Source organism: Pantoea sp. CTOTU50773, from assembly GCF_032082325.1.
GTDB lineage: Bacteria > Pseudomonadota > Gammaproteobacteria > Enterobacterales > Enterobacteriaceae > Pantoea > Pantoea communis.
The window spans coordinates 1-46,980 of sequence record NZ_DAMDQC010000018.1 but is presented as its reverse complement, the minus strand read 5'-3'; the positions used below and the strand labels follow the sequence as shown (position 1 = coordinate 46,980).

General features: G+C 55.2%; 38 protein-coding genes, 1 pseudogene and 1 riboswitch. Of the genes and pseudogenes, 18 read left to right on the top strand and 21 right to left on the bottom strand.

Going from position 1 to position 46,980, the window contains the following annotated elements; genetic code table 11:
- Positions 1-130: 130 nt before the first annotated feature.
- The 17 genes from ftsA to ilvI form a co-directional block, all read right to left on the bottom strand.
- The gene (ftsA, locus tag RT340_RS04930; RefSeq protein WP_013507861.1) at positions 131-1,387 is read right to left on the bottom strand and encodes a cell division protein FtsA; all 1,257 of its coding nucleotides are present in this window, start codon (positions 1,385-1,387) and stop codon (positions 131-133) included.
- The gene (gene ftsQ, locus RT340_RS04925) at positions 1,384-2,223 is read right to left on the bottom strand and encodes a cell division protein FtsQ (protein ID WP_160833545.1); all 840 of its coding nucleotides are present in this window, start codon (positions 2,221-2,223) and stop codon (positions 1,384-1,386) included. Before ftsQ ends, ftsA begins: the two co-directional genes overlap by 4 nt.
- A gap of 1 nt (position 2,224) precedes the next feature.
- Entirely contained in the window at positions 2,225-3,145 is a 921-nt protein-coding gene (locus RT340_RS04920) for a D-alanine--D-alanine ligase (protein ID WP_097118340.1), read from the bottom strand.
- Positions 3,138-4,613, bottom strand: coding sequence for a UDP-N-acetylmuramate--L-alanine ligase (gene murC / locus RT340_RS04915; protein WP_313374508.1), 1,476 nt, complete (start codon positions 4,611-4,613; stop codon positions 3,138-3,140). Before murC ends, RT340_RS04920 begins: the two co-directional genes overlap by 8 nt.
- Before the next feature lie 69 nt (positions 4,614-4,682).
- Positions 4,683-5,741: an undecaprenyldiphospho-muramoylpentapeptide beta-N-acetylglucosaminyltransferase gene (gene murG, locus RT340_RS04910; RefSeq protein ID WP_313374506.1), complete on the bottom strand. Its 1,059-nt coding sequence runs from the start codon at positions 5,739-5,741 to the stop codon at positions 4,683-4,685.
- On the bottom strand, positions 5,738-6,952 hold the full coding sequence (ftsW, locus tag RT340_RS04905) for a cell division protein FtsW (protein WP_034829677.1): 1,215 nt from the start codon (positions 6,950-6,952) through the stop codon (positions 5,738-5,740). Before ftsW ends, murG begins: the two co-directional genes overlap by 4 nt.
- Complete coding sequence (murD, locus tag RT340_RS04900) at positions 6,952-8,268, bottom strand: UDP-N-acetylmuramoyl-L-alanine--D-glutamate ligase (protein ID WP_313374504.1); 1,317 nt, start codon at positions 8,266-8,268, stop codon at positions 6,952-6,954. Before murD ends, ftsW begins: the two co-directional genes overlap by 1 nt.
- Positions 8,269-8,270: 2 nt before the next feature.
- Complete coding sequence (gene mraY, locus RT340_RS04895) at positions 8,271-9,353, bottom strand: phospho-N-acetylmuramoyl-pentapeptide-transferase (protein WP_034829683.1); 1,083 nt, start codon at positions 9,351-9,353, stop codon at positions 8,271-8,273.
- The gene (gene murF / locus RT340_RS04890) at positions 9,347-10,708 is read right to left on the bottom strand and encodes a UDP-N-acetylmuramoyl-tripeptide--D-alanyl-D-alanine ligase (protein ID WP_313374501.1); all 1,362 of its coding nucleotides are present in this window, start codon (positions 10,706-10,708) and stop codon (positions 9,347-9,349) included. The genes mraY and murF overlap by 7 nt, the downstream gene beginning before the upstream one ends.
- The gene (murE, locus tag RT340_RS04885) at positions 10,705-12,192 is read right to left on the bottom strand and encodes a UDP-N-acetylmuramoyl-L-alanyl-D-glutamate--2,6-diaminopimelate ligase (RefSeq protein WP_313374499.1); all 1,488 of its coding nucleotides are present in this window, start codon (positions 12,190-12,192) and stop codon (positions 10,705-10,707) included. The genes murF and murE overlap by 4 nt, the downstream gene beginning before the upstream one ends.
- Positions 12,179-13,945 carry a peptidoglycan glycosyltransferase FtsI gene (locus RT340_RS04880; protein ID WP_313374497.1) on the bottom strand — a complete coding sequence of 589 codons (1,767 nt, stop codon included), beginning with the start codon at positions 13,943-13,945 and terminating at the stop codon, positions 12,179-12,181. Before RT340_RS04880 ends, murE begins: the two co-directional genes overlap by 14 nt.
- A 20-nt stretch (positions 13,946-13,965) precedes the next feature.
- Complete coding sequence (gene ftsL / locus RT340_RS04875; protein ID WP_034825986.1) at positions 13,966-14,286, bottom strand: cell division protein FtsL; 321 nt, start codon at positions 14,284-14,286, stop codon at positions 13,966-13,968.
- On the bottom strand, positions 14,283-15,224 hold the full coding sequence (rsmH, locus tag RT340_RS04870) for a 16S rRNA (cytosine(1402)-N(4))-methyltransferase RsmH (RefSeq protein WP_160833550.1): 942 nt from the start codon (positions 15,222-15,224) through the stop codon (positions 14,283-14,285). The genes ftsL and rsmH overlap by 4 nt, the downstream gene beginning before the upstream one ends.
- Positions 15,225-15,226: 2 nt before the next feature.
- Complete coding sequence (gene mraZ / locus RT340_RS04865; RefSeq protein WP_038649082.1) at positions 15,227-15,685, bottom strand: division/cell wall cluster transcriptional repressor MraZ; 459 nt, start codon at positions 15,683-15,685, stop codon at positions 15,227-15,229.
- Positions 15,686-16,178: 493 nt separating this feature from the next.
- Complete coding sequence (cra, locus tag RT340_RS04860) at positions 16,179-17,189, bottom strand: catabolite repressor/activator (RefSeq protein ID WP_097118335.1); 1,011 nt, start codon at positions 17,187-17,189, stop codon at positions 16,179-16,181.
- Between the two features lie 198 nt (positions 17,190-17,387).
- Entirely contained in the window at positions 17,388-17,879 is a 492-nt protein-coding gene (ilvN, locus tag RT340_RS04855; protein WP_034825997.1) for an acetolactate synthase small subunit, read from the bottom strand.
- 2 nt (positions 17,880-17,881) lie between these two features.
- The gene (gene ilvI, locus RT340_RS04850) at positions 17,882-19,606 is read right to left on the bottom strand and encodes an acetolactate synthase 3 large subunit (RefSeq protein WP_034825999.1); all 1,725 of its coding nucleotides are present in this window, start codon (positions 19,604-19,606) and stop codon (positions 17,882-17,884) included.
- 733 nt (positions 19,607-20,339) lie between these two features.
- On the opposite strand from ilvI, the gene leuL reads away from it, so the two are divergent.
- From leuL to leuD, 5 genes are all read left to right on the top strand, one after another.
- Positions 20,340-20,423, top strand: a complete 84-nt coding sequence (gene leuL, locus RT340_RS22580) for a leu operon leader peptide (protein WP_101749442.1) — start codon at positions 20,340-20,342, stop codon at positions 20,421-20,423.
- Positions 20,424-20,521: 98 nt separating this feature from the next.
- Positions 20,522-22,084 carry a 2-isopropylmalate synthase gene (gene leuA, locus RT340_RS04845; RefSeq protein WP_034826001.1) on the top strand — a complete coding sequence of 521 codons (1,563 nt, stop codon included), beginning with the start codon at positions 20,522-20,524 and terminating at the stop codon, positions 22,082-22,084.
- A 2-nt stretch (positions 22,085-22,086) separates the two neighbouring features.
- A complete protein-coding gene (gene leuB, locus RT340_RS04840; protein WP_097118333.1) occupies positions 22,087-23,178 on the top strand; it encodes a 3-isopropylmalate dehydrogenase in 1,092 nt (363 codons plus the stop codon).
- A 4-nt stretch (positions 23,179-23,182) separates the two neighbouring features.
- Positions 23,183-24,589 (top strand): 3-isopropylmalate dehydratase large subunit, encoded by a 1,407-nt coding sequence (leuC, locus tag RT340_RS04835; RefSeq protein ID WP_034826009.1) that lies wholly within the window; start codon positions 23,183-23,185, stop codon positions 24,587-24,589.
- Between the two features lie 3 nt (positions 24,590-24,592).
- Positions 24,593-25,198 carry a 3-isopropylmalate dehydratase small subunit gene (leuD, locus tag RT340_RS04830; RefSeq protein ID WP_038649091.1) on the top strand — a complete coding sequence of 202 codons (606 nt, stop codon included), beginning with the start codon at positions 24,593-24,595 and terminating at the stop codon, positions 25,196-25,198.
- 83 nt (positions 25,199-25,281) lie between these two features.
- Here leuD and RT340_RS04825 read toward each other — a convergent pair whose 3' ends face one another.
- A complete protein-coding gene (locus RT340_RS04825; protein ID WP_313374488.1) occupies positions 25,282-26,463 on the bottom strand; it encodes an MFS transporter in 1,182 nt (393 codons plus the stop codon).
- Positions 26,464-26,716: 253 nt separating this feature from the next.
- On the opposite strand from RT340_RS04825, the gene sgrR reads away from it, so the two are divergent.
- The 4 genes from sgrR (at position 26,717) to thiQ (ending at position 31,813) form a co-directional block, all read left to right on the top strand.
- Positions 26,717-28,378: an HTH-type transcriptional regulator SgrR gene (gene sgrR, locus RT340_RS04820; RefSeq protein WP_313374487.1), complete on the top strand. Its 1,662-nt coding sequence runs from the start codon at positions 26,717-26,719 to the stop codon at positions 28,376-28,378.
- Positions 28,379-28,413: 35 nt separating this feature from the next.
- Positions 28,414-28,508: riboswitch (TPP riboswitch) on the top strand.
- Positions 28,509-28,555: 47 nt separating this feature from the next.
- On the top strand, positions 28,556-29,542 hold the full coding sequence (gene thiB, locus RT340_RS04815; protein WP_313374486.1) for a thiamine ABC transporter substrate binding subunit: 987 nt from the start codon (positions 28,556-28,558) through the stop codon (positions 29,540-29,542).
- Complete coding sequence (gene thiP, locus RT340_RS04810) at positions 29,542-31,128, top strand: thiamine/thiamine pyrophosphate ABC transporter permease ThiP (protein WP_313374484.1); 1,587 nt, start codon at positions 29,542-29,544, stop codon at positions 31,126-31,128. The genes thiB and thiP overlap by 1 nt, the downstream gene beginning before the upstream one ends.
- Complete coding sequence (gene thiQ / locus RT340_RS04805; protein ID WP_313374482.1) at positions 31,112-31,813, top strand: thiamine ABC transporter ATP-binding protein ThiQ; 702 nt, start codon at positions 31,112-31,114, stop codon at positions 31,811-31,813. Before thiP ends, thiQ begins: the two co-directional genes overlap by 17 nt.
- Here thiQ and RT340_RS04800 read toward each other — a convergent pair.
- The gene (locus tag RT340_RS04800) at positions 31,810-32,574 is read right to left on the bottom strand and encodes a DedA family protein (protein ID WP_313374480.1); all 765 of its coding nucleotides are present in this window, start codon (positions 32,572-32,574) and stop codon (positions 31,810-31,812) included. The genes thiQ and RT340_RS04800 overlap by 4 nt on opposite strands.
- 166 nt (positions 32,575-32,740) lie before the next feature.
- Here RT340_RS04800 and polB point away from each other — a divergent pair, with 166 nt between their 5' ends.
- The 3 genes from polB to rluA all read left to right on the top strand — a co-directional run bounded on the left by polB (position 32,741) and on the right by rluA (position 38,840).
- Positions 32,741-35,101 (top strand): DNA polymerase II, encoded by a 2,361-nt coding sequence (gene polB / locus RT340_RS04795; protein ID WP_313374478.1) that lies wholly within the window; start codon positions 32,741-32,743, stop codon positions 35,099-35,101.
- Positions 35,102-35,253: 152 nt separating this feature from the next.
- Positions 35,254-38,160: an RNA polymerase-associated protein RapA gene (gene rapA / locus RT340_RS04790; protein ID WP_313374476.1), complete on the top strand. Its 2,907-nt coding sequence runs from the start codon at positions 35,254-35,256 to the stop codon at positions 38,158-38,160.
- A gap of 20 nt (positions 38,161-38,180) precedes the next feature.
- Positions 38,181-38,840 carry a bifunctional tRNA pseudouridine(32) synthase/23S rRNA pseudouridine(746) synthase RluA gene (gene rluA / locus RT340_RS04785; RefSeq protein ID WP_097118323.1) on the top strand — a complete coding sequence of 220 codons (660 nt, stop codon included), beginning with the start codon at positions 38,181-38,183 and terminating at the stop codon, positions 38,838-38,840.
- A gap of 67 nt (positions 38,841-38,907) precedes the next feature.
- On the opposite strand, the gene djlA is transcribed toward rluA, so the two are convergent.
- Positions 38,908-39,720, bottom strand: a complete 813-nt coding sequence (gene djlA / locus RT340_RS04780) for a co-chaperone DjlA (RefSeq protein ID WP_058959353.1) — start codon at positions 39,718-39,720, stop codon at positions 38,908-38,910.
- A 181-nt stretch (positions 39,721-39,901) separates the two neighbouring features.
- Here djlA and lptD point away from each other — a divergent pair, with 181 nt between their 5' ends.
- From lptD to apaH, 6 genes are read left to right on the top strand one after another with little or no spacing between them, the layout of a single operon-like run.
- Positions 39,902-42,280, top strand: a complete 2,379-nt coding sequence (gene lptD, locus RT340_RS04775; protein WP_211729149.1) for an LPS assembly protein LptD — start codon at positions 39,902-39,904, stop codon at positions 42,278-42,280.
- Between the two features lie 54 nt (positions 42,281-42,334).
- A complete protein-coding gene (gene surA, locus RT340_RS04770; RefSeq protein WP_097118321.1) occupies positions 42,335-43,630 on the top strand; it encodes a peptidylprolyl isomerase SurA in 1,296 nt (431 codons plus the stop codon).
- Positions 43,620-44,612, top strand: a complete 993-nt coding sequence (gene pdxA, locus RT340_RS04765) for a 4-hydroxythreonine-4-phosphate dehydrogenase PdxA (protein WP_313374471.1) — start codon at positions 43,620-43,622, stop codon at positions 44,610-44,612. The genes surA and pdxA overlap by 11 nt, the downstream gene beginning before the upstream one ends.
- Positions 44,605-45,429 carry a 16S rRNA (adenine(1518)-N(6)/adenine(1519)-N(6))-dimethyltransferase RsmA gene (rsmA, locus tag RT340_RS04760; RefSeq protein WP_034826076.1) on the top strand — a complete coding sequence of 275 codons (825 nt, stop codon included), beginning with the start codon at positions 44,605-44,607 and terminating at the stop codon, positions 45,427-45,429. Before pdxA ends, rsmA begins: the two co-directional genes overlap by 8 nt.
- 4 nt (positions 45,430-45,433) lie before the next feature.
- A complete protein-coding gene (apaG, locus tag RT340_RS04755; protein ID WP_034826077.1) occupies positions 45,434-45,811 on the top strand; it encodes a Co2+/Mg2+ efflux protein ApaG in 378 nt (125 codons plus the stop codon).
- Between the two features lie 51 nt (positions 45,812-45,862).
- Positions 45,863-46,732, top strand: coding sequence for a bis(5'-nucleosyl)-tetraphosphatase (symmetrical) ApaH (apaH, locus tag RT340_RS04750; RefSeq protein ID WP_160833561.1), 870 nt, complete (start codon positions 45,863-45,865; stop codon positions 46,730-46,732).
- Positions 46,733-46,877: 145 nt separating this feature from the next.
- Here apaH and folA read toward each other — a convergent pair.
- Positions 46,878-46,980, bottom strand: a pseudogene (gene folA, locus RT340_RS04745) (dihydrofolate reductase); the annotation flags it as partial.

Genomic DNA, 46,980 nt, shown 5'->3' with positions numbered 1-46,980 from the left:
CCGCCGACGCCGATGACTTTAATCACCGCGTCATTGGTTAATTCCATAGGTTCAAACATGATTTCTCTCCGTTATGTGCCTGTCGCCTGGAGATCATAAACATTGCCTGCATGATCTCCTTTTTCAAAAATTAAAACTCTTTCTTCAGCCAGCTATTGATACGTTTAAACCAGTTGCCCACTGAAGCACGTTTTTCCGTTTCTGCATCACCGTTCATGTGTGACTCTTTGCCGTAATGCAGCAGACCGACTGCAGTTGAGTAATACGGCTCCTGCGCATAATCCGTCAGGCCGGTGATGTTAAGTGGCTGACCAATACGCACCTGCGTATGAAATACACGCTGGGCGCAAGCGGCCAAACCTTCAATCTGTGCTGCGCCACCGGTCAGCACGATGCCTGCTGCCAGGTGGTGTTTCACGCCCTGCTGGCGCAGTTGCTCCTGCAGTTGCAGAATCTCGTCATTCACCAGATTCAGCAATTCGGTGTAACGCGGCTCAATCACTTCTGCCAGCGTTTGGCGTTGCAGACTGCGCGGTGGACGTCCACCGACGCTGGGCACTTCGACGTTTTCATCTTTGCCAACAATCGAACCCAGCGCACAACCATGGCGTACTTTGATCGCTTCCGCATCGGTCGGCGGCGTGCCGAAGGCATAGGCGATATCACTGGTCACCACATTCCCTGCATAAGGGATCACTTTGGTGTGACGCAGTGCGCCGCCGGTGTAAACCGCGATATCCATTGTACCGCCACCGATGTCAACAACACAGACGCCCAGCTCACGTTCATCTTCAGTCAGAACCGAGAAACTGGATGCCAGTCCGGCAAAAATCAGTTGGTCAACTTTCAGGCCGCAACGTTCAACGGCTTTAACAATATTTTTCGCCATATCATTGTGGCAGGTGATCAAGTGCACTTTCGCCTGCATACGCACGCCGGAAAGTCCCACCGGATTCTTGATGCCTTCCTGATAATCGATGGCATATTCCTGAGGAATAACATGCAGGATACGATGTTCATCGCGTACGCGTACGGATTTCGCCGTATGTACCACGTTCTCTACATCATCCTGAGTCACTTCCTCTTCCGAAATCGGAACCATCCCGATTTCGTTCTGACAACTGATATGTTTGCCCGATAAAGCAAGGTAAACCGACGAAATCTGGCAATCAGCCATCAGTTCAGCCTGGTCGATGGCGCGTTGAACGCATTTCACCACCGACTCAAGGTCATTTACGCCGCCTTTATCCATACCGCGAGACGGGCAGCTGCCCACCCCAATAATGTTGACCATACCATCAGGCAGAATTTCCCCAACCAGGGCGGCAACCTTTGCGGTGCCGATTTCAAGTCCTACTACCAGTTTTCTGTCCGTTGCCTTGATCATTGTGGTTTAGCCTGTGCCTGGTTTTGTTGCTGATTACTGTCCTGTGGCTCCAGCGGGGCCGCTGCCCAGCCTACTGCGGCACCGGAGTCGTAGCGCAAATCGACATAGGTAATGCGCTTGTTCTGACTCTGGCCCTGCTGCAGCAGCTCCGGATAGAGCTCAATAAAACGGTTCAGACGCTTCATGGTGTCGCTGCGTCCCAGTTCGATGCGCACATCGTCGCTGGTCACTAACTGCCACGAGCGCCGCGCCGTCATCGACGCGACCTTCAGGGTAAACTTGCCGGCTTTGAGCACATCACTCATGGTGTGATAGCCCGCCAACACCTCTGTTTCACTGCCTTCCGGGCCATATAACATCGGCAATGTTTCTTTACCGATATGACTGGCCGGGACGCTGAAGGAGACGCCATCGGCGTCTACCATGTGTGAGTCATTCCAGCGTGCCACCGGAACATACTCCACCAGGTTAATCTTCAGCTCATCAGGCCACTGCTTACGCACACTGACCTGTTTAATCCAGGGTAAACGCTCAATCTGTTGCTGGATGATGTCCACGTTTTGCGACATAAACGTGCCAGGTGCACCGAGCGACAAAATGGCCTGGCGAATGTCATCATGCGTGGTGTAATGCGTTTCCCCGGTCACCACCAGCTTCGACAGCGGTAAACGCGACGCATCATTCATCCACTTCAGCACCACCAGCCCACCGGCAGCCATGATGCCCAACACCATCAGCAGGAATACGACGCCAAACAGTCGGGCACCGTTGCTACGCCCGGTGCGCGCACGCTCCTGGGGTTCGCGATTTCGTACACGTATCGCCGCCTGAGACATATCAGTCAGCCAGTTCCAGAATACGCGCCACCAGCTGCGGGAAACTGTATCCCGCCTGCTTTGCGGCCATCGGCACCAGACTGTGGCTGGTCATGCCCGGTGAGGTATTCACTTCCAGCAACTGGAATTTCCCCTCGCCATCTGTCATTACATCGACGCGTCCCCAGCCGCTGCAACCCAGTGCACGCCAGGCTGCCCATACCAGCGTCTTCAATTCTGCTTCCTGATCTGCACTCAAACCACTTGGACAGAAGTATTCAGTATCGTCAGAAATGTATTTAGCTTCATAGTCATAGAACTCGCTGGCGGTTTTAATTCTGATTGAAGGCAGAATTTCATCACCCAGGATGCCAACGGTATATTCCGCACCACTCAGGAATGCCTCAACTAGCACGTCATTATCGTGGCGAAACGCTTCATCCAGCGCTGCAGGCAAGGCTTCTAACGTGTTCACACGGCTGATGCCGACACTAGAACCTTCACAGCTTGGCTTCACAAACAGCGGCAGCCCGAGCGCATCAATGGCAGCCTGCGTTTGTGCGTCTAAACCCTGCTCCTGCTGCTGACGCGTTAACCAGACGAATTTGCCTGAAGGCAGTCCCCTGCCCTGCCACAGCAATTTGCTGCGCAGTTTATCCATGGTGATCGCCGAAGCCATCACGCCGCTGCCGGTATAGGGCAACTGGAGGAACTCCAGCACCGCCTGCAGCGTGCCATCTTCACCGCCGCGACCGTGCAGAGCGATAAAGGTTTTATCAAAGCCCTGCGCTTTAAGATCCAGCACTGACACATCACGGGTATCCACGCCGTGCGCATCAATGCCCATCTCACGCAGACCAGCTAACACCGCACTGCCCGACATCAGCGACACTTCACGCTCTGCCGAGGTTCCGCCCATCAGGACGGCGACTTTCTCAGCCATGACGCGCCTCCGTTTTCGCAGTTGGCTGCAACGCAAGCTCAGCCAGTTTGCGGGCGATCTTGCCGATATTGCCGGCGCCCTGCACGATGACCAGATCGTCACCTGACAACAACGGGGCCAGCGCTTCCGGCAACGCATCGTGCTCAGAGACCAGAATCGGGTCAACCTTGCCACGATTGCGAATCGCGCGGCACAGTGAACGGCTATCTGCGCCTGGAATCGGCGCTTCACCGGCCGGATAAACATCCAGCATCAGCAATACATCGACCTGTGACAGCACGTTAGCGAAGTCATCGAACAGATCACGAGTTCGCGTGTAACGATGCGGCTGGAATACCATCACCAGTTTTTTCTCTGGCCAGCCGGCACGCGCGGCTTTAATGGTGACATCCACTTCCGTTGGGTGATGACCGTAATCATCCACCAGCATTGCGGTGCCTGGATTGCCATTGACCGCTGCGGTATCAAATTCGCCCAGCACATCAAAGCGGCGCCCGGTGCCCTGGAAGCTCTCCAGTGCCGCCAGAATCGCGTTATCTTCAATGCCTTCTTCTGTCGCCACTGCAACCGCAGCAGCAGCATTTAAGGCATTGTGACGGCCCGGCGCATTCAGGGTCACTTTCAGCACCGGTTTGTCCTGACGAATCAGGGTAAAGTGCCCCTGCGCGCCGCGTTGTTCATAGTTTTCGATGCGCACATCGGCGTCATCACTGAAACCGTAAGTGGTGACCTGACGGCCTACGCGTGGGATCAAATCGCGGATCACCACATCATCTACGCACATCACCGCACGTCCGTAGAACGGCAGGTTATGCAGGAAGTTGATGAACGTCTGCTTCAGGTTCTCGAAATCGCCCTGATAGGTGTCCATATGATCCGCTTCGATGTTGGTGACAATCGCCACCATCGGCTGCAGATGCAGGAACGACGCGTCACTCTCATCGGCTTCCGCAATCAGGTAACGGCTGGTGCCCAAACGCGCATGTGTGCCCGCTGCTTTCACCAGGCCGCCATTGACGAAAGTTGGGTCTAAGCCACCTTCGGCATAAATACTGGTAACCATCGCTGTGGTGGTGGTTTTGCCGTGCGTACCGGCAACCGCGATGCCATGACGGAAGCGCATCAGCTCAGCCAGCATCTCTGCACGGCGAATCACCGGGATACGCTGCTCGCGTGCCGCGACCAGCTCCGGATTGTCCTGAGCCACCGCAGTCGACACCACCACCACGCTCGCATCCGTCACGTTTTCCGGGCGATGGTTGAAATAAATGGTCGCACCCAATGAGGCCAGATGCTGGGTCACCGGGTTAGGCGCCAGATCCGACCCGCTGATGTGATAACCTTCGTTCGCCAACACCTCGGCAATACCGCCCATGCCAGCACCACCGATGCCGACAAAGTGAATGTGCCGGACGCGACGCATCTCGGGCACAATGGAACGCAGTTTTGCCAATTGTTGTGTATTCATCTGTCTCAATTACCTGTTGATCTCATTTGTACCTGCATTCAGGTACAGCCGGTCAAACCGACCTATTAATTACTTCGCGACGCGTGCCACTTCCTGCGCAACCCGATCGGTTGCATCAGGAATCGCTACCTGACGGGCTTTCTCAGCCATCGCCAGCAGCGTGGCGCGATCCCAATGGCGCAACGTGTCCGCTACTGCAGTCGCGGTAAATTGCGGCTGCTCGAAAATTTTGGCTGCGCCCGCTTGCTCCAGCGGCAACGCATTCCAGTACTGCTGACGGTCTTTGTGCTGAAACGGCACGAAGATCGCCGGTAAACCTGCGGCGGCCACTTCGCTCACCGTCAATGCGCCCGAACGACACACCACTACATCCGCCCAGGCATAGGCTTCCGCCATATCATCGATAAACTCGGTGACCTTGTGCTGCGGCTGTCCGGCATCGCGATACGCCTGTTGCACCGTCTCCAGCGCGCCTTTGCCGCTTTGATGCCAAATCGTGATGGCATCACCCAGTTCTGCGGCCACCTGCGGCACCGTCTGATTCAGAATGCGTGCGCCCTGGCTTCCGCCGACCACCAGCACACGAATCGCACCGCTGCGTCCACTCAGGCGATCAGCAGGCAGCGGCAGGGCCAACACATCGTTACGCACGGGATTGCCAACCACATCGGCTTTCGGGAATGCACCCGGAAACGCCTGCATCACTTTGGTGGCAATTTTCGCCAGCCACTTGTTGGTCAGCCCGGCAATGCCGTTCTGCTCATGCAGCACCACAGGAATACCGCAACTCCACGCGGCTAATCCACCTGGACCGGAAACGTATCCGCCCATGCCGAGCACCACGTCCGGCTGCCAGCGCTTCATGATGCGACGCGCCTGGCGCCATGCATTGAAGATGCGTACCGGTGCCAGTAACTGCGCCTTAACACCTTTGCCGCGCAAACCGCTAATACGGATAAATTCAATTTCGATGCCATGTTTCGGCACCAAATCCGCTTCCATTCGGTCAGCGGTTCCGAGCCAGCGCACCTGCCAGCCCTGTTCGATCAGATGGTGTGCCACCGCCAGACCCGGGAACACATGTCCGCCGGTTCCGCCGGCCATCACCATCAGCCGCTTGCTACTCATCGAGCACCTCGGGTAAACGCCTGCGCTTTTGCCAGACGCGTTTCATAATCAATGCGCAATAAAAACACGATGGCGGTCGACATGATGATCAGACTTGAGCCACCATAACTGATCAGCGGCAATGTCAGACCTTTGGTCGGCAGCATACCTGCGGCCGCACCGACGTTAACCAGCGCCTGGAAGCTAAACCACACGCCAATTGAGCAAGCGAGGAAGCCAGAAAAGCGCTGATCGATCTCCAGAGCACGGCGACCAATCGACATCGCGCGAAAAGCGACGAAGAATACCATTAACAGCGCCAAAACCACACCGACATAACCCAACTCTTCACCAATGATGGAGAAGATAAAGTCGGTGTGTGCCTCCGGCAGATACTCGAGTTTTTGCACCGAGTTGCCGAGGCCCTGGCCCCAGAATTCACCACGACCGAAGGCCATCAGCGACTGGGTCAGCTGGTAGCCGCTGCCAAACGGATCTTCCCATGGGTTCCAGAAAGAGGTCACACGGCGCATACGATAGGGTTCAGCGATAATCAGCAGCACCACGGCAAAAATACCGGAGCCGATGATCGCCAGGAACTGCCACATTTTGGCACCCGCGAGGAACAGCATCGCTAGCGTCGTCACAAACAGCACAACTACAGTTCCGAGATCCGGTTGCGCCAGCAGTAACACGGCCAACACCACCATCACGCCCATCGGCTTACAAAAGCCCCAGAAGTTGTTGCGCACCTCTTCCACTTTGCGCACCAGATAGCTGGCGAGATAGCAAAACAGGGAAAGCTTGGACAATTCGGCCGGCTGAATACGCAGTGGGCCGAGGGCAATCCAGCGCGATGCACCGTTAACCGAACTACCCACCACCAGGACGATCAGCAGCATTGCCACAGACGCCATCAGCATCACGTTGCTGTAGCGCTGCCAGAAATCCATTGGCACGCGCAATGTCACCAGAGCCATACCTACCGCCAGGGCAATATAGAAAGCGTCGCGTTTAGCGAAGTAGAACGGGTCTTCGTTAAGACGCTGGCCGACCGGCATCGACGCTGAAGTCACCATCACAAAGCCGATAATCGCCAAACCAAAGGTCAGCCACAGCAGCGTACGATCATACAGCACCACTGGCGCATCATCATTTTCACGGCCGCCCATCACCCAATCGCGTAAACGCACGGAGAGGAAGCTGGCAATACCGGCACCTGGAATGCGCATCAGCTCAACTCCTTCGCCAGCTGCGCGAAAATATCGCCGCGCTGTTCAAAAGTGCGGAACTGATCGAGGCTGGCGCAGGCCGGTGACAGCAGCACCATGTCGCCCGCCTTCGCCTGAGGGGCAATCTGCTTCATGGCCTGCTGCATCGTCTCTGTGCGCGTGGCGATCTCCGGGCGCAACGCCGCGAGCGCATCGCCGTCACGACCAAAGCAATAGATGCGCACGTTGTCGCCCTGCAAAAAGCGCGTCAGTGCACTGAAGTCAGCGGATTTGCCATCACCGCCCATCAACAGCCACAAGGTGCCTTTCACCTGCAAACCATTGAGTGCCGCTTCAGTACTGCCGACATTGGTGGCTTTGGAGTCATTAATCCAGCGCACGCCATTGGCTTCATGCACCAGCTGGAAACGGTGCGCCAGGCCAGTGAAAGTCGTTAACGCTTTCAGACTGGAAGCGCGCGGGATATTCACCGCATCTGCCAGTGCCAAGGCCGCCAGGGCATTGGTGTAGTTATGCTGCCCCACCAACGTCATTTCGTCTGTGTTTAATACCCTTTCACCCTGCGCCCGCAGCCAGGTGTTGCCCTGCTGCTGGGTCAGGTGATAATCACCGAGATTAATGCCAAAACTGACACAACGTGCATCAACACCGCGAACGGGCATGGTCATACCATCATCGGCATTGACCACACAGACGCGGGCGTTTTCATAAATGCGCAATTTCGCCGCACGATACTGCTGCATGCCCAACGGATAGCGATCCATATGATCTTCCGTTACGTTGAGAATGGTGGCAGCCGCTGCTTGCAGACTGTAGGTGGTTTCTAACTGGAAGCTGGAAAGTTCCAGCACATACAACTGTGCCGGAGATTTCAGCAGGGTTAGCGCCGGTAAACCTATGTTGCCACCCACGCCAACCTGCCAACCTGCTGCACGGGCCATTTCACCCACCAGCGTGGTGACGGTGCTTTTACCGTTCGAGCCGGTGATCGCGACAATCGGAGCCTGAGCTTCACGGCAAAACAGTTCGATATCACCGACGATTTCGATACCGGCATCCGCGGCTTCACTTAATGCAGGATGTGCCAGCGCGATACCTGGGCTGGCAACGATCAAGTCCGACGCCAGCAACCAGTCACTGTTGATACCGCCTACATAGCGTTCAACCGCCTCAGGCAACTTGTCGAGGCCAGGCGGAGACACACGGGTATCCATCACGCGAGGCGTCACGCCCTGCGCGAGGAAGAAATCAACACAGGACAGGCCAGTGATGCCGAGTCCAATGATGACGACTTTTCTGCCCCGATAGTCAGCCATGATTAACGTACCTTCAGCGTTGCCAGGCCAATCAGCACCAGCATCAGTGAAATAATCCAGAAGCGCACGATGACACGCGGCTCCGGCCAGCCTTTCAATTCATAGTGGTGGTGAATCGGTGCCATGCGGAAAATGCGTTGGCCGCGCAGCTTGAACGAGCCCACCTGCAGGATCACCGACAGTGTTTCAACCACAAACACGCCGCCCATGATCACCAGCAAAAACTCCTGACGCAGCAGCACGGCGATGGTGCCTAACGCGCCTCCCAGTGCCAGTGAACCCACATCGCCCATGAAGACCTGAGCCGGGTAGGTGTTGAACCACAGGAAGCCGAGACCGGCACCGACAATCGCGGTACAGACAATCACCAGCTCACCCGCGTGGCGCAGATACGGGATGTGCAGATATTCCGCAAACTTCACGTTACCGGTCGCCCAGGCGACCAAAGCGAAGCCTGCCGCCACAAAAACGGTGGGCATAATCGCCAGGCCATCCAGACCATCGGTCAGGTTGACCGCATTACCGGTGCCGACAATCACAAAGTAAGCCAGCAGCACATAGAACAATCCCAGCTGCGGCATGATGTCTTTAAAGAACGGCACCACCAACTGAGTGGCCGGTGTGCCTTTGCCCGCAGCGTAAAGCGCAAAAGCCACGCCAAGGGAAATCACCGACATCCAGAAGTATTTCCAGCGGGCAATCAGGCCTTTGGTGTCTTTGCGTACCACTTTGCGATAGTCATCGACGAAACCGATAATGCCGAAACCAATCAGCACCGCCAGCACGCACCACACATAAGGATTGGATGGATACGCCCACATCAACACCGAGACGGTGATGGAGGTGAGGATCATGATGCCGCCCATGGTTGGCGTACCGCGCTTACTGAAGTGCGATTCCGGACCGTCGTTACGCACCACCTGGCCAATTTGCAGTTTCTGCAGCCAGGCGATCAGGCGCGGGCCCATCCAGAGTGATAGGAACAGAGCGGTCAGCAGGCTGACAATGGCGCGAAACGTCAAATACGAGAAGACGTTAAAGCCGGAATAAAGTGCGACCAAATGTTCGGCCAGCCAGACTAGCATGTTCCTTTCTCCTGTAAGCTCTCGACGACCTGCTCCATGGCGGCGCTACGTGAGCCTTTAACCAAAATAGTGATGTCCTGATGTTGGGACAGCAATGCGCGTAAACGTACAGTCAGCTCGGTTTTTGTAGCGAAATGCTCGCCTCTACCGCTGCTTTCACCGATCAACCGACTCAAAGTGCCGGTACTCAGAACACAATCAATACCTGCTGCCCTGGCGGCTTCACCCACCTGCTGATGGCAAGCTCCCGCTTCATCGCCCAGTTCGGCCATATCACCGACGACCATCACTCGGAACCCTGGCATATCGCCCAGTACCTGTGCGGCCGCCGTCATCGAACCGACGTTGGCGTTATAGCTGTCATCCAGCAGCAGTTGATTGTCTGCCAGACGAATCGGGAACAGACGCCCCGGTACGGGCTGCAGTGTTTTCAAACCGGTTTGGATCGCGCTTAGCGGGGCATCAACTGACAGTGCCAGCGCAGCAGCAGCAAGCGCGTTCGCGATGTTGTGGCGACCAGGCAGCGGAAGCGCAACAGCAATGTCTCCGCGCGGCGTATGCAAGGTAAACAGCGTGGCGTCGGCGCGTAGCACGATCTCGCTGGCACGGAATTCTGCATCTGCCATCGGCTGTGGCGAGAAGCGCCACAGGGTCTTATCGACAAACTGCGACTGCCAGTTAGCGAGATCGTTGCTGTCAGCATTGACGATGGCGGTGCCGTGTACTGGCAATCCACCAAAAATTTCGCCTTTGGCTTTCGCTACACCGGCCAGTGAACCAAAGCCTTCCAGATGCGCTGCAGCGAGATTATTCACCAGCGCCGTTTCAGGACGCACTAAATCGGTGGTGTAAGCAATCTCGCCCTGATGATTAGCACCCAGCTCAATCACCGCGAACTCGTGTTCTGGGGTCAGACGCAGCAACGTCATCGGCACGCCGAAGTCGTTGTTCAGGTTGCCAGCGGTATAGAGGGTTTCACCACACTGACGCAAAATGGCAGCGGTCATCTCTTTGACGGAGGTTTTACCGGATGAACCGGTCAGGGCTACCACGCGCGCCTTCGATTGCTGACGCACCCAGGCGCCGAGCTGACCAAAGGCAATGCGGGTATCTGCCACCACCACTTGCGGCACATCTAAAGGCAAGTGCTTACTCACCAGCAGCGCTTTGGCACCCTGGGCAATAGCATCCTGAGCAAAGTCATGCGCATCAAAACGCTCACCGACCAGTGCGACAAACAGGCTGCCATCAGCCACTTTACGCGTGTCGCTGGTCACATCATTCAGCGTCAAATCAGCGCCGTGCAGTTGACCACCACTGATTTCAGCCAGTGTTTTCAAAGAAACCGGGATCATGCTATCACCCCCAGTAAACGGGCGACGGTGTCGCGATCGGAGTAATCCAAACGACGGTTACCAATGATTTGATAATCTTCATGGCCTTTACCAGCCAGCAGCACCACGTCATCGACATTGGCCTGCATCACGGCGTTAGTGACCGCTTGCGCACGTCCCGCGACCACGCGGGCGCGACCGGGATCAAGCAAGCCAGTCAGAATGTCATTCACAATCGCGGCAGGTTCTTCGCTGCGCGGATTGTCATCGGTGATGACCACGATGTCAGAGAACTGTTCGGCAATCGCGCCCATCAGCGGACGTTTGCCTTTGTCACGATCGCCGCCGCAGCCAAACACGCACCAAAGTTTGCCTTTGCAGTGCAGGCGGGCAGCTTCCAACGCTTTTTCCAGCGCATCGGGGGTGTGAGCATAATCCACCACCACTGTGGGTTTTTCTGGCGCCGTGAACACTTCCATGCGACCGCATACCGGTTGCAGCTGAGCAGCGCTTGATACCAGCGCCTCCAGCGGATAATCGAGCGTCAGCAAGGTGGCCAGTGCCAGCAGCAGATTGCTGACATTGAATGCGCCCATCAGACGGCTATCAAATTCCCCGTCGCCCCAGCTGGAGCTGAACTGGATATGCGCACCGCCATCGTGATAATTCACCGCTGTGGCTTTCAACCAGCGTCCACGACAGCCAGGCTGCAAGTTGTCAGCCAGGGTGACGGCAACGGCATCCGGCAGTTTCTCCAGCCAGCGGCGTCCGACCTCGTCATCAGCGTTGATAATGGCTTCGCCAACCTGATGCTCAGAGAACAGCAGCCATTTGGCGGCTTCGTAACCCTGCATATCACCGTGATAATCCAGATGATCGCGGCTTAGATTCGTGAACACAGCCGCCGCGAAGGGCAGTGCCGCCACGCGATGCTGCACCAGGCCGTGAGAAGAGACTTCCATCGCAGCCAGCGTGGCACCCTGCTCCACCAGATCATTTAATACATGTTGAACATCTACCGCGGAACCGGTGGTGTTTTCGGTAGCCACCAGTTGGCCATATAAGCCATTACCCACCGTGCCCATCACGGCACCGGTTTCACCCAGCAGATTGGCCCACTGCGCCATCAGCTGCGTGGTGGTGGTTTTTCCGTTGGTGCCGGTGACACCGATTAATTTAAGTTTTTCAGCAGGCTGCTGATAAAAGCGCCCGGCCAGTGCAGAGAGACGCTGCTGCAACTGCGCCAGGTAGATAACCGGGACGCCGTGCATCTCGCGGATATCTCCATCGCTGGCTTCACCCTCGGCTTCGGCAATCACTGCCGCCACGCCTTGAGCAATAGCCTGCGGAATAAAACGACGTCCATCAGCATGATGGCCCGCCACGGCGATAAACAGATCGCCAGCAGCCGCTGAGCGGCTGTCTAGTGTCATGTCACGGAGTGGACGCGCCGGCGCACCCGGCACCCACGGGGCCAGTAAATCGCGCAGGTTACGATCGGTCACTTGATTCCTCACTTCTGTTCTTCACCAACTCGTCTTTATCAATTGTCGGCAGCGCATCTGGTTCAATGTTCATGGTGCGTAATACACCGCCCATGATGGCGCCAAACACCGGTGCAGAAACCGCACCACCATAATATTTACCGGCCTGGGGATCGTTGATCACCACCACCAGCGCAAAACGAGGGCGACTGGCAGGTGCAACACCTGCCGTGTAAGCAATGTATTTATTGACGTAGCGTCCATCCGGTCCCACTTTTTTCGCAGTACCGGTTTTAATCGCGATGCGATAACCCTTGATGGCGGCTTTAACCCCACCGCCACCAGGCAGCGCAACGCTTTCCATCATGTGCATCACCGTTTTCACCAGGTCTTCCTGGAAAACGCGTTCACCCGCCACTGGCGGGTCAACTTTGGTGATCGACAGCGGGCGGTTGATGCCGTAGCTGCCAATGGTTGCGTAGACTCGCGCTAACTGTAACGGTGTTACCATTAGCCCGTAGCCGAAAGAGAAGGTGGCCCTCTCTATGTCAGACCACCGTTGTTTTTGAGGGTATAAGCCACTACTTTCCCCGACCAGCCCCAAATTGGTCGGTTTACCCAGTCCAAAGCGCGCGTAAGTATCTACGAGTGCTGAGGAGGGCATCGCTAACGCCAAACGTGAAACCCCGACGTTACTCGACTTCTGTAAAACCCCGGTAAGGGTCAATTCGTTGTAGCGTGCCACGTCCTTGATCTCATGACCATTGACGCGGTACGGCACGGTATTCAGTACGCTGTTCTCTCTCACCACGCCACGCTGCAGCGCGGTCATCACCACCATCGGTTTGACGGTGGAACCTGGCTCGAAGATGTCGGTAATGGCACGGTTGCGCATCACATCTTTCGGCGTGTTGGAGAGATTGTTTGGGTTGTAAGCCGGGCTGTTGGCCATTGCCAACACTTCACCGGTGTTCACATCCACCAAAACGGCAGTGCCCGACTCCGCTTTGTTGAAAGCCACGGCATTGTTCAGCTCGCGGTACACCAGCGCCTGCAAGCGTTCGTCGATGCTGAGCGTCAGGTTGTGCGCCGCGCGGCTGTCTACAGAGGAGATATCTTCAATCACGCGACCGTAGCGGTCTTTACGCACCGTACGCTCGCCTGGCGCGCCGGTCAGCCACTTGTCGAAGCTCTTTTCGATGCCCTCAATGCCCTGACCATCAATGTTGGTGAAGCCGATCAGATGTGCAGTGACCTGACCGGCTGGATAGTAACGACGCGACTCTTCACGCAGGTAAATGCCGGGCAGCTTGAGTTTTTTGACGTATTCGCCGATCGCTGGATTCACCTGACGCGCCAGATAGATAAAGCGCCCTTTGGGATTGGCATTCACGCGCGCGGCGAGTTGATCGAGTGGGATGGACAACGCATCTGAAAGGGCTTTCCAGCGGCTGTCGAGTGACACACCGCCATGTTCCATCAGCTCTTTAGGATCGGCCCAGATGGCATTCACTGGCACGCTAACGGCCAATGGACGGCCAGCACGATCGCTGATCATGCCACGTGCAGTGGGAACAGATTGAACACGCAGCGAACGCAAATCCCCTTCTTTGACCAGCTTATCCGGGCTGATGACCTGTAACCACGCCACGCGTGACAGCAATCCGCCCAAAGCCAGTAAAATACAGCCGCACAGCAACGCAAAACGCCAGCTTATAAAGCTGGCCTTATCTTCCTGTTTTTTTAACTTCAGCGTTTTGCCTGCGCCGCTCATTGAGGTCTGCGATTCCTTATTTATCTCTGCACCACGATATTTTCCTGTGAAGGATCAACATGCTGCATCTGCAGCTTATCGGTTGCTATTCGCTCAACCCGGCTATGATCGCCGAGCGCATTCTCTTCCAAAATCAGGTTACGCCACTCGATATCGAGCGCATCACGTTCTAACACCAACTGTTCGCGCTGCGCCGTTAACAGGCGCGTTTTATGCGTGGTGGTCACCACCAACACCGAGGACACAAGTACTGCAATCAGCAGCAACACCGGGATCTTGCCGAATCGCAGCAGGTCACCGCCGATGACGCCGGGCAGGCTGTGTCGCTCGTTGCCAATCATGTCGCGGTCCTCTCAGCAATACGCAGTACCGAACTGCGCGCGCGTGGGTTCTCGTTGACTTCCGCTTCACCCGGAATCAGCTTGCCTAAGGTTTTCAATTCACGTCCACCTAGCGCTTTAAGCTGGCTTTCGGTCATTGGGATACCCGCTGGAACTTGCGGGCCTCGGCTCTGATCGCGCATAAAACGCTTCACCAAACGGTCTTCCAGCGAATGGAAGCTGATAACCGATAACCGCCCGCCAGGTGCCAGCACCGACATTGCCCCTTTCAGTGCAGTATCGATCTCTTCCAGTTCGCTGTTGATCCAGATACGAATCGCCTGGAAGGTGCGCGTGGCCGGATGTTTAAACTTGTCCTTCACCGGCATCGCAGCAGCGATCACGGTGGCTAACTCTTTAGTACGCGTCATTGGCTGCTCGCGATTACGCTCGACGATGGCGCGTGCGATACGTTTGCCAAATTTCTCTTCACCGTAGGTCTTGATGACGAAAGCGATATCGGCTTCCTCGGCGTTCATCAGCCACTCTGCTGCAGACTGGCCCCGTGTCGGGTCCATACGCATATCCAGTGGCCCATCACGCATAAACGAGAAACCGCGCTCTGCGTCATCCAACTGCGGTGATGACACGCCAAGATCGAGCAATACGCCATCGATCTTACCGGTGAGACCACGCGCTTCGACATACTCTGCGAGCGCCGAAAAGGGTCCGTGCACGATCGAAAAACGTGGATCCTGAATTTCAGCTGCAGCGGCTATGGCTTGCGGATCGCGATCGATCGCCAGTAAGTGCCCTTTCTCGCCCAGTTGCGAAAGGATCAGACGTGAGTGACCGCCGCGCCCAAAAGTGCCGTCAATGTAAATGCCGTCTTCCCTGATATTGAGGCCGTTAACCGCCTCATCCAGCAGCACTGTGGTGTGTTTAAAATTATCCTGCATAGCTATAGCGACAAGTCCTGCAACCGCTCAGATAAAGGCTCCTGAGCTGACTGTTCTGCGTCAATATCGTCCTTAACTTGTTGATACCAGGTCTGTTCATCCCACAGCTCAAACTTATTGAACTGTCCAACCAGCATCACTTCTTTGGTCAGGCTCGCATGTTGCCGTAGCGTATTCGCCAGCAACAAACGACCTGCATTATCCATCTGGCATTCGCTGGCATGTCCTAACAGCAGTCGCTGCACGCGACGTTCGTTCGGATTCATGCTGGATAAGCGCGCCAGTTTTTTCTCGATGATTTCCCATTCGGGCAGGGTATAAAGCAACAGACATGGCTGGTGGAGGTCAATGGTGCACACCATTTGCCCCTGAGACTCCGCGACAAGCAATTCACGATAGCGTGTTGGTACCGCCAATCGGCCTTTGCCGTCGAGATTGACTAACGTTGCTCCTCGGAACATGTCAGTCCTACCCCCCAATCACCCGTTTTCACCACTTTATCCCACTTTTTACCACGAAACGAGTTTACGGAGCCTATGAAATCCTTGTCAAGCCGCAACGACAAGTGAATATCACTCTTTACAAGGGTGAGAATTATTTAGTGGAGGGGAATTTAGGGGAATGAATGGCAAAATAAAAAATTAACCTGATGAATAATGGAATAAAAATTTTCACGATTTGAAAAATGGCGAAAAATAAAGCGTTTTAATCGCAAAAGATAATTATCCCGGGATATGCGACAGCGGCTGCATTTTAGGGGATTTCTGAAAGGAAGCCCAGCACCATCGCGCCAGCTCTGCTACGCGTCACTGCTGAAGATGTAAACAAATAAGAAAATTCAGTGCAGTTAATTCGTTAGGGAAAGTGGTGACTATTTACGCTTTTTTACCCCAGTCCTATGGCAGAAAAATATCTGGATGATTAATAAGTGCGGGCAGCGATCTGCCCGCGATTTCATTTAGTGCGGCGACTTAACTGACCACGGCGGAATAAATTGCGGCGAATACGGGTTAATCCCGGCTTCGGTTTGCGCGGTTCATCCAGCGAGGCCAAAACTAATTCCAGCACGCGCTCGGCGACATCGCGATGTCGCTGCCCCACCGCCAGTACCGGGCACTCTAAAAAGTCCAGTAATTCGTGGTCGCCAAAGGTGGCGATAGCCAGGTCAGTGGGCAGGCGGCCATCCCGCTTTAGGGTAATGTCCATCACGCCCTGAAGCAGACCGAATGAGGTGGTAAACAACGCATCCGGCATCGGATGATCTTCGAGATATTTCTCGAATAGTGTGGCAGCCGCAGTGCGATCAAAGCTGTTGCAGTAGAGGTAATCCACCGTGCGTTCATCGTCTTTCCACGCATCGCGAAAGCCCATTTCACGCAGGAAACTGACTGAAAGCTCAGGCAAGGCCCCAAGGAACAGCACATTTTTCACCGGAAGCTGACGCAATTCAGCCGCCAGCGCATGCGCATCGTCCTGATCGGCACCGACCACACTGGTGAAGTGTTCACGATCCAGCGCACGGTCCAGCGCGATAATCGGCAGCGGATCGTTGATCCAGCGCTGATAAAACGGGTGTTCTGGCGGCAACGAGGTCGAAACGATGATCGCATCCACCTGGCGCTGCAGCAGATGTTCAATACAGCGCATCTCATTGTCAGGCTGATCTTCCGAGCAGGCAATCAGCAGCTGATAGCCACGTTGGCGTGCCTGGCGCTCCAGATAATTGGCAATGCGCGTGTAACTGGTGTTCTCAAGATCCGGGATCACCAGACCAATTGAACGCGTACGTCCGGCGCGCAGGCCTGCCGCAACAGCATTGGGGTGATAATTATGTTCACGCACCACCGCCATCACTTTTTCGACGGTTTTGTCGCTGACACGATACTGCCGCGCTTTGCCATTGATAACGTAGCTGGCCGTGGTGCGCGACACGCCCGCCAGGCGCGCAATTTCATCCAGTTTCACGATGACACCTTAATTCTGATAAGCCAGGGCTGGGCAAATGTCCGCAGAGTAGCTATGGGTAAAACATTTGTAACATCTAACCGCAGAACACTACGCTGAGCAACCGCTTTTATCGGGCAGCACTCACAAGCGCATTAAATAAAAAAAACCCGGCATTACGCCGGGTTAGCTTGGAAGCAGGATGATAACTCTGCGGAATTAACGCATCACACGATCGCCACGTGACACGCCCACAATCCCTGATCGCGCCACTTCAACGATCTCAGCAACATCGCGTACCGTGTTGAGGAAGGCGTCGAGTTTATCGCTGGTGCCTGCCAGCTGAACCGTGTACAGCGTTGGCGTCACATCGATAATCTGGCCACGGAAAATTTCCGCGCTGCGCTTCACTTCTTCACGGCCATACCCGCTTGCCTGAATCTTCACCAGCATGATTTCACGTTCAACGTAAGCCCCCTGCCCCAGCTCGCTGACACGTAACACGTCCACCAGCTTGTGCAGTTGCTTCTCAATCTGCTCCAGTACTTTTTCATCGCCGACCGTCTGAATGGTCATGCGTGACAGCGTTGGATCATCGGTCGGCGCAACGGTCAGACTTTCGATGTTGTAGCCGCGCTGTGAGAACAAGCCCACCACGCGAGACAATGCGCCGGATTCATTTTCCAGCAGTACCGATAACACACGACGCATAATTAAGTCCTCTCCGTTTTGCTCAGCCACATCTCATCCATCGAACCGCCGCGAATCTGCATCGGGTAAACGTGCTCGCTGCCGTCGATATTCACATCAACAAACACCAGACGCCCTTTCGCCAGGGTATCCAATGCCAGCTGCAGCTTCTCTTCCAGCTCAGCGGGGTGCGCGATGGAAATACCCACGTGTCCGTAGGCTTCGGCTAAACGCACAAAGTCAGGCAGCGATTGCATGTAGGATTGCGAGTGGCGGCCGGAATAAATCATATCCTGCCACTGTTTCACCATACCGAGGAAACCGTTGTTGAGGTTCAGCACCAGCACCGGTAAATCGTACTGCAGTGCCGTCGACAGTTCCTGGATGTTCATCTGAATACTGCCATCACCGGTCACGCAGATGACGGTTTCATCCGGCAGCGCCATTTTCACCCCCAGCGCAGCCGGTAAGCCGAAGCCCATGGTGCCAAGGCCACCGGAGTTGATCCAGCGACGCGGCTTATCAAACTGATAATAGAGCGCGGCGAACATCTGATGCTGGCCGACATCAGAGGTAACGTACGCATCCCCCTTAGTCAGACGCCAGATGGTTTCGATCACCGCCTGCGGTTTGATCTTGTCGCTGGTGCGATCAAATTCAAGGCACTTACGGCTACGCCAGCCATCAATGGTCTGCCACCAGTCGCGCAGGCTATCCAGCTCTTGCTTCGCATCGCTTTGCGCCAGCAGTTCCAGCATCTGCGACAACGTCTGCTTCGCATCACCGACAATCGGGATATCGGCGCTGACGGTCTTGGAAATCGAGGTCGGATCGACGTCGATATGCATGATGGTGGCGTTCGGGCAATATTTCGCCAGGTTGTTGGTAGTACGGTCATCGAAGCGCACACCAATGCCGAAAATCAAATCGGCATTGTGCATGGTCATATTGGCTTCGTAAGTACCGTGCATACCCAGCATGCCTACACTCTGGCGATGCGTGCCAGGGAACACGCCGAGGCCCATCAGTGACATGGTGACCGGAATATTCAGCTGTTCAGCTAACTGCAGCAGCTCCGCCTCACAGCCGGACATAATCGCACCGCCACCGGCATAAATCACCGGCTTATGCGCGGCCAGTAGCGTTTGCAGTGCACGCTTAATCTGTCCTTTATGCCCCTGAATCGTCGGGTTATAAGAGCGCATGCTGACCGACTCAGGATAGACGTACGGCAGTTTGTTCGCTGGGTTAAGAATGTCTTTTGGCAGGTCGATCACCACCGGGCCTGGGCGGCCGCTTGCTGCCAGCCAGAAGGCTTTTTTCAGCACGGTTGGGATCTCTTCGGCGTTTTTCACCAGGAAGCTGTGTTTGACCACCGGACGGGAAATCCCGACCATGTCGCACTCCTGGAACGCATCGTAGCCGATCAGTGAAGACGGCACCTGACCCGACAGAATCACCATCGGAATCGAATCCATATAGGCCGTCGCAATACCGGTAATGGCATTGGTGGCGCCTGGACCTGAGGTGACCAGCACCACGCCGACTTCGCCGGTCGCGCGTGCCAGACCATCTGCCATATGCACAGCGCCTTGCTCGTGACGCACTAATACGTGGTCAATTCCACCGACCGTTTGCAGCGCATCGTAAATGTCGAGCACTGCTCCGCCCGGATAGCCGAATACCTGCTTAACGCCCTGATCGATTAACGAACGGACGACCATTTCGGCTCCTGACAACATCTCCATTTTCTGCCTCCAGGCTTGAGGAACCGGATCCCGTGACGCGCATTGCCCCTGCGCCACTGGCACCCAGCCCCATATTCGCCAGTTAAGATCAAAACCTTATGTTTATGCTCAGATGACAGAATTCATTTCTGCCTTCCAGGTACAGGGAATCTACTTGAGTTGATTCTTTTAAGAGTAGGTCGATTACCATAACCGCAGAAAACCCGGCCTGCAAACGACAGGAGGCTGCGACAGGCTTATTTCGGCACAAAAGGCACTGACACGTGATAATCGCTCGCGAGGATTAAACTAATGCCATCCCACAACCACAGATGAAAATGCTGGTTTCATGATTATTTGCAGCGTGTTCTAAGAAATATGATTTTCATATTGCCTGGCCGGTTAGCCCACAATTTTTCCTGAATATTACTTTCTGGCGTGATTAACTTCAAAATCCGCTTCTTGCATGACATTGTGCTAAGCTACCCGCCAAATCTTGTTTTTAAAATTGTGCCAAAACTCAGATTAAATACATTAATTTCAACAAGTTAAAATTAATTCGTTTTTATAAAAAATTTTTTAGGCTGTTTAAGCCATTATGCATGCAGCTAATTAATGCCAAAGCTCTGTATAGCGGGATATTCGCAGCAGATCGCCCTTAAAGGACAAAAGAAATACCCTTTCACTTAGGGTTGACTTCCCACAGTAATCCCAGTATCAATATGTGCAGCACAAAATTTACGAGGTTTGATTCATGTTCCATTCTTTCCGCCTACTCGGTCTACTACTAAACGCATTCAGTTTGCGCGGTAGACTTGTGGGTGGAATCAATCACTGATTCGAACCTGAAGAAGTTTAAAGAACCCGCGCCGATGCGCGGGTTTTTTTATGCTCGTTACACCGGCGAAGTTGAGTTAAAGCAAAAGGAAGATGACCATGAGCCAGCAAGTTATTATTTTCGATACCACTCTGCGCGACGGCGAGCAGGCATTACAGGCCAGCCTGAGTGTTAAAGAAAAACTGCAGATCGCCCTGGCGCTGGAGCGTATGGGCGTGGATGTAATGGAAGTCGGTTTCCCTATCTCTTCGCCTGGCGATTTCGAATCGGTGCAAACCATCGCGCGCTCGGTGAAAAACAGCCGCGTTGCTGCCCTGGCTCGCTGCGTGGATAAGGATATTGATGCCGCCTACGAGGCTTTGCGTGTGGCTGAAGCATTCCGCATTCATACTTTCCTCGCCACTTCGCCAATGCATATCGCCACCAAATTGCGCAGTACCTTGCCAGATGTGATTGACCGCGCAGTAGCCTCGATTAAACGTGCGCGCAACTACACCGATGACGTTGAGTTCTCTTGCGAAGACGGTGGCCGTACGCCGATCGACGATCTGTGCCGCGTAGTGGAAGCCGCGATCAACGCCGGCGCGACCACCATCAACATCCCGGATACGGTTGGTTACACCTTGCCGCACGAGTACGCCAACATCTTCAGCCAGTTGCGCGAACGCGTACCGAACATCGATAAAGCTATCTTGTCTGTTCACACCCATGATGATTTGGGCATGGCAACCGGCAATGCCGTAGCAGCGGTGTTAGCAGGTGCGCGTCAGGTTGAAGGCACCATCAATGGCCTGGGCGAACGTGCCGGTAACTGTGCGCTGGAAGAAGTGATTATGGCGATTAAAACCCGCCAGCAGATCATGAACTTGCACACCAATATCCATCATCAGGAAATCTACCGCACCAGCCAGTTGATCAGCCAAATCTGCAACATGCCGATTCCAGCCAACAAAGCGATTGTGGGTACGGGTGCGTTTGCTCACTCCTCTGGTATTCACCAGGATGGCGTGTTGAAGAACCGCGAAAACTACGAAATCCTGACGCCAGAATCGATCGGCTTACACAAAATTCAGTTGAACCTGACTTCACGTTCAGGCCGTGCTGCGGTGAAACATCGCATGGAAGAGATGGGCTACAAAGATTCCGACTACAACGTCGATGCTCTGTACGATGCCTTCCTGAAGCTGGCCGACAAGAAAGGCCAGGTATTTGATTACGATTTGGAAGCGCTGGCGTTCATCAACAAACAGAATGAAGAGCCAGAATATTTCCAGCTGAACGAATTTAATGTACAGACCGGTTCCAGCGTCACTGCCACCGCGTCGGTGCAGTTGGGCTGTGGCGAAGAGACCAAAGCCGATGCCGCGACCGGTAACGGCCCGGTGGATGCCGTATATCAGGCCATCAACCGCATCACCGGCTTTGAAGCAGAATTGGTGAACTACAAGTTGACCGCGAAAGGCCACGGCGAGAACGCGCTGGGCCAGGTTGATATCGTGGTGAACTACAACGGTCGTAAATTCCATGGCGTTGGCCTGGCGACCGATATCGTCGAATCTTCTGCTAAAGCGATGGTGAACGCCCTGAACAACATCTGGCGCGCCAAACAGGTAGAAAAAGAATTGCAGCGTAAATTTAAAGATCAGAAGGAAACGGTGTAACTATGACTCAGTCTTATCATATTGCGGTAATGCCAGGCGACGGAATCGGCCCGGAAGTGATGGCGCAGGCTATCAAGGTTCTCGACGCCATTCGCGGGCGCTTCGACATGCGTATCACCACCAGCGAATATGATGTTGGCGGTATCGCCATCGATCGTCACGGTGAACCGCTGCCGCCTGCCACCGTTGCCGGTGCAGAGCAAGCGAATGCGATTCTGTTCGGCTCTGTCGGTGGTCCAAAATGGGAACACCTGCCGCCAGCGGGCCAGCCTGAGCGTGGTGCACTGTTGCCACTGCGTAAGCACTTCAAGTTGTTCAGCAACCTGCGCCCCGCTTCCTTATATAAAGGCCTGGAAGCGTTTTGCCCACTGCGCAGCGACATCGCCGCACGCGGTTTCGACATCCTCTGCGTGCGTGAATTAACCGGCGGCATCTACTTTGGTCAGCCGAAAGGGCGCGAAGGTAGCGGTCCACATGAGCGTGCATTTGATACCGAGGTGTATCACCGTTTCGAGATCGAGCGTATTGCACGCAACGCCTTTGAAGCCGCACGCAAGCGTCGTAACAAAGTGACGTCAGTGGATAAAGCCAACGTGCTGCAGACCTCAGTGATGTGGCGTGAAATCGTTAATGAAGTGGCAAAAGATTACCCGGATGTGCAGTTGAGCCACATGTACATCGATAATGCCACCATGCAGTTGATTAAAGATCCATCACAGTTTGACGTGCTGCTCTGTTCTAACCTGTTCGGTGACATCCTGTCAGACGAATGCGCGATGATCACCGGTTCCATGGGCATGCTGCCTTCTGCCAGCATGAATGAAGAAGGTTTCGGTCTGTATGAGCCTGCGGGCGGTTCTGCGCCCGATATCGCCGGTCAGAACATTGCCAACCCAATTGCTCAGATTCTCTCGTTGTCTCTGCTGTTGCGCTTCAGCCTGAATGCCGCTGAAGCTGCAGACAGTATCGAGCGTGCGGTCAGCCGTGCGCTGGAAGCGGGCCATCGTACCCGCGATTTAGCCGGTAACGGCCCAGCTGTGAGCACAGATGAAATGGGCAGCATCATTGCCGGTTTCATCGCTGAGGAAAAATAATAAAATGAAAAGCTTATACCAGAAGTTATTTGATGCACATGTCGTCCACGAAGCACCAAACGAAACCCCGTTACTGTACATCGATCGCCATCTGATCCATGAAGTGACGTCACCGCAGGCCTTCGATGGCCTGCGCGCTCACGGCCGCAAAGTGCGCCAGCCGTCGAAGACGTTCGCCACTATGGACCACAACGTTTCTACCCAGACCAAAGACATTAACGCGTCGGGTGAGATGGCGCGTATTCAGATGCAAGAGCTGATCAAGAACTGTGCTGAGTTCGGCATTCAGCTGTATGACCTGAATCACCCGTTCCAGGGTATCGTGCACGTGATCGGGCCTGAACAAGGGATGACGCTGCCAGGCATGACCATCGTCTGCGGCGATTCCCACACCGCGACCCACGGCGCCTTCGGTTCGCTGGCATTCGGTATCGGCACCTCCGAAGTTGAGCATGTGTTTGCCACGCAGACCCTGAAACAGGGCCGTGCAAAAACCATGAAAATTGAAGTGCTGGGCGAAGCGGCGCCGGGCATTACGGCGAAAGATATCGTGTTGGCGATTATTGGTAAAACCGGCAGCGCCGGCGGTACTGGTCACGTGGTGGAGTTCTGTGGCCCGGCGATTGAAGCGCTGAGCATGGAAGGCCGCATGACGTTGTGCAACATGGCGATTGAGATGGGTGCCAAAGCGGGCCTGGTCGCGCCGGATGACACCACTTTCGCTTACCTGAAAGACAAGCAGTTCGCACCGAAGGGCGAGCAGTGGGATGAAGCCGTCGCTTACTGGCGTACGATGAAGTCCGACAGCGATGCCAAATTCGACACCATTGTCACCCTGAACGCGGCCGATATCGCGCCGCAGGTCACCTGGGGCACCAACCCAGGCCAGGTGATGGCGGTGGATCAGGCGATCCCCAACCCGCAATCCTTTGCCGATCCGGTTGAGCGTGCTTCTGCCGAGAAAGCTTTGGCTTACATGGATTTGCAGCCGGGTATTAAACTGACTGAAGTCGCTATCGACAAAGTCTTTATCGGCTCCTGCACCAACTCACGAATTGAAGATTTGCGCGCTGCGGCAGCCATCGCTAAAGGCCGCAAAGTCGCACCAGGCGTTGTTGCCATGGTCGTCCCTGGCTCAGGCCCAGTGAAGGCACAAGCCGAAGCCGAAGGTCTGGACAAAATCTTCCTGGAAGCGGGTTTTGAATGGCGTCTGCCGGGTTGCTCCATGTGTCTGGCGATGAACAATGACCGTCTGAACCCAGGCGAGCGTTGTGCCTCCACCAGTAACCGTAACTTTGAAGGTCGTCAGGGCCGTGGCGGTCGCACTCACTTAGTGAGCCCGGCGATGGCTGCAGCGGCGGCAGTAACCGGTCGTTTTGCCGACATTCGTGAATTGACTCAGGGAGCTTAAGCCATGGCGAACAAATTTACCCAACACACCGGAATTGTGGCGCCACTGGATGCGGCGAACGTCGATACCGATGCCATCATTCCAAAACAGTTCCTGCAGAAAGTGACGCGCACCGGTTTTGGCGCGCACCTGTTCCACGACTGGCGCTTCGAAGATGATGCGGGCACCGTGCCTACCCCAGGTTTCGTGCTGAACAAGCCGGAATTTAAAGGCACCAGCATCTTGCTGGCGCGTGAAAACTTTGGCTGCGGCTCATCACGTGAGCACGCCCCATGGGCCCTGACCGATTTCGGTTTCCACGTGGTGATTGCACCCAGCTTCGCGGATATTTTCTATGGCAACAGCTTTAACAACCAGCTGCTGCCGGTGAAGTTGAGCGATGAAGAAGTGGATGAGATGTTCAAACTGGTGGCCGCGCAGCCAGGCGTGACCTTTACCGTGGATCTGGAAGCCCAGACCGTCACGGCCGGTGATAAGTCTTACAGCTTTGAAATCGACAGCTTCCGCCGTCACTGCATGATTAACGGTCTCGACAGCATTGGTTTAACGCTGCAACACGAAGCGTCCATCTCCAACTACGAGACCACTCAGCCAGCATTCCTGCGTTAATGCCCTATTCGGTGCGTTTGAATGCGCACCGAATAGAGACGCACTGGATGTTTATAAAGTCGCCTTTGCGGGCGACTTTTTATTTATTGGGCATCACGCACGCGCGACGCCAGCCCCAACGCCACCACCGCCATCGCTAATGCCAGCCAGTACACCGACTCATGGCCAAAGCGCTCGCTCAGCGTGCCCTGTATCAATCCTGCAATAATCAAACCGGTCGATATCGAGGTGGTAAACATCGTGGTCGCTGCGCCCGCGCGTCCCGGCATCAAATCCTGGAACCACAGCATGCCAATTCCCGCGACGATGCCGATAAACGCCGCGTTGAACAGCTGAAGCACCATCAATGCCATGCGCGACTGGAACAACACCAGTCCGAGATAGAACAGGATTGCCGCCACCAGCGCTAACAGCACCAACTTGCGCTTACCAAAGCGCTTGGCGTAGTGTCCAGCCAGCAGCATGATGGGAATTTCCAATCCTGCGGCCGTCCCCATTAGTAAGCCCGCCAGTTTTTCCGGCAGCCCCAACGTGGAGCTGATATACAGCGGCATATCGATGATATACATGGTGTTGCACGCCCACATCACCACCGAGGCGATAAACAGCACTCGCACCTGGCTATCTTTCCACGGACTGAGCTGGGTCAGCACCTGCTCTGGCGTCGCGGCCACGCGCGGCACTGAAGGCAGAGTGCGCCAAATCAGCAGCATACTGAGCAGGAAAATCGCCGCCGCCACGCAGAACAGCGTCACGAAGCCATAGTTAAGCGCTAAGGCGAACGACAGCGGCGGGCCAATCACCCATGCCAGCGACAGTTGCGCACGCATCACCGAGCTGAACATCACCACTTCACGCGCCGACTGATCCGCATACTCGCGTGCCAGCGCAAAGATCTGCGGAATCGCCACGCTGGCCAGCGCTGACAGCAACACGCCCACACTGATCAACGTCAGGTAATGACGATTAAAGGCGAATAGCAGCGCATTCAGTACCGCCATCAGGCAGCAAAACAGGATCAGATTGCGACGATCGCCGCGATTGTCCGAACGTTTCGCCATCAGCAGGCTAATCACAATCCCGGCAATCGCGTTGATGGTAAAAAATAGCCCGACCCAAAACGGTCGCACCTGCACTTCGCGCGTCAAAAACAGACTCAGCGTGGGTGCCTGCAACGCACCGGCGACACCGGTCATAAACGACACCGCCATAAAAGAGAGATAAACCGGATTGATACGACGCTGGCGCGTTAACAGCGATTTCATGCAGAAATCCCTTTGCGGAGAAATGAGGCTAAGACAAAGAGGGTAGAAGATTTCACAGCAAAACGAAAAAAGCCAGCAGAGAAAACGCTGCTGGCGGTGAAATGCACCCTACTCAGAAAAGGCTCCACGTCGGTGGAACCGCTGGCAGAGCGCCATTCATTGCTGAATGCCTCCCGCTCTTCCATTGCCTGGCAGTATGCCTCTAATATGAGGCAGGAAAAACTGAGCGATTCTGAGAAGGAGTTCCCCTTTTATGTCCTCTGCGCGACTGCAACAGCAGTTCATCCGCCTGTGGCAAAGCTGCCAGGGGCTGGATCAGGAAACCACCTTAAGCGATCTGGCTGAACGACTGCACTGCTCGCGGCGCCATATGCGTAACCTGCTGAATGCCATGCAGGATGCGGGCTGGCTGATTTGGCAGGCAGAAGCCGGGCGCGGTAAGCGTTCGACCCTGAGCTTCAATTACACCGGCTTAGCACTGCAGCAGCAGCGCGCCGAGGATCTACTGGAGCAGGAACGCATAGAGCAGTTGGTGCAACTGGTGGGCGATAAGAATCAGGTGCGGCAGATGATTGCGGCGCATCTCGGGCGCAGTTTCCGCCAGGGCAAGCACATCCTGCGCGTGCTCTATTACCGTCCGCTGCCCAATCTGCTGCCGGGCTCGCCGCTGCGTCGTTCGGAAACCCATCTGGCGCGACAAATCTTTAATGGCCTGACGCGAATAAATGAGGAAAAGGGGGAAATCGAAGCGGATATCGCCCATCACTGGCAACAAACCTCCCCACTCCACTGGCGCTTCTTTTTACGACCCGCGATTCGCTTCCATCACGGACGTGAACTGGAGATGGAAGACATCATCGCTTCACTGGAACGTGTACGCAGTCAGCCGCTATTCTCGCATATCGACAAACTGCACTCTCCCGCGCCCTGGACGCTGGATATTCATCTGTCACAGCCCGATAGCTGGTTGCCTTGGCTGCTGGCCAGCGTCAGCGCGATGATCCTGCCGCGCGAATGGCCGACGTTGCGCCATTTTGCCCGTCAACCCATCGGCACCGGTCCTTACAGCGTGGTACGCAACCAGCAGACGCAGCTGAAAATCGCCGCCTTTGATGACTATTTTGGCTATCGCGCGCTGATTGATGACGTGTCGATTTGGGTGCTGCCGGAAATCAGCGACGAGCTGGTGTATGCCGGCGTGAAGCTACAGGGGGAAACCGCCGATGAGAAATCCGAAGAGAGCCGTCTGGAAGAAGGTTGCTATTTCCTGCTGTTCGACCAGCGCTCAGAGCGTGGTAAGGATGCCCATTTTCGACGCTGGGTGAGCTATCTGCTTAACCCGATTGCCCTGCTCAACCATGCGGGTGTGGGCTATCAGCGCTACTGGTTCCCTGCATACGGTTTCTTACCGCGCTGGCATCATCGCCGCGATCTCACCCCAGCCGAAAAGCCCGATGGACTTACGCAACTGACCATCAGCTGGTACAGCCATCATGTCGAGCATGAAGGGATTGCTAACGCCCTGCGCCCGCTGCTGGCTGAACAGGGCGTTGAGCTGATCACGCGCGAGCTGAGCTACGAAGAGTGGTTCGAAGGTGAAGGAGAGAGTGACATCTGGCTCGGCAGCGTCAACTTCACTCTGCCGCTCGACTACGCACTGTTTGCGCAGCTCTACGAATTGCCGCTCATGCATCACTGCGTTCCGATTGACTGGCACGCAGATGCACAACAGTGGAGACAGAAAGCCTTGCCTCTGGCCGAGTGGAGCAAACAGTTGGTGAACAGCGACTTTGTTCATCCGCTCTTCCATCACTGGTTACTGCTGGAAGGCCAGCGCAGTATGCGCGGTGTGCGGCTCAACACGCTCGGCTGGTTTGACTTTAAATCGGCCTGGTTTGCACCACCGGAGCTGTGACACTTTCGCGCTGTCACAGAAGTGTCTAATATAAGCCGTTCTCAACGGGGTGCCCTAGTATTGGGCTGAGAGAAACCCGTCGAACCTGATCCGGCTCATACCGGCGTAGGGATTTGAGATGAGCGATAACTCAGATCCTTTGCGACTCAACTTTATCTTCTCCTCAAGGAGCGCAAAGTGTTAAACAAAGTCTTGCCCGTGTTGCTGTTGATCTCTGCCCCGGCGTTGGCTGTCAAGCCTGTTCTTACCGTTTACACCTACGACTCGTTCTCTGCAGATTGGGGCCCCGGCCCTGCCGTCAAAAAAGCCTTTGAAGCCGAGTGCGGCTGCGAACTGAACTATGTGGCGCTGGAAGATGGCGTGTCGCTGCTCAACCGCGTGCGGATGGAGGGCAAAAACAGCAAAGTCGATGTGGTGCTGGGCCTCGATAACAACCTCGTGCAAGCCGCCGAAAAAACCGGCCTGTTCGCAAAAAGCACCGTCGACACCAGTCAATTGCAACTGCCTGATAGCTGGCATAACGACACCTTCGTTCCGTTCGATTACGGCTACTTCGCCTTCGTCTACGATAAAAACAAGCTGAAGAACCCACCGAAAAGCCTGAAAGAACTGGTCGAAAGCCCGGAAAAGTGGCGTGTGATCTATGAAGATCCACGCACCAGCACACCGGGATTAGGCCTGCTGCTGTGGATGCAAAAAGTGTATGGCGATAAAGCACCTGACGCCTGGCAGAAGCTGGCACAGAAAACGGTCACCGTCACTAAGGGCTGGAGCGAAGCCTATGGCCTGTTCCTGAAAGGCGAAGGCGATCTGGTGCTGAGTTACACCACCTCTCCGGCATATCACATCATCGAAGAGAAGAAAGATAACTACGCCGCTGCGCCGTTTAGCGAAGGCCATTATCTGCAAGTGGAAGTGGCTGCACAGCTCGCTAGCAGCAAACAGCCCAAACTGGCGCAGCAGTTTATGCAATTTATGGTATCGCCAGCCTTCCAGCAGACCATTCCGACCGGCAACTGGATGTATCCGGTGATCAAAAGCGATCTGCCTGCCGGTTATCAGTCTCTGACCGTGCCGGCGAATGCGCTGCAATACAGCTCAGCCGAAGTGGCCGATCATCGCGCGGACTGGATTCGTACCTGGCAACAAGCCGTTAGCCGTTAATGCCAGCCTGGTTAATTCCTGGAAGTGCCGTTGCGCTGCTATTGTGCGCAGTGGCACTGCTGGCGTTTGGCGCCTTAGTGATGGCGGCGCCGGTCACTGACTGGCGCGCCCTGCTGTCAGACAATTATCTGCACCACGTCCTGGCCTTCTCGTTTGAGCAGGCGCTTTTATCTGCCCTGCTCTCGGTGCTGCCGTCGATTCTGCTGGCACGTGCGTTGTATCGCCGCCGCTTTCCGGGACGTAATCTGCTGCTGCGCCTGTGTGCCATGACGCTGGTATTGCCGGTTTTAGTGGCCGTATTTGGTTTGCTCAGTGTTTACGGTCGCAACGGCTGGCTGGCGCACCTCTGTAGCCTGCCTGGCATTGATTACACCTTCTCGCCCTATGGCTTGCAGGGCATTTTACTGGCACATGTGTTCTTCAATCTGCCCCTCGCCACCCGCATGCTGTTACAGGCGCTGGAAAGTATTCCCGGCGAGCAGCGTCAGTTAGCCGCCCAGCTTGGTATGCGCGGCTGGAATCTGTTTCGTTTAGTCGAATGGCCATGGCTGCGGCGCCAGATTCTGCCCACCGCAGCCCTGATTTTTATGCTGTGCTTCGCCAGCTTTGCCACGGTACTGGCATTAGGCGGAGGACCGCGTGCCACCACGCTGGAACTGGCCATCTACCAGGCGCTGAGTTTTGATTACGATCCCAGCCGTGCGGCGCTACTGGCACTGTTGCAACTCGGGTGCTGTTTGCTGCTGGTGCTGCTCAGCCAACGCTTCAGTAAGGCCATCCCTACCGGCAGCCAAAATATTCGCGGCTGGCGTGATCCGCAGGATTGCTGGCATGCCCGGATCGGCGACACGCTACTGATTGTCTGTGCGCTACTGCTGTTGCTGCCGCCGCTCGCTGCGGTGATCGTTGATGGCTTGCGCGGGGGTGTTGCAGGTGCCCTGCAACAGCCCGCGTTATGGCAAGCGACCTTCACCTCACTGCGCATCGCCATCGGCGCCGGATTCCTGTGCGTGGTGCTGACCATCATGTTGCTATGGAGCAGTCGCGAGCTGCGTCAGCGTCAGCGCAACGTTGCGGCACAGGCAATGGAGCTAAGCGGTATGCTGATCCTGGCGATGCCCGGCATCGTGCTGGCCAGCGGCTTTTTCCTGCTGTTCAACGCCACCATCGGCCTGCCGCAGCGCGCCGATGGCTTAGTGATTTTCACCAATGCGCTGATTGCCATCCCCTATGCGATGAAGGTACTGGAGAACCCGATGCGCGATATCAGCGCTCGCTACACCCCGCTCTGCGCATCACTGGGCATTGCTGGTATTAATCGCCTGAAACTGATTGAACTGCGCGCGCTGAAGCGGCCCATTGCACAAGCGCTGGCGTTTGCCTGCGTGCTGTCGATTGGTGATTTCGGCGTGGTGGCCCTGTTTGGCAGCGCCGATTTCCGTACGCTGCCGTTCTATCTGTTCCAGCAAATTGGCGCTTATCGCGGCGCAGACGGTGCCGTAACCGCACTGCTACTGTTATTACTGTGCCTGTTGCTCTTTACTCTGATGGAAAAACTGCCGGGTCGTCATGCTGACACTGAATAATCTCACTTACCTTTACCAGCATCTGCCAATGCGCTTCCGTTTTGAAGCCCAGGCGGGGGAACGTCTGGCGATCCTCGGCCCCAGCGGCGCAGGCAAAAGCACCTTGCTCAGCTTGATCGGCGGTTTTTTGCCAGTGAGCCAGGGAACCCTGATGATGAATGGCGTCGATCACACGCACAGCGTGCCGTCGGCGCGACCAGTGTCGATGCTGTTCCAGGAGAACAATCTCTTCCCGCATCTGACGGTGCAGCAAAATATGGGGTTAGGCTTGCATCCAGGCTTGAAACTGACGTGGGAACAGCAGCAACAGCTGGCCGCCATCGCTGAGCAGACCGGATTAGCCGAGATGCTGAACCGCTTGCCAGCTGAGCTTTCCGGCGGTCAACGCCAGCGCGTGGCCTTAGCGCGCTGCCTGCTGCGCGATCGGCCGATCCTGCTGCTCGATGAGCCCTTCTCTGCGCTCGATCCGGCGCTTCGCGGTGAGATGCTGCAACTGGTGCGTACGGTGTGTGAAAGCCGCAATATCACGCTGCTGATGGTGTCGCACAGCCTGGAAGACGCCCAGCAAATTGCGCCGCGCAGTCTGGTGGTGGTCGATGGGCGGATTTACTGGGATGGCAGCACGGCGAGCTTGATCAGTGGAGAGAGTGAAGCGGCTACCATCCTTGGCGTGAAAAAGCCTTAAGCGAAGAACACCTTCCACAATAGCTGGCGGAAGATAGGCATCATCGGGTGATACTGAATGGCGATAAATGCCGCCACGCCGATAGCCGCCGCCAGCGGTGCCAGCCAGCGCAAACGCGCCTGCGGCAGATATTTCGTCGCCCAGTCAGTGGTTTTGCCACTGCGCCACCAGCGCCACATCAGCCAGAATCCCATCCACACCAGCAAAGCCACCAGCAACAGCAGCCACTTAAAATTGCCGCTTTGCGCGGCCTGCGGCACATCAATCGCCACACCGGCGAGGATACCCGGCATCAGATAAGCCGGCGGCCAGAGAATACAGCCAATCAGGTTGGGCGGCAGGAACTTGCGCACCGGCAGCTCCAGCATGCCCGCCGCCAATGGAATCAACGGACGCGTCGGGCCGACGAATCGCCCCACCACGATAGTAAACATGCTGTGTTCATGCAGCGCGTGCTCGGTTTTATCCAGCAGGCCCTGATACTTTTTCAGATATTTCCAGCGGTGCAATGGCCCCTGAAACTTCCAGCCGATGCCATAAGAGACCCAGTCACCAATCAGGCAACCGGCAAAACCCGCCGCCCAGGCAGGATAAAGACCAATCTGTCCGCTGCCCACCAGCGCCCCAAGGCTGGCCATTAATACGGTTCCTGGCAACAGCAATCCCACGAACGCCAGTGACTCAAGGAAGGTCACCAGCGCCACGGCCATCAGCGCGTACTCCAGCGATTGCGAAAACAGATGTTGAATCCAGGCTTCCATAACTATCCTCTGCGGAATATAGAGGCTGGATTGTCCGGAGCCAGCGCCAAACCGTCAAGGCAAGAATTGTAGGACGATGTTGACAGAGTACTGACAATGTCGCCACACACAGGCACTGTATAAACATCCATGGTATACTTCAGGCAATTCATTTCCCGGAGTTCACGTGACCGAACCACGCGCAGGTTTTTTGCTTACCCGCCACTGGCGAGATACCCCAACCGGCAGCGAAGTGGTGCTGTGGCTGGCGACTGATCAGGGACCGCAGCGGCTGGTGCTACCGGCACAAGAGTCCGTGGCTTTCATTCCAGAAGAGTTCCGCCAGCAAACCGAAGCGTTGATCCGTGACGAGCGGCATATTCGTGTGCAATCGCTCGAACTGAAAGATTTCCGCCGTCGTCCGGTGTTTGGCCTTTATTGCCGCAGCCATCGCCAGCTGCAAAACCTGGAAAAGCGCCTGCGCGAAAATGGCATCGCGCTGTATGAAGCCGATATCCGCCCGCCAGAGCGCTATTTGATGGAGCGTTTCATCACTGCGCCGGTGTGGTTTAGCGGCGAGGTGCGCGGCGATAGCGTGGTCAATGCTCGCCTGAAACCGCATCCAGATTACCGCCCGCAGCTAAGATGGGTTTCGCTGGATATTGAAACCACGGAACACGGTGAGCTGTATTGCATCGGGCTGGAGGGCTGCGGTCAGCGCCAGGTGTATATGCTGGGTCCACCCAATGGCGATGCCAGCACCCTCGATTTCGATCTCATTTATGTGGATAGCCGCCCGCAGTTGCTGGAACAGCTCAATGCCTGGTTCGCCCGCCACGATCCTGATGTGATCATCGGCTGGAGCGTGGTGCAGTTCGATCTGCGCGTCCTGCAGAAACACGCCGACCGCTACGGCATCCCGCTGCGTTTAGGTCGTCACAATCAGGCGCTGGAGTGGCGTGAGCACGGCTTTAAGCCTGGCGTCTTCTTCGCACAAGCCACCGGGCGGTTGGTGATTGATGGTATTGAAGCGCTGAAATCCGCATTCTGGGACTTTCCCTCTTTCAGTCTTGAGGCGGTGTCACGCCAGCTCCTCGGCGAAGGAAAAGACATCGACAACCCGTGGCAGCGCATGGAGGAGATCAACTGGCGTTTTGCCCATGACAAACCCGCGCTGGCGAAGTACAACCTGAAAGATTGCGAACTGGTGACGCGTATTTTCCAGCACACTGCCATCATGCCGTTCCTGCTGGAGCGCGCCACGGTCAATGGCCTGGCGGTCGATCGTCACGGCGGTTCGGTGGCGGCGTTTGGTCATCTTTATATTCCGCGTATGCATCGCGCAGGATTCGTGGCACCTAACCTTGGTGAAGTGGCGCCCGAAGCCAGCCCGGGTGGTTATGTGATGGACTCACGGCCCGGCCTGTACGACTCGGTGCTGGTGCTCGATTACAAAAGCCTTTATCCCTCCATTATTCGCACCTTTTTGATCGATCCCGTCGGTTTGGTGGAGGGGCTGGCGCATCCAGACGATGCCGATTCCGTGCCCGGGTTTCGCCATGCGCGCTTCTCACGCCAAACCCATTGCCTGCCAGCGATTGTGGAGCAGATTTGGCAAGGGCGTGAAGCGGCTAAACGCAACGGCAATCAGCCTTTGTCACAGGCGCTGAAAATCATCATGAATGCCTTTTACGGCGTGCTTGGCACCAGCGCCTGTCGCTTCTTTGATCCACGTCTTGCGTCTTCAATTACCCTGCGTGGCCACGCCATCATGCAGCAAACACGTGAGCTGATTGAAGCCGAAGGGTTTGATGTGATTTATGGCGACACCGACTCCACCTTTGTCTGGTTGAAAGGCGCACACAGCGAGGCAGAGGCCGCCGCCATTGGTCATCGTCTGGCTAAACAGGTCAATGCGTGGTGGCAGCAACATCTGCAGCAGACTTACGGGCTGGAGAGCGCACTGGAATTAGAGTACGAAACCCATTTCAGTCGCTTCCTGATGCCCACCATTCGCGGTGCTGAACAAGGCAGTAAAAAGCGCTACGCCGGCATGATTCGCTGCGACGGAACAGAACGGCTGGTGTTTAAAGGGCTGGAGTCAGTGCGCACCGACTGGACACCGCTGGCGCAGCAGTTCCAGCAAAATCTGTATGGCCGAATTTTTCGTGGTGAGCCATGGCAGGATTATATCCGTGAGACCGTGGCGCAGCTGCTGGCGGGCGAACTGGATGAATTACTGGTCTACAAAAAGCGCCTGCGCCGCCCGTTAAAAGATTATGAAAAAAACGTGCCACCCCATGTACGCGCGGCTCGCCTCGCCGATGAGCAAAATCGGAAATTACAGCGTCCATTACAGCATCAAAATGGCGGGTACATTCGCTATGTGATGGCGACCGCTGGCCCGGAACCGCTGGAAGCGCGCACCACGCCGCTCGACTATGATCACTATGTCACCAAACAGTTACAACCGGTGGCAGATGGCATTTTACCCTTCGTCGGCGATGACTTTGCTACACTTATCACCGGGCAGCTGGGGCTTTTTTGACAGGTGACGAATGCCCTGCCATCCAGTACCATAGCGCCCTTCCTGTTTCTCACCGCATAGACACTCTGACCAAACTCTCGTTTGGCGGTGATGTATTGCCTGAGAGCAGGTGAACTTCTTTATGGCATGTCAGAGAGTCGAGCTAAAAATATATGGTTTTTACACTGGGTCAGCGCTGGATTAGTGATACGGAAAGTGAACTGGGATTAGGAACGGTGGTGGCGATCGATACGCGCATGATCACCATGATGTTCCCGGCAACCGGCGAAAACCGCCTGTATGCCCGTAATGATGCTCCCGTCACCCGTGTGATTTTCAATCCGGGCGACACCATCACCAACCACGAAGGTTGGCAGATGAGCGTCGATGAAGTCCGCAACGATAACGAATTAATGACTTACATCGGCACGCGTCTCGACACCGAAGAAAGCGGCGTGGTGATGCGCGAAGTGATGCTGGATAGCAAACTGGTGTTCAGTAAGCCTCAGGATCGCCTGTTCGCCGGTCAGCTCGACCGTATGGACCGTTTTTCCCTGCGCTTCCGTGCGCGTAAATACCAGAGTGAGCAGTATCGCCTGCCGATCAGCGGCCTGCGCGGCATGCGCACCAACCTGATTCCGCATCAGCTGCATATCGCCCATGATGTTGGCCGTCGTCATGCGCCACGCGTGTTGCTGGCGGATGAAGTGGGCCTGGGTAAAACCATTGAAGCCGGGATGATTATTCAGCAACAGTTGCTGGCCGGTCGTGCCGATCGCGTACTGATCGTGGTGCCGGAAACGCTGCAGCACCAGTGGCTGGTAGAGATGTTGCGCCGCTTCAACCTGCGCTTTGCCCTGTTTGATGACGACCGCTACACCGAAGCCCAGCACGACAGCGATAACGCCTTCGAAACCGAACAGCTGATTATCTGTTCACTGGATTTCGTACGCCGTAACAAGCAGCGTCTTGAATTGCTGGCCGATGCCGACTGGGATCTGCTGGTGGTCGATGAAGCCCACCATCTGGCCTGGAGCGAAGATGCGCCAAGCCGTGAATATCAGGTGATTGAACAGCTGGCGGAAAAAACGCCGGGCGTGCTGCTGCTGACGGCCACGCCGGAACAGCTGGGTCTGGAAAGTCACTTTGCCCGTTTACGTCTGCTCGATCCAAATCGCTTCCACGACTTCAGCCAGTTCGTGGCTGAGCAGCAGAATTATCGCCCGGTGGCCGATGCGGTGAGTTCGCTGCTGGCCGATCAGGCGATCACCAATGAAGAGATGAACCTGATCAATGACCTGATCGGTGAACAGGACATCGAGCCGCTGCTGCAGGTGGCGAACAGCGATCGTGAAGGCAAAGAAGACGCACGCAAAGAGCTGGTCTCGATGTTGATGGACCGCCACGGCACCAGCCGCGTGCTGTTCCGTAACACCCGTAACGGCGTGAAGGGCTTCCCGAAACGCGAACTGCACCAGGTTCGTTTGCCACTGCCTGCGCAGTATCAAACCGCGATTAAAGTTTCCGGCATTATGGGCACACGCAAGAGCGCAGAAGAACGCGCGCGTGACATGCTGTATCCGGAAAAGATTTATCAGGAATTTGAAGGTGATAGCGGTACCTGGTGGAACTTCGACCCGCGCGTCGAGTGGCTGATGGGTTACCTGACCAGCAACCGTAAAGAGAAAGTACTGGTGATTTGCGCTCAGGCTGCCACTGCGCTGCAACTGGAGCAGGTGCTGCGCGAGCGCGAAGGTATTCGTGCTGCAGTGTTCCACGAAGGATTATCCATTCTGGAACGCGACCGCGCTGCGGCGTTCTTCGCCTCAGAAGAAGAAGGCGCACAGGTACTGCTGTGCTCGGAGATCGGTTCTGAAGGCCGTAATTTCCAGTTCGCCAGCCGTCTGGTAATGTTCGACCTGCCGTTTAACCCGGATCTGCTGGAACAGCGTATTGGCCGTCTCGACCGTATCGGCCAAATGCACGACATTCAGATCCTGGTGCCATGGCTGGAAAAAACCGCCCAGGCGGTGCTGCTGCGCTGGTACCACGAGGGCCTGGATGCGTTTGAGCATACCTGTCCAACTGGACGCGCCATTTATGACAGCGAATACAGCAAGTTAATCGAATACCTCGCCGCACCTGAGAATCCACAGGGGCTGGATGAATTTATTGCAGAGAGCCGCAAACAGCACGACACGCTGAAAGCGCAGCTGGAGCAGGGTCGTGACCGCTTACTGGAGCTGAACTCCAACGGCGGCGAAGCAGCGCAGGCGCTGGCGAATGCTATCGGCGAACAGGATAACGACACCGACCTGGTTAACTTCGCGCTGAACCTGTTCGATATCGTCGGCATCAACCAGGAAGACCGCAGTGACAGCCTGATCGTGCTGACGCCATCCGATCATATGCTGGTGCCGGATTTTCCAGGTTTACCGGAAGATGGCTGTACCGTGACCTTCAACCGTAACCAGGCGCTGTCGCGTGAAGACACCCAGTTCATCACCTGGGAACATCCGCTGATCCGTAATGGTCTCGATTTGATCCTGTCCGGCGATACCGGCAGCTGTGCATTGTCACTGCTGAAGAACAAAGCGCTGCCGGTTGGGACGCTGCTGGTTGAGATGGTGTACGTGGTTGAAGCGCAGGCTCCGAAAAGCCTGCAACTCACCCGCTTCCTGCCGCCAACGCCGGTGCGTCTGCTGATGGATCGTGCGGGCAACAACCTGGCAGGCAAAGTGGAGTTTGAAAGCTTTAACCGCCAGTTAAACGCCGTGAATCGTCATACCGGTAGCAAACTGGTTAACGCAGTGCAGCAGGAAGTGCACGAGATTCTGACCCAGGCCGAAAAAGTGGTGATTCCGGAAGCACAGGCGATCATCGCAGCGGCGAAAGTCGAGGCGGATGAGAAGCTGAGTGCCGAGCTATCACGTCTTGAAGCGCTGCGAGCGGTCAACCCCAACATCCGTGATGATGAGGTTGAAGCGCTGGAAAGCAATCGCGAGCAGGTGCTGGCGAGCCTCGGTGATGCGGGCTGGCGTCTGGACGCGCTGCGTCTGATCGTTGTCACGCACCAATAATTGCTGAAGGCCACTACGACATGTTGATGGAAGCCTACAATCCGCCGCTCGACCCCTGGCTACATATTCTGTATCAGGACGAGCACATTATGGTGGTCAACAAGCCAAGCGGCTTGTTGTCGGTGCCTGGTCGCCTGGAGGAGCACAAAGATAGCGTGATGACGCGCATTCAACGTGATTTCCCTCAGGCGGAATCGGTGCATCGCCTGGATATGGCCACCAGCGGCGTGATCGTGGTGGCGTTGAATAAGGCTGCGGAAAGAGAGCTCAAGCGGCAGTTCCGCGAGCGTGAGCCGTCAAAGTATTATGTGGCACGCGTGTGGGGCCATCCTGCGGCGGAAGAGGGATTGATCGATCTGCCGCTGATTTGCGACTGGCCTAATCGCCCTAAGCAAATGGTATGCTTCGAGAACGGTAAAGCCGCTCAGACCGAATATCAGGTGCTGGAATACGAAGCGAGCAACAGCGCCCGCGTGCGGCTCAAGCCGATTACCGGCCGCTCGCACCAGCTGCGCGTGCATCTACTGGCGCTGGGTCACCCGATTTTGGGCGACCGCTTTTATGCCCATGAAGAAGCACTGAGCATGGCGCCGCGTCTGCAACTGCACGCGGAGTCATTAACCATTACCCATCCGGCGTTTGGCAACAGCATGACGTTTAAGCAGCCAGCAGATTTTTAATCTGCAGGTCATAAAAAAGGGCCGTCAGTCATGACGGCCCTTTCAAATTCAATCTTAACGTTCCAGGCTATTTAAAACCTTTCTCCTTACGAATCAAATCGTAAGCCGCCTGAATCTCCTGCGCTTTCTGCTTCGCCATCTCCATCATTTCTGGCGGTAACCCTTTCGCCACCAGTTTGTCCGGATGATGCTCACTCATCAGCTTACGGTAAGCGCGTTTAATGGTGGTGCTGTCATCGCTGCTTTTTACCCCCAGCACACTACAGGCATCATCCAGCGTCGGTCCGCGTTTCGCCTGTTGATAAGCACCACCATAAGAGGAGCCACCGCCACCAAATTGTTGCCCACCTTCCATCATGCGAAGGAACTGATCGAACTGTGCCCGCGAAATGCCCAGCTCTTCCGCGATTACATACAGCACCTGGCGTTCATTGGGATGCAGCGAACCGTCAGCAAATGCCGCCTGAATCTGAATTTCCAGAAACATCCGAATCAGATCAAAACGACCAAAACAGGCGCTGCGCAGTTCACGCAATTTATTCCGCAGCGGATAGTCACTTTGCTTGCCTTCGCGGAAAGCACGCTGCGCAGCCATGCGGGCATCGCCATGCAGTTGCATACGATCCATAAATAAGGAAGCAATCTGGATATCTGCCTCGGTGACGCGCCCTTTTGACTTGGTCAAATGACCCATCACCTGAAAAGTGGTACTGAAAAACAGCGTCTGTCGCGCCTGATTATTGGCGAAATAGCCCTGTCCTTTTACGCTGCGCACTTTGTCAAACATATGACCAATGATCAGACCCAGTACAATGCCCCAGAAGCCTGCTCCGGAAAGTAAGCCGAGAGCCAGACCAATAACTTTTCCCCAGTAGCGCATAAACTCCTCAATTCGCCATGCTTGCGGCTGAAAATTGCATTATCATACCTTTCATTTACTTCAGTGCCTAACAGCAACGCGATCAGACAAGGATTAACACTGGCACAACGCCGGGCAGTAAGTTAGTCTCTGAGCCGATTGTCGGCATGATGCCCGTTCTCATGGAAATCCCGAACCGCGTATGAAAAAACAGATACCTACCCTGCTGGCAACCATGATTGGTGCAGCGCTCTACAGTCAGCAGTCATTCGCCGACGATCTTATGTCGCAATGTATGCTGGGCGTGCCGAGCTATAACCGTCCGCTGGTCAGCGGCGACACCAATTCCCTGCCTGTCACCATCAACTCTGACTCGGCCAAGGGTAACTACCCGAATGACGCGGTATTCACGGGCAATGTTGATGTGCAGCAGGGCAACAGCCGCTTACGTGCCGATGAGATGCAACTGCATCAGCGTCAGCAGGATGGACAGACCACGCCAGTGCGTACCGTGGATGCGCTGGGTAATGTGCACTATGACGACAACCAGGTCATCCTGAAAGGTCCGAAAGCGTGGTCCAATCTGAACACCAAAGACACCAACGTGTGGAACGGTGATTACCAGATGGTGGGCCGTCAGGGCCGTGGCGTTGCCGATCAGATGAAACTGCGTGGCGACAACCGTTATACCATTCTGGAAAACGGCAGCTTCACCTCTTGCCTGCCCGGCTCTAATAGCTGGAGCGTGGTCGGTTCTGAAGTGATCCAGGACCGTCAGGAAGAAGTGGCGGAGATTTGGAACGCCCGCTTTAAACTCGGCAATGTGCCGGTGTTTTACAGCCCATATTTGCAGTTACCGATTGGCGATCGCCGTCGCTCCGGTTTCCTGATCCCGAATGCGAAGTACGGTAGTAACAACGGCTTCGAATTTATGCTGCCGTATTACTGGAACATCGCGCCACAGGCCGATGCCACGATTACGCCGCATTACATGAGCAAACGTGGTCTGCAATTGCAGAACGAATTCCGCTATCTGACCGTGTTTGGTGCCGGTTTGATGGAACTGGATTATCTGCCGTCCGATAAGCAGTACGACAACGACAAAGCGGTGCGTGGCATCGCCGAAAATGATAACTCAGATCGCTGGCTGTTCTACTGGCAGCATGCTGGTGTCTATGAGCAGCACTGGCGCTTCAATGCCAATTACACCAAGGTAAGTGACCCGTATTACTTCAACGATCTCGACTCGAAGTATTACAACTCTACTGACGGTTATGCGACGCAGAAATTCAGCTTTGGCTACGCGGACACCAACTGGGACGCCACGCTGTCGACCAAAGATTTCCAGGTATTTGGTAACACAGATTCGACCAACGTCTATCGTGCCATGCCACAGCTCGACCTGAACGCCTATCAGAACGATATTGGACCATTTGATGGCCACATCTACGCTCAGGCAGTGAAATTCACCAACGTGAATAGCAAAATGCCTGAAGCAACGCGTCTTCACATTGAACCGACGTTAAATTTACCGCTGTCAAATGGCTGGGCCAGCCTGGATACCGAAGCAAAGTTCCTCGCTACGCACTACCAGCAGGACAATATTGATCGTTATAACAATAACGAAATCTCTAATATTTCCAGCAACGGTAATCAATTAGATAGCTCCGTCAACCGCACTCTGCCGCAGTTCAAAGTGGATGGTCGCTTGGTGTTTGACCGTGATATGGATTGGGAACCTGGCTACACGCAAACGCTGGAACCGCGTGTGCAGTACCTCTATATCCCGTATCGCAACCAGAGCAGCATCTATCCGTACGACTCTACCCTGCTGCAAACCGACTATACCGGTCTGTTCCGCGATCGTACCTATAGCGGCCTGGATCGTATCGCGTCGGCTAACGAAGTCTCAACCGGTGTGACCACACGAATTTATGATAACGATCTGGTTGAACGTTTTAACGTTTCTGTGGGTCAAATCTACTCGTTTACCCCGTCTCGTACCGGCGTAAACCAGACGAGTGATGAGGATGATACCGGCAGCCTGGTGTGGGCCGGGGATACCTACTGGAAAATCAGCGATCGCTGGGGCGCGCGTGGCGGTCTGCAGTATGACACCCGTCTCGATAACGTTGCACAAGGCAACGCCATCCTGGAATACCGTCAGGATGCCGATCGTATGGTGCAGTTGAGCTATCGCTACAGCAGCCCGGAATACGTGGCGCAGGCGTTGAACAACTCCAGCTTGCTGACGAACCCGATCTACAAAAACGGGATTTCACAAGTTGGCGCAACCGCGAGTTGGCCAATTGCCGATGCCTGGTCACTGGTGGGCGGATATTACTACGATACCCGCAACAGTCGCCCTGCTGAGCAGTTAGTTGGCCTGCAGTACAGCTCGTGCTGCTACGCCATTCGTCTGGGTTACGAGCGCAAGATCAACGGTTGGGAAAACAACGACAGTAAGTACGACAACCAAATCTCATTCAACATTGAGCTACGTGGTCTGAGTTCTAACTATGGCTTAGGCACCAATGAAATGCTGCGTCAGGGCATCATCCCTTACCAGCGCGCTTTCTGATGTTGTGATGTTTGACAGGCTATCCCGCAGTGCGGAAACAACAATGGATAAAGTATGAAGAACTGGAGAATGCTGATTCTTGGTGTAGCGATCACCGCTAACACTGCGTTCGCAGCCCCACAAGAGCTTGATAAAGTTGCTGCCGTCGTGAATAACGGCGTGGTACTGGAAAGTGACGTTGATAACATGATGCGCACTGTGAAATCACAGGCGCAGCAAGCTCATCAACAGTTGCCTGATGACAAAACCTTGCGTCATCAGATCCTTGAGCGTCAGGTCATGGATGCCATCATTCTTCAGATGGGCGAGAAAGCCGGCCTGCAGGTCAGCGATCAGCAGTTGGATCAGGCAATCCAGAATATTGCCGCACAAAATAAGATGAGCATGGATCAGTTGCGCAGCCGCCTGGCCTATGACGGAATGAACTACAACGCCTACCGTGCGCAGATCCGTCAGGAAATGCTGATCTCTGAAGTGCGTAATAACGAAGTGCGCCGCCGTGTGACGATCCTGCCGCAGGAAGTCGATACGCTGGCAACGCAGATTGGTTCACAGAATACTCAGGGCACTGAACTGAACGTGAGCCAGATCTTGCTGCCACTGTCAGAAAACCCTACGCAGCAGCAGGTTGACGATCAGGAAGCGCTGGCGCGTCAATTGGTCGGTCAACTGAAAAGCGGTGCCGATTTCGGCAAAATGGCAGTGACCTACTCTGCCGATCCGCAGGCGCTGAAAGGCGGCAACATGGGTTGGGCGAAAATTGAAGAGTTGCCGACCCTGTTCTCGCAAGCGTTAAGCACCGCGAAGAAGGGCGACATCGTCGGCCCAATACGTTCTGGTGTTGGCTTCCATATTCTTAAAGTGAACGATCTGCGCGGTGAGAGTAAAAACATCTCTGTCACCGAAGTGCATGCACGCCATATTCTGCTGAAGCCTTCTCCGATCCTCACTGATGCGCAGGCACAAGCGAAGATCGAGCAGATCGCAGCTGACATCAAGAGTGGCAAAACCACCTTTGCTGCGGCGGCAAAACAGTTCTCTGACGATCCGGGTTCTGCTAACCAGGGTGGTGATCTCGGCTGGGCAACGCCTGAAATCTACGATCCTGCCTTCCGTGATGCGCTGCTGAAGCTGCAAAAAGGCCAGGTCAGTGAGCCGGTACACTCCTCCTTCGGCTGGCATCTGATTCAGTTACTGGATACCCGTCAGGTTGATAAAACCGATGCGGCGCAGAAAGAGCGTGCTTATCGTCTGCTGTTTAACCGTAAATTTGCCGAAGAAGCACAAACCTGGATGCAGGAACAACGCGCCAGTGCTTACGTGAAGATTCTGGACAACAATGGTCAGTAATTATCGTGTCGTGATCACCCCCGGCGAACCCGCCGGGATTGGTCCTGATCTCACCGTTCAACTGGCTCAGCTCGACTGGCCAGTTGAACTGGTGGTCTGTGCCGATGGCCATGTGCTGCGTCAGCGAGCCCAGCAACTGGGCTTACCGCTTACGCTGCGCGATTACCAACCGGGTGTTGCGGCACAAGTACAGCAGGCCGGTACGTTAACGCTGCTGCAGGTTGATACCGCGCAGCCGGTCACGCCTGGTGAATTAACCGTAGCGAATGGGCATTACGTATTGGAAACGCTGGCGCGTGCCTGCGACGGTTGCCTAAACGGTGAATTTGCTGCGTTGATTACCGGACCCGTGCACAAAGGCGTCATCAATGACGCCGGCATTCCGTTTACCGGTCATACCGAATTCTTCGCCGAGCGTGCCGGTGGCGATCGCGTGGTGATGATGCTGGCCACCGAAGAGTTACGCGTCGCGCTCGCCACTACGCATTTGCCGTTAAAAGATGTCGCTGATGCGATTACTCGCGACAGCCTGCATGAGGTGATTACGATTCTGCATCAGGATTTACAGCAGAAGTTCGGTTTACCCCATCCGCATATCTTTGTCTGCGGCCTGAATCCGCACGCGGGCGAAAGCGGCCATATGGGCCGTGAAGAAATTGATACTATCATTCCGGCGCTCGACGAACTGCGTCAGGAAGGTATACAGCTTACCGGCCCATTACCGGCTGATACGCTGTTCCAGCCGAAGTACCTACAGCATGCCGATGCGGTCCTGGCGATGTATCACGATCAGGGCTTACCGGTGCTAAAATTTCAGGGGTTTGGTCGCGCGGTGAATATCACCCTTGGCCTGCCCTTTATCCGGACTTCTGTCGACCATGGTACCGCGCTGGAATTAGCCGGCCAGGGCAAGGCGGAACCGGGCAGCTTTATCACGGCGCTTAATCTCGCCATCACTATGATCAAGAGCAGTAATGAATAATCGCGTCCATCAGGGGCATTTTGCCCGTAAACGTTTCGGGCAGAACTTCCTGAACGATCAGTACATTATCGACAGCATTGTCTCCGCTATTCACCCGCAGAAGGGAGAAGCGATTGTGGAGATTGGTCCCGGCCTGGGTGCCTTAACTGAACCGGTGGGCGAACGCCTCGATGAACTGACCGTTGTAGAGCTGGACCGCGATCTGGCTGCACGTTTGCAGACCCATCCGTTCCTCGGACCGAAGCTGACCATTTATCAGCAAGATGCCATGACTTTCGATTTCTCGGCGCTGGCGCAAGAGAAAGGTCAGCCACTGCGCGTCTTTGGCAACCTGCCGTACAATATTTCGACCCCGCTGATGTTCCACCTTTTCAGCTATACTGGTTCGATTAAAGACATGCACTTCATGCTGCAGAAAGAAGTGGTAAACCGTTTGGTTGCCGGACCAGGCAGTAAAGCGTATGGCCGCCTGAGCGTGATGGCGCAGTACTATTGCCAGGTGATTCCGGTGCTGGAAGTTCCACCCGAATCCTTCACGCCTGCGCCAAAAGTTGATTCCGCCGTGGTGCGTTTGATGCCTTACCCAGAACCACCTTATCCGGTGAGCGATATTCGCCTGCTGAGCCGCATCACCACTGAAGCCTTTGGTCAACGCCGTAAAACCCTGCGTAACAGCCTTGCACATATGTTTACTGCGGGTGCGTTGGATGAACTGAACATTGATGCCTCGCTGCGTGCTGAGAATGTCACCGTGGCACAGTATTGCCAATTGGCGAACTGGCTGGGCAATCATCAGGCTGAAACCCCGGAGAAATAAGTGTATGAGTGAACTGGCCCGCGTCTGTATTCATGTATTGAGTCAATATGTGGAATCACAATCCTTGCCCGACGAGGATCGTTACGTGTTTGCCTACACCATCACCATACGTAATCTGGGACGAAATAGCGTTCAACTGCATAGTCGCTACTGGCTTATCACCAATGGCAACGGTCGTGAGACTGAAGTTCAGGGGGAAGGTGTGGTTGGCGAGCAACCGCACATTGCCGCTGGCGGTGAGTATCAGTACACCAGCGGTGCGATTCTGGAAACCCCTATGGGCACCATGCAAGGTCACTATGTGATGATCGACGATGAAGGTGAAGAATTTCACGTCGACATTCCGGTGTTCCGACTCGCCGTGCAAACCCACATACATTAATCCCCCTCCGCCCGGCCAGTCCGGGCGGCGCGTTTTGATCGGACTGACGTAATGAGTACATACCTGATTGGCGATATTCACGGCTGTTATGACGAGCTACGTGCGCTGCTGGCGCAGGTTGATTTCGATCCGCAGCAAGACGAGCTTTGGCTAACCGGCGACTTAGTGGCGCGTGGCCCGGGTTCGCTGGATGTGCTGCGCTATGTGAAATCGCTGGGAGATTGCGTACGACTGGTGCTCGGCAATCACGATCTGCATCTGCTGGCGGTTTATGCGGGCATCAGCCGTAACAAACCTAAAGATCGTCTGACGCCATTGTTAGAGGCGCAGGACGCGGATGAGCTGATCAACTGGTTACGTCGCCAGCCGCTGCTACAAGTGGATGAAGAGAAAAAGTTGTTGATGGCTCATGCGGGTATCACACCGCAGTGGGATCTCGACACGGCAAAACTCTGTGCGCGTGAAGTTGAAGCCGTGCTGGCCAGCGACACCTACCCGCTGTTCCTGGATGCGATGTACGGCGACATGCCGAACAACTGGACGCCGGAATTGAGCGGCTTGGCGCGTCTGCGCTTCAGTACCAATGCCCTGACGCGTATGCGCTTCTGCTTCCCCAACGGTCAGTTGGATATGATCTGCAAAGAAGCCCCCAACTCTGCTCCACCGCCGCTGAAACCCTGGTTCCTTGTTCCCGGCAAGATCAGCAGTGACTACACGCAGGTGTTTGGTCACTGGGCTTCACTGGAAGGCAAAGGGACGCCTGAGCACATTATCGGCCTGGATACCGGTTGCTGCTGGGGCGGCACGCTGACGCTGCTGCATTGGGAATCGCAACGCTATTATGTGCAGGCCTCTAACCGTGAGAAGGCGATGGCAGAGAGTGCCACCAGCGTACATCCGCCATTGAGCGACATGTCATAAACAAAAAGCCCCGCAACGTGAGCGGGGCTTTTTTTTGTTCGCTATAAAGGGTGGTTCTGAGATTTCCCGGTCGCCCTGTAGGGCAACACCACGACGAAATGAGACGATTTTCTCAGGGGCACATTGATGGGTGCCGGGATAAACATCAACGGCGATCTAAAATCTCAAAGCAGTAGCTGTGCGAGTTTTGTGCATCGGCGTCATGAAACTCGCTAAAGGTCGATTGCCACTCATCCGGCTCGTAATCC

What these genes read in the sequence shown, in the direction of transcription:
- RT340_RS04880 (WP_313374497.1), bottom strand. Translation starts at nt 13,945, where the DNA reads ATGAGCGGCGCAGGCAAAACGCTGAAGTTAAAAAAACAGGAAGATAAG.
- murF (WP_313374501.1), bottom strand. Translation starts at nt 10,708, where the DNA reads ATGATCCCGGTTTCTTTGAAAACACTGGCTGAAATCAGTGGTGGTCAA.
- murD (WP_313374504.1), bottom strand. Translation starts at nt 8,268, where the DNA reads ATGGCTGACTATCGGGGCAGAAAAGTCGTCATCATTGGACTCGGCATC.
- apaG (WP_034826077.1), top strand. Translation starts at nt 45,434, where the DNA reads ATGAGTGAACTGGCCCGCGTCTGTATTCATGTATTGAGTCAATATGTG.
- ftsQ (WP_160833545.1), bottom strand. Translation starts at nt 2,223, where the DNA reads ATGTCTCAGGCGGCGATACGTGTACGAAATCGCGAACCCCAGGAGCGT.
- RT340_RS04920 (WP_097118340.1), bottom strand. Translation starts at nt 3,145, where the DNA reads ATGGCTGAGAAAGTCGCCGTCCTGATGGGCGGAACCTCGGCAGAGCGT.
- rluA (WP_097118323.1), top strand. Translation starts at nt 38,181, where the DNA reads ATGTTGATGGAAGCCTACAATCCGCCGCTCGACCCCTGGCTACATATT.
- ftsA (WP_013507861.1), bottom strand. Translation starts at nt 1,387, where the DNA reads ATGATCAAGGCAACGGACAGAAAACTGGTAGTAGGACTTGAAATCGGC.
- RT340_RS04825 (WP_313374488.1), bottom strand. Translation starts at nt 26,463, where the DNA reads ATGAAATCGCTGTTAACGCGCCAGCGTCGTATCAATCCGGTTTATCTC.
- ftsL (WP_034825986.1), bottom strand. Translation starts at nt 14,286, where the DNA reads ATGATTGGCAACGAGCGACACAGCCTGCCCGGCGTCATCGGCGGTGAC.
- rsmH (WP_160833550.1), bottom strand. Translation starts at nt 15,224, where the DNA reads ATGCAGGATAATTTTAAACACACCACAGTGCTGCTGGATGAGGCGGTT.
- thiQ (WP_313374482.1), top strand. Translation starts at nt 31,112, where the DNA reads ATGCTGACACTGAATAATCTCACTTACCTTTACCAGCATCTGCCAATG.
- rsmA (WP_034826076.1), top strand. Translation starts at nt 44,605, where the DNA reads ATGAATAATCGCGTCCATCAGGGGCATTTTGCCCGTAAACGTTTCGGG.
- surA (WP_097118321.1), top strand. Translation starts at nt 42,335, where the DNA reads ATGAAGAACTGGAGAATGCTGATTCTTGGTGTAGCGATCACCGCTAAC.
- ftsW (WP_034829677.1), bottom strand. Translation starts at nt 6,952, where the DNA reads ATGCGCATTCCAGGTGCCGGTATTGCCAGCTTCCTCTCCGTGCGTTTA.
- sgrR (WP_313374487.1), top strand. Translation starts at nt 26,717, where the DNA reads ATGTCCTCTGCGCGACTGCAACAGCAGTTCATCCGCCTGTGGCAAAGC.
- RT340_RS04800 (WP_313374480.1), bottom strand. Translation starts at nt 32,574, where the DNA reads ATGGAAGCCTGGATTCAACATCTGTTTTCGCAATCGCTGGAGTACGCG.
- ilvN (WP_034825997.1), bottom strand. Translation starts at nt 17,879, where the DNA reads ATGCGTCGTGTGTTATCGGTACTGCTGGAAAATGAATCCGGCGCATTG.
- mraY (WP_034829683.1), bottom strand. Translation starts at nt 9,353, where the DNA reads ATGCTAGTCTGGCTGGCCGAACATTTGGTCGCACTTTATTCCGGCTTT.
- murC (WP_313374508.1), bottom strand. Translation starts at nt 4,613, where the DNA reads ATGAATACACAACAATTGGCAAAACTGCGTTCCATTGTGCCCGAGATG.
- thiP (WP_313374484.1), top strand. Translation starts at nt 29,542, where the DNA reads ATGCCAGCCTGGTTAATTCCTGGAAGTGCCGTTGCGCTGCTATTGTGC.
- pdxA (WP_313374471.1), top strand. Translation starts at nt 43,620, where the DNA reads ATGGTCAGTAATTATCGTGTCGTGATCACCCCCGGCGAACCCGCCGGG.
- djlA (WP_058959353.1), bottom strand. Translation starts at nt 39,720, where the DNA reads ATGCGCTACTGGGGAAAAGTTATTGGTCTGGCTCTCGGCTTACTTTCC.
- ilvI (WP_034825999.1), bottom strand. Translation starts at nt 19,606, where the DNA reads ATGGAGATGTTGTCAGGAGCCGAAATGGTCGTCCGTTCGTTAATCGAT.
- leuB (WP_097118333.1), top strand. Translation starts at nt 22,087, where the DNA reads ATGACTCAGTCTTATCATATTGCGGTAATGCCAGGCGACGGAATCGGC.
- mraZ (WP_038649082.1), bottom strand. Translation starts at nt 15,685, where the DNA reads ATGTTCCGAGGAGCAACGTTAGTCAATCTCGACGGCAAAGGCCGATTG.
- leuC (WP_034826009.1), top strand. Translation starts at nt 23,183, where the DNA reads ATGAAAAGCTTATACCAGAAGTTATTTGATGCACATGTCGTCCACGAA.
- murG (WP_313374506.1), bottom strand. Translation starts at nt 5,741, where the DNA reads ATGAGTAGCAAGCGGCTGATGGTGATGGCCGGCGGAACCGGCGGACAT.
- leuA (WP_034826001.1), top strand. Translation starts at nt 20,522, where the DNA reads ATGAGCCAGCAAGTTATTATTTTCGATACCACTCTGCGCGACGGCGAG.
- leuL (WP_101749442.1), top strand. Translation starts at nt 20,340, where the DNA reads ATGTTCCATTCTTTCCGCCTACTCGGTCTACTACTAAACGCATTCAGT.
- lptD (WP_211729149.1), top strand. Translation starts at nt 39,902, where the DNA reads ATGAAAAAACAGATACCTACCCTGCTGGCAACCATGATTGGTGCAGCG.
- leuD (WP_038649091.1), top strand. Translation starts at nt 24,593, where the DNA reads ATGGCGAACAAATTTACCCAACACACCGGAATTGTGGCGCCACTGGAT.
- rapA (WP_313374476.1), top strand. Translation starts at nt 35,254, where the DNA reads ATGGTTTTTACACTGGGTCAGCGCTGGATTAGTGATACGGAAAGTGAA.
- apaH (WP_160833561.1), top strand. Translation starts at nt 45,863, where the DNA reads ATGAGTACATACCTGATTGGCGATATTCACGGCTGTTATGACGAGCTA.